This is a genomic window from Kribbella caucasensis (assembly GCF_004361855.1).
Classification (GTDB): domain Bacteria; phylum Actinomycetota; class Actinomycetes; order Propionibacteriales; family Kribbellaceae; genus Kribbella; species Kribbella caucasensis.
Genome location: NZ_SNWQ01000024.1, coordinates 1 through 57671 on the forward strand (window position 1 = coordinate 1; position 57671 = coordinate 57671).

Genomic DNA, 57671 nt, shown 5'->3' on the forward strand with positions numbered 1-57671 from the left:
AACTGTCTCGACAACAGCCAGTGTTCAGAGGCCACGAGCCCCTACCCCGCAGGCAGAGACCGCGTGTCGTGCCCGGTCAAGATCGAAGAGCCCCATTGCCAGCCCCAGGTTCCACCCGTGCCGTGCCTGCCCGCACTGCGTCAGCAACGCAAGTTGCTGCGCGGGAGTCGGGTACATCCGGAACCGGGACATGGAACATACCTAATCAGCCGGAACCGACAATCCCAAATCACCGAAAGGAGGCAGTCGCGGTTCCTCCCAGCTCTGAAGAGCTGGGGATTCCCGCGACCTATCCAATGAGTGCTGGCAGTGACATGAACGGCGGTGGGAGTGGCCGTGGCGGCCACCGACCGCGCGATGAATCGGATGGGGAGCGGCAGCATCCGGTGTTGACGCCGCTGACGGTGACCCAGGCGGACCGGCTGGCGCGGCTGGCCGAGGATGCGGTCGCGAAACGCGGACTGCCGATGCGATACGACGGTGAAGGTGCGCTGGTGCCGGTCGGCCCCGACGGTGTTCCGGTGCAGGACGGTATGTTCGCCGGCCTCATGAACCTCGCTCGGACAGTCGCCGAGTTGCCGCGTCAGCAGTGGCGCTCGGCGGTCGTGGCGCATTTCGACCAGTTGACCTCTTCGGGCGGACCGCCGCCCATTCCGGATGACCTGGAGAGCGAGCTTTACCTTCGACTGGTCTGCGCGTCCACGATCCAGCCCAGCTGGGCCGAACGCATGCCCGAGTTCGCGCCAGGCGTACTGACCGTGCCGGCCACTTACACCGGCCGTGCAGTCGCGATGCATTTCGACGTCGACAACCTCGGCGTGACGTCGGAGGAGGCCACCCGGATGGGCCTGGCGAACCTCCGCCGTCTCCGGGACGAGGTCGAGCACGTGCAGTGCGACGATGCGGAGATCACCACCTTGTCCGGCAGTATGTTCACGGCATCGCGGGCACTGGTGTTCGACACAGTGCTCCGCGAATCGTTGCGGGTCGAGAACCCTCCGTTCGGCTGCCTCGTCGCGATGCCGGTCCGAGACTCCCTGCTTGTGCATGTGCTGCGAGATCACACGGTGGCCACCGCTCTGGACATCCTGCCCACTGTCGCCATCACGATGTTCAGCAGCCGGCCTGGCCCGGTCAGCCCGCACATGTACTACGTCGCGGACCACGAGTGGCAACAGGTGACCGACCACAGCACCGGCAAGATCCGTGTGCAGGCCGACGGCCGGTTCTCCGACGCCCTGCAGAAGCTGGGGATTCGGTCGGGCAGCATCTGACCATGGCAGAGTTCGACGAAGACATGTGGGACCGTGCGGCGCTACGCCGGTTGCACGCAGGTGAGACCGAGGTGCTGTTGGAAGGTCGTCCCCTGGCGCCGGTGCTGCAACACGCCGGACAGGCGCTGCTCGACGCAGGTAGTGCAGCCGACGGTGACCTGGTACGACGTTGCGTCGCCGGCCTGCGGGAACGCGATGCCGCGGGCGATGACGTGCTGGCCATGGAATTGCAAGCCATGCTCGGGGAAGCGGTCACCAGCGAACATGTGCCATGGCCGCTGACTCCGATTCCGGTCGACCTGGACATCCTGGCTGGTCTCCTCGACGGCGATCCGCTGGCAGGCGATGGAGCGATCGACCTCTTGACCGGGAACATCTATCCGCCGGGCTCGCTGGACTTTGACCTACCCGAGGAGCTCGACGAGGACAGCGAGTCGTTCGATCCGGACCGATGGCTGCACTTCCACCCGGAGAGCGGCGAGGGCTACCGAGACATGCGCGACTTCGCCGCCGGCCTACCGGACGGACGGCTCCGGGAACAACTGTTCCAGGCGCTTGAGGGCCGTGGCGCGTTCCGCCGGTTCCGTAACGTGCTGCACGACGACGCCCATGAGGTTCAGCTCACGCGCTGGAACCTGTTCCGGGACGAGCGCGAACTCGGCCGCGCCCGCGAGTGGCTCGGTCTGAAGGGCTACCGCAGTGCGATCCGATAGGTTTTCAGGGGTGACCGGAGCGCTCGACTCGTCGTATGCCGTTCTCGTCGATTCAGTGGCAGAAGTTCTCGCTGCGCGTGGGCCGTTGACGGAGGATCAGATCGTCGCGGAACTGCGGGACCGCGGCATCGACCTGGGCGAATTTCCCCAGGAATTGCTGGAGGACGCCTTCGACGAGGCGATCGCGCCGGTGGTGCTCCTCGCCGACGAACGATGGGCCTGGTTGCCTGCCCTGCTCGCCGGGCGGACGTTCACGCACCGGTTGACCGAGTTGGAGGTCGCCCACGATCTGCTGTTCGTGACTCCGGACCTGGATCCTGCGGACCTGCTGCTCTTCGACGACGTCGCTGGGCTGTCCGACGGCACGGAGGTCAGGTCTCTCCTGCTGCCCTTCGACGCCGAGGAACTCGGTGAGCGTGGCGCACCCGTCGACGACGTCCCCGACGATGCAGTCCTGCTGCTTCCAGCGGGTTACTTGAGCGGACGGCACATCCGCCCGGATGACGTGATCGGGCTGCGGGTCACCGCCGACGGTGTCTCCCTTGACGTCGTCGACGTACCGGACCGATCAGCGGCGACGGCCGAGTTCGCACGAGCGATCGCCACGATCCTAGAGAGGCATGAGCCCGAGGAGCTCGGGGCGGCGATCTGGAGCGTGTGCGCCGACCATGACGATCTGTTCCGCGATCCGTTACCTCCTTTGAGGGCCCTACTGGCAACGTGTGGACTGGTCCAGAACGGCGACTGGGTGGCGTGGGAGGGCTTCGACTTCGGTCGCTGGCGGACGGATCTCCGGCGTGACGGTCTGATGCGCCGGCACGACTTGAGCAATGACGAGGCGCTCGCGGTACTCGCCGGTGTAGCGCTGTACGAACGGGTGGCCCAGCTCTACGAGGCCGCCGCGCAGAACGCGGACGATCCATCGTCGCTGGTCGAGGTATTCGAGGAGCTCACCACCGGGCAGCCGACTGAGCCAACCGACGAGACCAGCGAATTCCGCATGACGATGAAGGACGCACTCACTGGCCTGGACGAGCCGGCGATCGTCGTGGCACTACTGGCAGAGACAACGGGCTACGACGCGACCCGGGCAGCTCCGCTCGGCATGTTCGCCGAGACGCTCGAGCCGCTGATGCCCCGGAGCGCACGACCGCCGCTGCGATGGCTACGTGCCAAGGCCCACGAACTGCTCGGCGAGATCGCGACGGCCGAGCAGGTCCTGCTGGACGCCGAGTCGCTGGATCCCGATTGGCCGATGACATTGGTCGACCTCGCCCGGTATGCCTTCGATCGCGGCGACGCCGAGCGTGGCCTGTCGCTGCTCCGCCGCGCCGGTGCTCCGGCCGACGACCCGATGGTGCACATGCTCGAGCGGTTCCAAGGAGCGCCGCCCCGAACGGATCTCGGACGTAACGACGTGTGCTGGTGCGGATCGGGCCGCAAGTACAAGAAGTGCCATCTCAACAGCGAACAACTCCCGCTGGAGGATCGCGCGCTGTGGCTGTACGAGAAGGCCTCCCTGTTCGTGATGGACGAACCGCAACGCGAGCTGCACACCGACCTGGCGGCTGAGCGTGCTCAGTACGCCGACTCGGAGGACGAGATCTGGGCGGCGGCGACCGACCCGCTGGTTGTCGACGCCCTGTTGTTCGAAGGCGGAGTGTTCGAGGACTTCCTCACCACCCGAGGTGTGCTTCTGCCGGACGACGAGCGACTGCTCGCACAGCAGTGGCTGCTCGCCGATCGCTCGGTGCACGAGGTCACCGAGATTCACCCGGGCGACGGCCTCGTCCTGCGCGACCTGCGCACCGGCGATGTCTTACTGGTCCGCGAGCGCACCGCCGGCCAGTACCTGACGACGGGTCAACTGATCTGCGCCCGCATCCTTCCGGCCGGTGAAACCCTGCAGATCTTCGGCGGCCTGGAACCCGTCGCCTTGCATGAGCGCGACGAGCTGATCGCCCTGCTCGACTCCGAGCCGGATCCGCACGAGCTGGTCGAGTTCCTCACCCGGCGCTTCGCACCGACCGTACTGCAGAACATCGAAGGCGATCCACTGGTGTTCTGCGAGGCCACTCTGCGCGCCGACGACTCGGTTGCGTTGGTCAACATCCTCGACGACACATACGACCGGGCCGATCCGGCGGCAACGGAATGGCTCGAGCACGTGACCACCAACGGCATGCAACGGATCAGCGCGACCCTCCGGCTGGAAGGCGACGACCTGCACGTCGACACCAACAGCGAGGAACGGCATGAGCGCGTCCTCGCCGAGCTACGCGAACTCGTCCCCTCGATCGCCCTGGTCAGCGAGTCACGAAAGCCATTCCGGGACACCCGCGAGGCCGCCGTACTGGCAGCGGGGGCAGGCCCCGGCGGCAGCTCGGCCCTCGATCCAAGCGATCTCGATGTCGCCGCGCTGATCGAGCAGGTCGTCCGCGACTATGAGCGGCGGTGGCTGGACGAACCGATTCCGGCGCTCGCGGGAGTCACGCCGCGCCAGGCGGCAGACGATCCCACCCGCCGTGACGACCTGATCAAGCTCCTCGACTCCTTCCCCGCCGTTGACGCGCCGGACGCGATGAGCCCGGCCCGGCTACGCGCTGCACTCAACCTGCCACCGCGGTGAAGGTCGGCTGATCCCCGGCCTGGGCGGCGGCAACGGAACGCTCAGGTTGTGTTTGCCGTGGTGCCGTTGGCCGGGTGCAGGATCGGGTGGCGGCAACGGCCGGCTCGGGGGAACCCGCCCGCAGTACCGCTGAGCCGGGCGCACGTCCAGAAGGCGCCCGCAATCAATGCCCAAGGAGTTTCACCATGTCTCTCGATCGTCGTTCTGTACTCCGCGGTGCCGCCGTCGGCGCGACCGGTGTCGGCTTCGCCACCGTCGGCGCGGTTCCCACCCTCGCCGAGGCGGCCCCGGCGTCGTCGCAGCGCGGGACGTACCCGACCCACCGCCCGTTTCCCCCGCTGATGGACGACCCCAAGGGCGTCCTCGCGTTGCCGCCGGGCTTCAAGTACACGATCGTCACCCGCGCCGGTGAGACCAAGCTGAAGACCGGCCAGCCGACCCCGGGCGCGCACGACGGTACCGCGGTCTTCGGCACCGGCAAGGACTACCTGCTGATCCAGAACCACGAGATCGGCAGCAACAACGCGCTCGGCGTACCGCAGATCGAGGGCACCGTCTACGACTCGGGCGTCGGCGCCGCCGGCGGATGCACGGTCATCGCCACCGACCGTGACGGCAACAACCTCGGTGAGTGGGTCGGCATCTCCGGCACGCTCACCAACTGCGCCGGTGGCCACACGCCGTGGGGCACCTGGCTGACCTGCGAGGAGACCGAGAACAAGGCCAACGGCACCACCCGCCTCAAGGATCACGGCTACGTCTTCGAGGTCTGGGGCGACGGCGAGACCGCCCACCCGATGCCGCTCAAGGCCCTCGGCCGGTACGCCCACGAGGCCTGCGCGGTCGACCGGGACAAGGCCCACATCTACCTGTCCGAAGACGCCTCCGGCCCCAACGGACTGTTCTACCGCTGGGCCGCGCCGGCCGGCTACCGGCTTGGCAAGAACAGCTGGCAGGACCTGGCCGACGTCAACTTCGGCACCCTCGAGGCGATGGCCATCCTCGGTGACGACGGCAAGCCGATCCCGGACGTCGCCTACCTGACCTCCGCCCAGTTGCTGCGTCCGTTCCGGGTCGCGTGGGTGCCGGTGCCCGACCGGGACGCGGTCTCGGTCTCCTGCCGCAAGCAGTTCACCGACGACCAGGTCACCCGGGGCAAGAAGTTCGAGGGTGTCTTCGGCACCGACGAGGGTGTGTACGTCGTCAACTCGTACGCCGAAGCGGGCACCACGGACCTGCCGGGCGACGCCGTTCCGCACGACGGCATGGTGTGGTTCTACAACTACAAGTCCAAGACCATCCAGCTGGTCACCTACTTCCCGGACAACGCCGCCGCCGACAAGGGCTCCGAAGCGAAGTACGACGACTACAACTTCGACAGCCCGGACAACGTCACCGTCACCCCGTGGGGCTCGCTCGTCCTCGCCGAGGACGGCAACGCCACCAGCCACGTGCTGAGCTCGACCCCCGGCGGCCCGACGTACGCGATCGCCCGCAACCAGCTCAACGACTCCGAGTTCACCGGGCCCGCCTTCTCCGCGGACGGCAAGGTGCTCTTCGTCAACCTGCAGAGCCCGGGCATCACCTTCGCCATCACCGGCCCCTGGCGCGACTACCTCGGCTGACGAGTAGTAGCCCTTAGCCGATCCCCAGGGACCGGCTAAGGGCTACGTAAGTACCGATTTAGGTAATCTCCCTCATGCGCTCGAACTTTCCACCTGCGAAGTTACTCGTAATGGGTAACCGAAGGCCGTGTGACAGCCCGTCGCACCACCCCTCAGGCAGGAGAAAGACCATGCGCCAGATCCAGCTCCAGGTTCGCCGAAGGCCGGTGCGCACGCTCACGCGCAGGAACACGCAGGGCCTCGACCTCCGTACGCCGTCCGGCCGCCCGCTCCCGTTCTGATCCCATCCGATCCGCCCACCTCGACGAACCAACGACCATGAATCTCAGACTGCACGTCCACCACGCTTTCACCGGCGGCTGGTGCGCCGACATCGACGACGACACCGACCGCCAGCCCGACGACCCCTACTGGTGCGTCGACCAATGGCCGACCCTGCAGGACGCGATCACCGCGGGCTGCCACCAACTGGCGAGACTCACCGCCACCCTCCAGACCACCCAGTACCTCCCCCGCGTCAGCGGCCACTTCGACGTGCCGCAAGACCTGCCGGCTCTGGCCGCCTGACCGTCGCCGCCGCCTCCGCCGGTCCGGGTCGGTCAGCGCTCCTCGAGCCAGGGGTCGTCCGGCCGTGGCCGATCGAAGGTCGGCCGTGCTCCTTTCCAGTGGCCCCGGGTGAAGTCCGGAATCTTGACCGGACGCAGGTGCGGCGTCTTCATCGACTCGTGGCTGAGTGGGATCACCGAGCACCACGCCGCGGAGTCGTACACGTCGATGTCCGGAGTCATCCCGAGCCGCATCAGCTGGACCAGCCGGAAGATCGCCACGAAGTCGCCGCCGCCATGACCGCCGTACTGCTCGGCCAGGCGTTGCAGGGCCGGCCACAGCCAATGATCGTGCTGGTCGAGGATGCTGCTGTAGCTGCTGCCGGTGCGCCACGTGTGGTTGTCGTGCCCGAGCGACTCCAAGTAGACGCGGGCGTTGTCGAGCTCGATGGAGCCCCGGGTTCCGGTGAGGGTCGTCTCCCGGGTGTAGGGGTGCGGCGAGTTGACGTCGTGCTCGACCCGGATGAACCTTCCGGACGCCGTGGTGACGAACGCGCTGTGCCGGTCGCCGGAGATGTACGGCGCGTCGTCCCATGACGAGTGGTCCGGCCCGACCCGCGAGTCCTCGGATCTGAACAATGCCAACGCCTTCGGCGGCGTGGACACCGCGACCAGCTCGTCGAACCGGTCGCCTCGGTTGATCCCCATCGCGGCCGAGACCGGACCGAGGCCGTGCATCGGGTAGTGCAGGGCGTTCATCCGGGTCTGCCAGCGCCGCCGCCAGTACTCCGGGTAGTACGCGCCGCCGAACAGGTACGGCCAGCGCAGGTCGTGGATGTAGCCGCCGGACGCGTGCTGCACATCACCGAACAGGCCGGCCTTGACCATGTTGAACATCTGCAACTCGGGCCGGAAGTAGTTCACGTTCTCCAGCAGCATGCAGTGCTTGCGGGTGCGTTCCGACGTACGGACCAAGTCCCAGATCTCGTCCAGGTGGGGCGAGATCGGCAGCTCGATCGCGACGTGCTTGCCGTGCTCCATGGCGGCCTTGGCCTGCGGGTAATGCCACTCCCACGGCGTCGCGATGTACACCAGGTCGATGTCGTCCCGCTTGACGAGGTTGAGGTAGTCCTCCTCGCCGTTGGAGTACCCGACCGGCGGAGTGTCCTGGAAGCCCTGCGCCATGATCCGGCTGATTGTTCGGGTGACCTGGGCGGGCCGGATGTCGCACGCGGCGGTGACCGTGGAGACGGCACCGAAGCGGACATCCTGGCCACCGCCTCGGTTGCCCAGGCCGATCAGGCCGACCCGGACGTTGTCGAAACCTTCGAACGGAACGTCGACCATCGGCTGCTCGCCCTGGTCGCGAGATGGCTCCCAGGCGGTCGCGGCGGAGGCCGGTCCGCCGGTGGCGGCACCGACTCCGGCGCCGGCGGTGAGTACGGCGCCGGACCTCAGCAGGTCCCGGCGCGAAGGGCTGTAACGGCTCGGAGACGACACAGTGATCACTTCCTTGGGCGGTTAGACGTGACTGAACTTGTCTCGTTGCTTGTTGTATCGAGCAGTATTGATCACTCGCTCGGCGGTGACAAGGTCATAGCCGTCAGTAGTAGGCAGGCCCCGCATCTCTGCGTGATCAGATGTGTGCGGTCAGCACATGGCGGGGGTAGGCGGCGGCGACAACTATCAGTTCTGAGATCCGTACGAAGCGACGGAGGTTCAGAAAATGTCTTCTGCTGATGGAATCCGGCGGTGGAGTGCCTTGGGCGCCGCGGTTCTCGCGGTTGTGGCCCTCCTGGTCGCCGCACCTGCACCCGTGGCCCGAGCGGCCGGGTTGGAGGAGGTCACCGGATTCGGTACGAACCCCGGCAATCTCAGGATGTTCCGCTATGTCCCGTCGGGGCTTGCCGCCGGCCGACCACTTGTCGTGGCGTTGCATGGGTGTACGCAGTCGGCTGCTGCTTTCGACGCAGAGCCGGGCTGGATCGAGGTCGCCGAGCGGATGCAGTTCGCTCTGCTTCTGCCGCAGCAACAGAGCGCGAACAACGCGAACTCCTGCTTCAACTGGTTCGAACCGGCCGACACCAGCCGCGGATCCGGTGAGGCGCTGTCCATCAAACAGATGGTCGACCGAATGCGGTCCGACCAGGGTTCGGACGCAGCGAAGACCTTTGTGACCGGCTTGTCCGCCGGGGGTGCGATGACCGCGGTGATGCTCGCGACGTACCCCGAGGTGTTCGCCGCCGGAGCCGTCGTCGCGGGTCTCCCCTACCGATGCGCCGGCACCGTAGTACAGGCGTTCAGCTGTATGTCCCCAGGCACGAACCTCACTCCGCAGCAATGGGGCGACAAGGTCCGTGCCGCATCGAGTCACACCGGCCCATGGCCGACGATCTCACTCTGGCATGGCACGGCGGACTCGACGGTTGCCTACAGCAACCTCAACGAGCTGACGGAGCAATGGACCAACGTCCACACCACCGATCAGACCGCCGACGTTTCGGACACCGTCAACGGCTATCCCCGCAAGGGCTACCGGGACAGCACCGGCCGACTCGTCGTGGAGACCTACTCGATCACCGGGATGAACCACGGCCAGCCGATCAACCCCGGCAGCGGAGCCCCGTACTGCGGGACGCCCGCCCCCTACATCCTCGACGTCGACATCTGCGCCGCCGGCCACATCGCCGGTTTCTGGGGACTTGAAGCTGACCCAACAGCACCACAGACCCAGACCTTCAGCGGCATCGAGAGCCAGGACGGCTACGTCAAGGCCAACCAAGACGGCTCCAGCCCCAGCGTGGGCACCCTCGCCAACCTCGCCGTCGGCCGCGGCACCGACGGCAAGCACAACCGCGCCCTGCTCTCCTTCGACACCTCGGCGATTCCCGACGACGCCACCATCAGCCGGGCCTGGCTGACCGTCACCCACAGCAGCGGCTCCGGCGATCCCTGGGCCGGCGGTAACCGCCTCCTGGCCGACCTCCGAACCGGTTGCTTCGGCGCCTGTGCGACGGAGGCGTCCGACTGGGCGGGCACGCCGACCGCGACGGCAGTTGCCAGCCTTGCGTCGTTCAGCTCCGGATCGCGCGTGTCCAGCGACCTCTCCCCCGGCGGACTCGGCGCGATCAACCGAACCGGAACCACCCAGCTCAAACTCCGCTTCGACCAGCCACCGGCCAGTACGGCGTACCGCTTCCTCCAGTCCGGCACCGGGGTCACCCTGACCATCGTTTACGGGTAACGGACGCCGTTGACGAATTTGCTCGTCGAGTAGTCGACTGGGTGGTCATAGCGAGCAGGGAGGGCACGCTGATGGACCACTCGATCTGGGCGGAAGGTTTGGCCAAGCGGTTCGGCGACACCCGGGCACTGGCCGGTGTCGACCTCGCGGTACCGACTGGCAGCGTCCTGGGTCTGCTCGGCCCGAACGGCGCGGGGAAGACCACCGCGGTCCGCGTGCTGGCGACGTTGCTTCGGCCGGACGCGGGGCGGGCCACGGTGGGCGGGTTCGACGTACTGCGGGAAGCACACCAGGTCCGTCAACTCATCGGGCTGACCGGACAGTACGCCGCTGTGGACGAGAACCTCACCGGCACCGAGAATCTGCTGCTCATCGGCCGGCTGCTCGGCCGGTCCCGCCGCGAGGCGCGACGACGCGCCGGTGAACTGCTCGAGGACTTCGGCCTCTCCGATGCCGCGGACCGCGCCACCAAGACATACTCGGGCGGTATCCGGCGCCGGCTTGACCTCGCCGCGAGTCTGGTCGGGCGTCCGCGCATCCTGTTCCTCGACGAGCCGACGACGGGGCTCGACCCGCGCGCCCGGCTGGAGCTCTGGGACATCGTGCGCGGCCTGGTGAGGAGCGGATCCACGGTGCTGCTGACGACCCAGTATCTCGACGAGGCCGATGCGCTGGCCGACAACATCGCTGTCACCGACCACGGGAAGGTGATCGCGACCGGAACTCCGGACGAGTTGAAAGCCAGAGCCGGTGCCCAGTCGCTCGCCGTTCGCGCCGCGGATCTGTCAGACCTGCCGACCGTCGTGTCGGTCGTCGGTGAACTCGCGAAGACCGAACCGGAGGTCGACCGCGAAGTGGTGACCGCTCAGGTCACCGACCCGGCCATCCTGCCGGCCGTCGTCCGCCGGCTGGACGATGCGGGTGTCGTGGTCCGCACACTCACGCTGCGCAGTGCGAGCCTGAACGAGGTCTTCCTCTCGCTCACCGGACATCCGGCCGAGGAACCGGAGGATGTCAGCGGGACACGGGAAGGGGTGCAGGCATGAGAAGCACAGCAGCGAACCCCGACGCGGCCGAGGGCATCACCCCTCGGGTCACTCCGGCGCAAGGGCTGCAGCAGTCCGCCACCTTGGCCTGGCGCACGATCGTGCAGATCAGGCACAACCCGTGGGAGCTGGGCGACTACAGCTTCCAGCCGATCCTGTTCGTGGTCCTGTTCACCTACATCTTCGGCGGCGCCATCGCCGGCAGCACCGGCGACTATCTCCGGATCACCCTGCCGGGAATCATCGTGATGAACATGTTCTTCGTCACGATGTATGTCGGTACCGGGCTCAACACCGACCTCACCAAGGGCGTCTTCGATCGGTTGCGGTCACTGCCCATCGCCCGCTGGGCACCGTTGGCGGGCCGGATCGCCGCCGATTTGGTCAAACACGCCTGGTCGGTCTTCCTGCTGCTCGGCGTGGGGTACCTGATGGGCTTCCGGGTGGAGACCTCGGTTCTGGAACTGCTGGCCATGGTGGGCCTGGTGCTGATCTTCGCACTGGCGTTCTCGTGGATCTCGGTCCTGGTCGGCGTGCTCGCCCGTGATCCAGAGCATGTCCAGCTCTTCGGGTTCACGGTGCTCTTCCCAGTGACCTTCGTCAGCAATGTGTTCGTGCCGACCGAGACGATGCCCGGCTGGCTGCAGCCCGTCGTCGAGGCGAACCCGGTAACCATCCTGTCCGATGCCGCGCGCGGTCTCCTCGTCGGCGGACCAGTCGCCGAGCCGGTCGCCTGGACCCTGCTCTGGGCCGGCGGGATCATGCTGGTCTTCGCACCCATCTCGGTACTGGCGCTGAAACGAAAGGTCTGACGACTCCGCACCGGACCGCGGGGGACAGGCGCCACGCCATACCGAACTCGATCAGGAGTCACTCATCCAGGTCAGGTCGACGAGCTGGACGCCGTACGGCTCGAGCGGAACCGGCTCGATCTCGTCCGAGCCGCGGGTGCGCAGGTTGACCTTGAGAGCCTCCGGTGACTCACTCACGACGAGGGCGAAACGCCTGCCGTCGACATGCTCGATGATGTCGGCGAACGCGTTCGGGTCGTCGATCACCACGTCGGGCAGCGCACCGGCGAGCTCGGCGGCCGCTCGATAGAGCCTGACGGTGTCGTCCGGGTTGACCCGCGGGGTGCGCGCGGCGAAGTACTCCACGGGGTAGGTTGCGAGGACGATCCGGCCGGCGCCGACATCACGAACGAGCAATGCCGGACGGTCATGCGAGTCTCGCGCGACCACGCGGGCGTCGACCGGCTCTACTGGCAGCATGCAGCGACCGTCCGGCGTGCCGCCGGCGATGAAGGTCAGGCTGTCCCCCGGTCCGAGATTCCCGAATCGTTCGGTGATCCGCCAGGTCACCACCGGGTCGGTCACTGGCTCCGTCAGTCCGTAGCGCAGCAGCTTCCGCACGCCGGCGAACTCGTCAAGCCCGGGCCACCACGGCCCGCGCTGAAAGGACGTCTCGCCGCTCGAGTAGGTGATCAGCACTGTGGAGCCCGCCTCGGCCGCCTCGGCGAGCGCTCTCCAGGTGGGCGCGGTCAGCGCCTTGACCGATGGCACCAGCAGGAGCTTGGCCGCTGGTACGCCGTCCAGCTCGTGCAGCATCGCGGGGGCGAGATCGGCAAGCCGGGCGCTGACATAGCTCTGCAGCAGCGAGTCTCGGACGGCGGGGATGTCGGCCTCGGCGACAAAAGGGTGGTCGCCCTCGAGGTAGCTGCTCACCAAGATCCCGGTGTTGGTTGGTGCCCGGCGGCAGCTCGGCAGGTCGACCCGGTCGAGCAGCTCCCGGAATCGTTGCAGCTCGAGGAGCTGTGGCTTCGGTCGCCCATCAGAGGTGGTGATGCCGAAGTGCATCTCGAACGGGTGGTGCCGGTACGGGTCCTGGTCCGGCAGGTCGAGATCGGTGTTGTTCCACGCGATCCAGCCGGTCGCACCGGCGAGCAGTGTCGTGTGCAGGACTTGACGGTAGTAGTCGGCCGCGCCCTCGTCGGAGACGAAGTCGCTGCTGAGGCCGAACTCCTCCATGACGACCGGCCGCCCGAACCGGGCCAGCAGCTCGGCGTGGATCGCCGGGACGAAGTGCTGGCGGACGGGGTCGTCGGTCATGTGATAGTTGTGCGGCCCCAGCCAGTCCACGAGTGGGGACAGGTCGCGGATCCGGAAGCCGTTGTCGGAACCGGTGACCTCGCGTCCCCAGGCACCGTCGCCGATCGACACCGGTTGGCTGCCACCACCCGCGCGCACCGCCTGCACCATCAGGCCCGCCCACGCGGTGACCGCCTCGTGGCCGCTGCTGCCAGGGGTGTCGGCGTCCGCTGTCAGACCGCCACCGCCGTACAACGGCATCTCGTTCGAGATCAGCCAGCCCACCACGGCGTCATGCCCGTGGAAGCGACGGACCATCTCGCGGATGAACCACGCTTGCCGATCCACCATCCAGACGTCGCGGTAGAGGTCCCGACCGTTACGCCACACCGGATCCCAGTTCTCGCCGGACATATGGCCGACGATGAATGTCGGGATGGTGCTCAGGCCGACCTCCGTGTGCAGGTCGAGAAACCGGCCGAACCGAGCGCACAGCTCCTGATCGACCCGGTCCGGCGCCGGCTGGAGGTCGGGCCAGTAGAAGAACGACCGAGTCAGGTCGAGGCCGTGGTCCACCAGCACGCCGAGTTCCTCGCGAACCAGGGACTCGTCGAAGGTCCGCCACATCAGCGGACCGCCGAGCCGGGACCAGAAGTTGGCGCCCAGCCAGGGACGTCCGCCGGTCGGCAGCTGGACCGTCGGACGCGGCAGCGGGAGCAATTGGGACATGTGGTCAGCCTCCGGTGGACCGTCGAAGCCGCAGCTCGGCGCCGATGGTGAACTGCTGCACGACCTCCTCGCCGCGGAGGCGGCTGAGCAGCATCTGGGTCGCCACCTGGCCCATTCGGCGGTAGTCACAGTGCACCGTCGTGAGCGCCGGTGTGACGTAATTGGCCAGGCTGATGTCGTCGAAGCCGGCGACGGCGATGTCCTCGGGCACCCGGACACCCTGCTCCGCAAGAACCGACATCCCGGCGATCGCCATCAGGTCGTTCGCATAGAAGATCGCGGTCGGCCGCGTCGGGTGGTCCAGGAGTTCACGGGTCGCCCGACCGCCGCCGTCGGCGGTGAAATCGCCGACCACCACCGGGCCGGGTGTCAACCCCCCGGCCCGTGCCGCCTCCGCCCACAGTTGCTGACGCCGACGGGCATGCCGCAGGCCTGGCGGGCCCGACACGTGCGCAATTGTGCGATGGCCGGTGGCGATGAGATGCCTGACCAGGGCGTGGATCTCGCCTCCCGCACCGGTACGAACCGACGGAAACGGGCAACCGCGACCTGGGGAGCCGGCCACCACGGCGGCGGCATCCAGTCGGGTGAGCCATTCGAACCGGGGGTCGCGATGCCGCAGGTCGGTGAGGACGAAGCCGTCGACGCGTCGCTCACCGATCAGCTCGGCGTAGCACTCGCGCTCCGTATTCGCGTCGTTGACGAATCGGAGGACCGCCGCATAGTTCGCCTCCGACAGCACGCTCTCCACCCCGGACAGCAACGCGGGAAAGAAGGGGTCCAGCTCGAGCAGTTCCGCGGGTCGGCGCAGGACCAGGCCGACGGCGCGCGCCGGGCCGCCACTCACGGCGCGAGCAGCCGTGCTCGGTATCCAGTTCAGCTCGGCAGCGGCGGCACGGATCCTCGTCATCGTGTCAGGGCTGATGCCCTTCCCACCGTTGAACGTCTTGGACACCGCGCCCTTGGAGACACCGGCCAGGGCGGCCACATCCGAGATTGTCGGGCGTCGCCGCGCGTCCTGCTCATCGGTCATGCGAGGTGTCTCCCCCGGTCGGTTTCTCGGTGGACCTGGTCGGTCGTCCTCCTGCCCTTGAGAGTATACCGGTTTCCATGCACCTGTCGTGAGCCGGGCGATGGGAGTGGCCGGATCTCCACCGGAAGCCGAGGCACAGCGTGGGAATCGACTTCCTGAGTTGGTGGTGAAGAGCAGGTATTGACCCGAATCAGCGCCGATGCTAGCTTCCAGTTCAACCGGTTTACAAGATCAGCTGATCCGCGATTCGGATACACGAAACATTGCGTCGGTCGCCGCCCACTCACACTTTCTCGACTTTCACCGGCGACCCACGCCAAACCTGGTTGTTCACACTTCTGAATGGAGTTCAGCGAATGAGAGCGCGATGGGTGAGAATTGTCGCCTGCGGCGTCGCGGGCGTACTGGTACCCGCGCTGTCGGCATGCTCGTCGGCAGAGCCGGCCGATAGCTCGGTGACCATTACAGTGGCGGATCTGCCGCCGACGACGCAGGCAAAGTCCCGCCAGCAGTTCCTGGACCAGGTGGCTGCGTTCGAGCGCGACAACCCGAAGATCAAGATCAAGCCCACCGACTCGCAGTGGGAAGCGAAGACGTTTGCCGCGCGGCTGGCCGGTGGCCAGCTCGAGACGGTGTTCATCGTCCCGCTGACCGAGCCCCCCGGACTGATCAAGCGACGTCAGGTTGCCGACATCACCGATGAGACCCGGTCGCTTCCGCACGCCGACAAGTTCGAGGAACGCGCTTTGAAACCGGGGACAGGCACGGACGGCCGCATCTACGGCCTGCCGACCAGTGAGTGGGCGTTGGGCCTGATCTACAACCGTCAGCTCTTCACCAAGGCGGGACTGGATCCGGACAAGCCGCCCAAGACCTGGGACGAGGTCAGGGTGGCCGCGAAGGCGATCTTTGCGAAGACCGGCATACCCGGTTACGCGCAGCCGACCACCAACAACACCGGTGGATGGACGCTCACAGCGATGACGTACACGCATGGCGGCCGGGCCGAGAAGGAGGTCGACGGCAAACAGGTCGCGGCCTTCAACGACGGCCCCGCACGACGGACGCTCGAATGGCTCAAGGCGACGCGGTGGGAGGACAACTCGATCGGCCGGCAACATCTGCGCAACGGCGCCGACGTGCTGAAGGACTTCTCGGCCGGCAGGATCGGCATGACGATCGCAACGCCGAGCACGTACGGCGATCACATCACCAAGTACAACGGCGATCCAGCGATGTTCGGCGTCACCGCGTTGCCCTCGGGCGGCACGTCCGCGACCCTGCTGGGCGGCAAGATGGCCGTGGTCAGCCCGAAGGCCAGCACGGCTGAGCGCGCCGCCGCCGTGAAGTGGATCGACTTCCGCTACCTGCGACCTAAGTACGACGCCGCGGCCGCCGAGGAGCGTGCGAAGGCCAACGCGGCGGACGACATCCCCGTCGGCGTGCCGGCCGTGCCGTTCTACCAGCCGGACGTCGTCGACCCCGTCCTGAAGGTCGAGCACCGGCATGCCAACGTTCCCCTGAACAACTTCAAGTCGTACACCACGGGCGTGGCGAGCCAGGACTTCGTCGCGGAGCCGCCGATCGCCGGGCAAGACATCTACGCGGCCCTTGATGTGGCGGTCCAGGCTGTGCTCACTCGCAAGGATGCCGATCCGGCAGCCGAGCTGCGCAACGCCGAGGAGAAGGTTGTCCCGATCCTGGAACGGGCCCAGCGGTGACCGAAGTGCAGCAGCGGTATACGCCGACGCGGGCCGCCGACACGGCGACCCCGTCGGCGGACCGTCCGCGACCCGCGAGGCGACGGTCCCGCCGGCGCCTCGGTCTCGGCGGGCTGGTCACCCTGCTGCCGCTGTTGCTGGTCTTCGGGTACTTCGGGTGGTGGCCGATCGGCCAGAGCGTGGTGCTGAGTGTGCAGCAGACCAACCTGGTCGACCCGCCGGCCTGGGTCGGAGTCGACAACTTCCGCTACTTGTTCACCGACCCGCTCTTGTGGACCACGCTGCGAAATACAGCGTGGTTCGTCGTCCTGGCTTTGCTGTTCGGCTTCCCCGTACCAGTCGTGCTGGCGCTCTTCGGGTCGGAGCTGCAGCGGCTCGGCGGCGTGTTTCGCGTCCTGGTGTACCTCCCCGTCCTGGTCCCGCCGGTTGTCGCCCTGCTGCTGTGGAAGTGGTTCTACGACCCGGACTTCGGTCTGTTCAACCAGGTGCTCGGCGTCGCCGGCCTCGACCCGCGTCCGTGGCTGCAGTCGACCGCGACCGCGATGCCCAGCCTGGTGCTCGCGACGACGTGGGCCCATGCCGGCAGCACCGTGTTGATCTATCTGGCGGCGTTGGCCGGCGTGCCGTCGGAGCTGTACGAGGCCGCGGAGATCGACGGAGCCTCGATCTGGCGTCGTCTCTGGCACGTGACCATGCCGCATCTGCGCGGCGTCCTGCTGATCATGCTGCTCCTGCAGATCATCGGGACCTTCCAGATCTTCACCGAGCCCTTCATTCTCACCGACGGCGGTCCCGAGGACTCGACCGTGACCGTCCTGTTGCTGATCTACCGGTATGCGTTCCTCAACGGCGACTACGGCACCGCAGCCGCGTTGAGCGTGCTGCTGGCCGTGGTTCTCGCCACGCTGTCCGCGGTCTATCTCCGCCTGACCCGGAAATGGAGCACCACATGAGCACCGAACCCGCCCGCAGCGTCCTCTCGGCAGCAGACCGGCGTCGCCCCACCGTCCGTTGGACCTTACGGGTAGCCCAGGCCGGGCTGCTGCTCGCGGTCGCGATCGCTGGAGCCGGTCCGATCCTGTGGGTGGCCAAAGGCGCGATCTCGCCGACTCTGGAGCTGCTTCAGGAACCGCTGCGGCTCTGGCCAACGGAGCCGGAATGGGAGAACCTGCTGCTCGCGTGGCGGGAGTTGAGGGTCGGCCGCTACCTGTTGAACACCGTGGTGCTCGTTGGCGGGTCGTGGTTCGTCCAGCTCCTGGTGGCAACGACCGGCGCGTTCGCTCTGTCGGTACTGCGCCCACGGTACGGGCGACTCGTCTACGCGGCGGTGCTCGCCACCCTCTTCATTCCCGGCACCACCTCGCTGGTTGCGCTCTACCTGACCATTCTCGACCTGCCGATCACGGGTGGCTCGATCGCGAACACACCTTGGGCGGTATGGCTTCCCGCGGGAGCACAGGCGTTCAACGTCTTGATCATGAAGCAGTTCTTCGATGCGTTGCCCAGAGAGCTGTACGAGGCGGCAATGGTCGACGGGGCTGGGACGTGGCGGCTGTTCTGGCTGATCGTGATGCCGATGTCCGGCCCGATCGTCGCGGTCGTCTCACTGCTGGCCGTGATGGGTGCCTGGAAAGAGTTCCTGTGGCCGATGGTCGCCATCTCGGACACCGAACAACAGCCACTCGCCGTAGCACTGCCGCGGCTGGCCGAGAGCGCGGAGCAGAACCAGGTGATCGCGGGGATGCTGATCGCGACCATTCCCCCGCTGGTCATCTTCTTCGTGTTCCAGCGTCACATCGTCCGTGGCATCGGTTTCACCGGCCTGAAGGGATGACCTGATGACATCGTTACGGACTCACATCCTGCGCGCACTCGTCGCAGCCCTGATCTTGATGGTCAGCGTCCAGATCGCCGCCCCCACTGAGGTCGAGGCCGAGACAGGAACGCCGATCGGTACCGGCAGTTACGTCTATGACCAGGCCCCGAACGGCGGCGCGAGTCCCGACCGAGCGAACACCGGACTCGTCGCCCTCTCCGAAGGGGCGCTCACCGACGGGTCGACGGGCACCGGTGCCCAGTGGATCGGGGACGGGCAGTTGAAGTACAAACAGGTGTCCATCGTTTTCGATCTTCATCGTGACTACCCGCTGGCACGGCTGACGCTGATCAGCAACGCCCCCAACCGCTACTACGGCATCGCGTCGTTCTCCGTCCGGGTGCGCCCGGAGGCCGATCCGGACTTCACCGCCGTCCATGCGCAGGCCTGGTACGGCACGGCTGTACCGCTGCCCCAGGGAACGGCCTTGAACCACTCGGTCACCGTCGAGCTCGGAAACCGCAGCGCCCGGTTCGTCATCGTGACGATCGCCAGACTGCACGAGTATCAGCACCTGCCGCTGAACGAGATCTCCCTGATCCACGGCAGCGGCGACGCCGGCGTCGATCCGGCGCCACCGCTGTCCGCGACGGAGCTGATCGCCCAGACCACCAAGCCCGTCAAGCAGATTCCGCGCGATGGCATGGTTGACGTTGGCAACTACTATGCCGGCGTCGCCCCTGATGACGGCGTACCCGACAAGACCGGTGGTCTGATCGGCTTCCAGTACGGCGCGCTGTTCGACCGCAGGCTCAGCGACGGAGCCGGCTGGCGCGGACACGCCACCGCTCCGAAGAACGTGACCGTCGTCTTCGACCTGCTGCGGGATCAGCCCCTCGAGCGGATCACGATCTTCAGCAAGGCGCCGAACCAGTTCTGGGCGTTCGACGAGGTCGCCGTGACCTATCGGCCTGAGTCCAGCGCCACGTACCGCGTCGCCGGCCGAGCAGTGCGCGCCCGGACGGATCTGGACTACCGGCTGGACATTCCGATGGGGAACAAGACGGCCAGGTTCGTACGCGTCGAACTGACTCGCAACAACCAGTACCTCCACATCCCGCTGTCCGAGGTGGAGTTCGCCATCGGCGGCGGTCCGGTCGGGCCAGACCCGGCGCCACCGGCGACGGTCGACGGCATGCGGGAGGAGCTGAGGCGCTACACCAGGCTCGCCGACGAGTACGGGCAGTACCTGTACCAGGACTGGCCAGGCAAGGTGACCTCAGATGCTCAGCTGCGGGACGAGTCCCGGCAGGAGGCCGAGCGACTCGCCGACGTCGCACCGGACACCGTTCGCTACGACCGTTACGGCGGGCTGAGGGCCCTGGGCAACCACCGAGCCACCGGCTTCTTCCGGTTGCAGAAGATCAACGGCCGGTGGTGGTTCGTGACCCCGGACGGACACCCCTTCTTCCTCAAGGGCGTCGACTCGATGTCCGACGAGGAGTGGGGGTACGGCACGGTCTACCAGAACCCGGACGGCAGCCGGCGAGATGTGTTCGATGCGCTGCCCGACAGCAGCCGGTACGCCGGGGCGTACGCGGTGACCGAACGCGGCCACGTGGTGAGCTTCGTCAAGTCCAACCTGATGCGCAAGTACGGCGCGGACTACAAGGACGCATGGCGGGACATCACCTACCGCCGGATGCTGGACTGGAGCTTCAACGCCCAGAGCAAGTGGGCACGCGACCCGAACATCGTGATGCCGCATATCGACCAGCTGACCGCCCCGAGCGACGTGGTCCGGGTGTTGTGGGGCATCGACCCGTTCGACCCGGAGTTCGCGGCGAAACTCGATCGCCACTTCGACATCAGGTCTCGCAACCGCGACCCGTGGCTGATCGGATACTTCTTCGACAACGAGCGTGGCTGGGACCGCGAAGTGGTCGCCGAGGTGCTGCGTCGCGACAGCAGCCTGCCGGCCAAACGCGCGTTCGTCTCCTACCTGTCCGACGCCTACGACGGCGACCTGACCCGGGTCAACGACCTGCTCGGCACCAACGCCAATTCATTCGAGGCGCTCGCCGGGATCGCGGTCGAGATCGCAAGAGTTCCCGACAGCGACATCAGGAACTTCATCACCGAAGCCTCGAAGGCTTATTACTCCGAGATCCAGCGAGCGATCAGGAAACAGGATCCGCACCACCTGTTCCTGGGCTCTGCTCTCGTGCCGAACTGGCGCTCGTCGGTGGAGTGGATCGTCGGAGGCCGCGATCACCTGGACGCCATCTCTCTCGACGTCTACACCGACGACGCGAGCTATCTGACCGGCTACGAGCAATACGACAAGCCGGTGCTCAACCTCGAGTACTCGTTCAACACCAGCGACCGCGGGCTGCGGGCGATCAATGCGGCAGCGCGTGCGGGCACAGTCGCCGAGCGAGGTGCGAAGTACCAGGCCTTCGTCGAGGCGCAGGCCGCAAGCCCGGTGTTCGTCGGGTCGGGCTGGTTCGTGTACTACGACCAGGCGGTCACCGGCCGGCCGGGAGATGGCGAGAGCTACAACTTCGGCCTCCTCAACCAGCAGGACCAGCCCTACACCGAGATGACCGACGTGATGCGCGACGCCAACCTGACCTTGGAACTGGTGCACCACGACGGCACGGCCGACCTCACGGCGGAGGTCGTGGCCGACTCCATCACCCGGCTCGCGCCGGTGGACGAGCAGGCTCCGCGGCTGCGGCTCCCTCGGTTGCCTCGCCAGTACCGGCTGACCGTCGTGTCAACAGATCATCCCGACGTCATCGCCCCAGACGGTGCCGTCACCCTGCCGCCGCAAACAACCGTCGTCACGCTCGTTCTGAAGGTAACCAGGACAGCCGGTGACACCTCCGCGCTGACGCGTCCGTTGCAGGTGCGCGTTCCCGCCGGCTCGTAGCGCTATACCCAAGACAAGGAGACAGCGCCCCCATGACATCACTGACATCTCGTCGAACCTTCATCCTCGGAGCATCCGCGATCGCGGCCGCCGGCACGCTCGGCCAGCTTCGTGCCACCCACGCGACCGCCGCACCAGCAACCGAGACGAGCACGTTGCTAGTGGACCGCTACGGCCAATACCTGCACCAGGATTGGCCAGGAAAGGTCCGCTCGGATGCGCAGTTGCAACGGGAGTACGCGGAGGAGGCGGCGAACCTCGCCGACATCACCTTCGACCACGGCACCTACGACCGGTACGGCGGTCTGAAGAGTCTGGGTCAGCACTCGGCGACCGGATACTTCCGCTTGGAGAAAGTGGACGGTCGTTGGTGGTTCGTCACGCCCGCCGGTCATCTCTTCTTCCTCAAGGCCGTCGACGCGTTCTCCGAGGAGGAGTGGGGCTACGGCACCCTGTACAAGAACTCCGACGGCAGCCCGCGTGAGGTCTTCGAGGAGCTACCCGACCCGGACCGGTTCGCTGCCGCCTACGCCGTCGTCGAGCAGGGGCTCCACACGGTGAGCTTCCTCAAGGCGAACCTCATGCGCAAATACGGCGACGACTACAAGGACAGCTGGCGCGACATCACCCGGCGTCGCCTGATCGACTGGGGTTTCAACGCCCAGGGCAAGTGGCACCGCGATCCCGCCGTGGTCATGCCCTACATCGAACGGGCGCCGACCCCCACCGATGTCATCAAGGTGCTGTGGGCGATCGATCCGTTCGACCCCGACTTCTCCGCCAAGCTCGATCGCGCCTTCACCGCCTTCGGTCTCCGGACGTTCCGCACCGACCCGTGGCTGATCGGATACTTCTTCGAGAACGAGCGTGGCTGGAACCGCGACGTGGTCGCCGCTGTCCTGAGACGCAACGCCGAGCTACCGGCGAAGCGAGCCTTCGTTCACTACCTGGCCGACGCGTACGACGACGACCTCGCCCGCGTCAACGAGATCCTGGGAACTGGTGCACAGTCGTTCCGTGCCCTGGCGGACGAGTCGATCGAGATCAGCCGGCTGCCCAGCACGGATCTGCAAGCGTTCATCACCCTGGCCTCGAAGGAATATTTCAGGAAAGTGCGGAACGAGCTGCAGAAACACGATCCGCACCACCTGTTCCTCGGCTCCTGCCTGGTGCCTACCTGGCGGACGAGCCCGGAATGGAATGTCGGCGGAGCCGAGTTCCTCGATGCGATATCTTTCGACTGGTACTCCAACAGCGCGGACTACCTACGCCAGTACGGCGTACACGACAAGCCCATCGTCAACCTGGAATATTCGTTCTGCTATCCCGACCGTGGGTTGACCTCGCACAATCCGTCGATAACGGCCACGAGCATCGCCAATCGTGGAGAGAAGTACAAGGCATTCATCGAAGCGCAGGCCGCAAGTCCGGTCTTCGTCGGCTCAGCGTGGTTCGTTCACTACGACCAGCCGGTGACCCGGAAGCCAGGTTCGACGGAGGCGTTCAACATGGGGTTGGTGAATCAGCAGGATCAGCCGTACCACGACATGACCGACATCATGCGGGCCACGAACCGCAACCTGGAGGCCGTTCACCTCCGTGGTTCGGCAGCAGGGCGCTGATAGCGATGCCGACCCACAACGTCCGCGAGTTCGGTGCGACCGGCGACGGCGACACCTTGGACACGAAGGCCATCCAGGCGGCGATCGACGCCGCGCACGAAGCAGGTGGCGGCACCGCCTACCTGCCACCCGGCAGATATCTGTCCGGCGGGATCGAACTCCGGACCAATGTGACGCTGCATCTCGAGGCCGGAGCGACACTCCTCGGTAGCACGGACCTTTCGGACTACCAGGCGCACGTTGGACCACCAGCCCACGAAGACGCCAACCAGCGCCACCTGATCTTCGCCCGCGGCGCCGAGAACATCGCCATCTCGGGCCTGGGCACCGTGGATGGCCAGGGACAAGCCTTCTGGGAACCGGCCGATCGTCCCGAGAGACCGGAACTCTGGGCCGATGTGGCGACCCACGACTGGAAGCCGATCGGCGACAACGACCGCCCCTCCCCCATGGTCGAACTGGTCGAATGCCGCAACGTGCGCGTCGAGGGCGTCACCCTGCTCAACTCCCCAGGCTGGACTCTGCGGCCGATCGCGTGCGACACGGTGATGATCCGAGGGATCGTGATCCGCAATCCGATTCACGGCATCAACACCGACGGCATCGACCCGACCGCCTGCCACAACGTGCTCATCGCCAACTGCGACATCGAGACCGGCGATGACGCGATCTGCCTGAAGAGCGAGAACCCGTACGGCCCACTCCGCGTCACCCGCAACATCACCGTCACCAACTGCGTGCTCTCCTGCTGCTGCAACGGCTTCAAGCTCGGAACAGCGACCAGGGGCGGGTTCGAGAACATCACCTTCAGCAACTCGGTCATCTACAACCGTGATGTCCCACTGAACCAGCGAGTCATCGCCGGCTTCGCCATCGAGATGGTCGACGGCGGCTGGATCGACGGTGTGTCGATAGCGAACATCCGGATGCAGAACGTCCGGACGCCCATCTTCATCCGACTCGGCAACCGGGGGTGGGGGCAGCCGACCCCGACCCCCGGAAGGCTGCGCGGGATCAAGATCTCCGGTGTCCACGCCACCGGCGCCATCCTCACCTCGTCGATCACCGGCATTCCAGGCCAACCGGTCGAAGACGTCACGCTCTCCGACATCCGCATCGAGACCGACGAAGGCGGTGAGCGCTCCTGGACAGATGCGCCTGTACCGGAGGAGGTTGCCGCCTATCCGGAAGCTCGTATGTTCGGTCGCCTACCGGCGTACGGGATGTACATCCGCCATGCCCGTGATGTTCGACTCTCCGATGTCGACATCCGATCCACCGTGCCCGATCGACGACCACTACTGGTGACCGATGATGTCGAGCAACTCACCCTTCGTTCGTTGGCCGGAACAGGCCCGGGCCCAGACATTCCGCTGCTGGACCTGCGCGACACCCGTGACGGCAGCCTGCAGGGCTCGACGGCCCCGCACGGAACCGACGTCTATCTTCGGGTCAGCGGTGGCCGATCGGCAGGAATCACCATGGTCGGCAACGATCTGACCCGGGCAAGCACCGTACTCGAGGTCACCAGCGGGGCGCCGACAGATGCCGTCCGCTGTGGAGGAAACCTCCATTGACAGCCACGCCCGGGTCAGGCGATCGGCAGGCCGGCGAGAGCGGCGGCGCCGCCGAGTGCGGCGCAGATGCTGAGGACGCGGAGGACTGGCCATTTCAACCTGAACGTCAGTATGGCCGCGGCGAGGGTGATGGCCGCCGCGACTGGCTTGAAGGTGTCCAACTGAGGCAGCCCGATGGTTACCAGGCCGAATCGGGCGGTGCTGATTGCGCCGAAGAGGGTGTGCAGTGCGAAGTAGAGGCCGAGGTTGGCGATGACACCGACCACGGCGGCAGTGACACCGGTGAGTGCGGCTGACAAGGTGCGGTTGCCGCGGAGCCGCTCCACCGATGGTGCGCCGAGCAGGATGAACAAGAAGCAGGGCACGAAGGTCACCCATGTGGTCAGCAGCGCCGCAATGGTGCCGGCCGCCCATGGGTCGAGACCTGCAGGTGGGTGGTGGAAGGCGCCCAGGAACGCCACGAACTGTACGACCATGATCAATGGCCCGGGCGTGGATTCGGCCAGCGCGAGTCCGCGGACCATGTCGGTGGCTGACAGCCAGCCATACACCTCGACCGCTCGCTGCGCGACGAACGCCAGCACCGCATACGCGCCGCCGAAGGTGACCACCGCTGTCCCGGAGAAGAACAAGCCCTGCGTGGTGAACACGCTGCCCGCTCCGGTCAGGACTGCGGCCGCGGTCACCGGCGCGGCCCACACGACCAGCCCGACGCTGAGCACGACCACCGACCGGCTCAGGCTTGGCCTTTCGTGGTGCAACGCGTTGTCGGCGATCAGTGGAGCCGGGGCGCCGTCGGCGGGGGCTGTCGTGTCTTGGCGGTGCATCACGTCGGGGGTGAATCTGCCCAAGGCCCACCCGGCTATGGCCGCGCCGGCAACGACGAGCGGGAACGGGACGGCGAAGACGGCCAGCGCGATGAATGCCGCTACGGCGAGTCCGACCCGGGCGGGGTGGCCGAGTGCCTTCTTCCCGACCCGTATGACGGCCTGGGCCACGATCACCACCACCGCGGGTCCGACGCCGGCGAACACGGCCGTGACTGCCGTGGTGTCGCCGAAGGCGACGTAGATCATCGACAGCACCAACAGCGCGAGCATGCCGGGCATCACGAACAGGCTGCCGGCGATCAGGCCGCCGCGCGTGCCGTTCAGCAGCCAGCCGACATAGATGGCCAACTGCTGTGCCTCCGGTCCGGGCAGCAGCATGCAGTAGTTCAAGGCGTGCAGGAACCGGCGCTGCCCGATCCACCGCTTCTCCTCGACCATGGTCCGCTGCATCACCGCGATCTGGCCTGCCGGGCCGCCGAAGGTCTGCAGCGAGATCAGGAACCACGCCTTCACTGCCGTCCGCAGCGGCACCACATCGCGGCCCACCGTCGTCCCCTCGCTCATCGCTGACTCCCTCCGCGTCGCTCCCGGTTGGACGATCGTGAGCAGCAATGTAACCATGGTTGCATTGCCTGCCGGTCGATGTCCGGGAAGTGGGACACCGAGGACGAAAGTGAGCGTCATGAGCACCGTGCGCATCAGCAGCCCGGGTGAATGGTTGCTGTTGTCCTACCGGATGCCGCGCGAACCCTCGACGCCCCGGATCGGCATCTGGCGCAAGTTGAAGCGACTCGGTGTCGCCCAGCTCGGCGACGGTCTCGTCGCACTGCCCGCCGACGCGCGGACCCGGGAACATCTGGACTGGATCGCCGACGAGATCACCGAGGCCGGCGGCGCGGCCGGCGTCTGGATCGCCCGGCCCGCTACCAAGGCGCAGGAACGCCAGCTGGCCCAAGCCATGGCCGATGCCCGGGCCGCGGAGTACCGCGAACTGCGCAAGACCGCCGGCGAGCAGGCTGACGCGACTGCCGCCGGCTCAGCGGAGCGGGCCCGGGCGGTGCGGCGGCTCCGCGATGAACTGCGGCGGATCCAGCGTCGCGACTACTTCCCGCCACCCGAGCGGGACGCCGCCCGCGCCGCCGTCGACGCGCTCAGGTACCCCGACGAGATCACCGAGGACACCGCATGAAATGGGCCACCCGCGCCGGAGTTCACATCGACCGTGCCGCCTGCGCCTGGCTGATCCGCCGCGACATCGACCCGGACGCCGAGTTCGTGTTCGTCACCGATCCCGAAGAGGTCCCCGACGAGGCCACGCCGTTCGACATGCGCGGCGCCGAACTGGGCCACCACCACGACGACTGCAGTTTCGAAACGATCCTGCGGCGCTACGACCTCACCGACCGGGTCCTGTGGGCCATCGCACGCATCGTCCATGAAGCCGACCTCGACGACGGCCGCTACGACGCTCCCGAGGCCCACGGTCTCGACGTCATCCTGCGTGGCCTGTCCATGATCGGCGACGACAGCCACACCCTCACCGCCACGAAACCGCTGTTCGACGGGCTCTACGAGTACTACCGCCGGCGCAACCTGCTGGGCCGCGAACCCGCCTAGCGCCTGAACTCGGCCCCATCAGCCGTGTGGCTGATGGGGAGCCGCCGAGTCCGTGGTCACGCGTCGTGGCAGTGGGTGAAGAAGAACTCCGTTCCGTTCGGCGTGACGTTGAAGTGGTCGACGAGGTTGACGCGGAAGGTCGAGCCGTCCGACCCGGTGCCGTGCGCATTGAAGGTGAACGTGCCGTTGACCACCTTGCCGTTGGCGTTGAAGCCACCCCAGACCGTGAACTTGCCGGTGAAGCTGGGCAGGCTCGGGTCGTCCTTGGGTACGGCGACGAACGTCCCAGTGTCGGTGAACGTCACATGCACCCGGCCATCCTCGAACTCGGTGATGTGGAGCACCCGGTTGCTCGTCGTGGTGACCACGTACAGCGGCCCGCCGAACTCACAACTGGGCACGACGTCTTCGAAAGTCTCGACGACGCCCTTCTCGTGCACGGTCTCGGTCACCGGCGGCTGCGCGTAGGCCGGCGACCCGATCAGTAGCAGTCCTGCGGTCAGAACGCAGGCGAACAAACGGCGCAGCATGCAACATCCCCCAATCGAGAACCATGTGCCGCCCGTGCGGCGCATCCTTTGGCTGACGGCACGCGAGCCAGTCCCGGTCCTCCCCGATGGTCTCCGCGCACCACCTTCCACCGTGCTCTCACGGGATCGCATGGTCAAGGCTTGGGGCCCATCGCCGTTGTCGCCGACCACCTGGTCGCAGTCGAGACCGGACTACGGCACGTCGTCGGTGCATGCCGCGCACAACGAGCCGCCGAGGCGGCGGGGAGTCATGACAGGACTGGCCCGGAAGTGGGTTCGGTGTAGGCGGCTGCTTGCAGGGTGAACAGCTCCGCGTAGTGCCCGGCTGCGGCCATCAGCTGTTCGTGGCTGCCGTGCTCGGCGATTCGGCCGTCGCTGAGTACGTAGATGCGGTCCGCGGCGCGGACGGTGGAGTAGCGATGGGAGATCAGCAGCACGGTGCGGCCTGTGTAGAGGGCGCGGATGCTGGTGAACAGGTCGTGCTCTGCACGCGGGTCGAGGGCGGCGGTGGGTTCGTCGAGGATGACCAGCGGCGCGTCGCGGATGAACGCGCGGGCGAGCGCGACACGTTGCCACTGGCCGATGGACAGGTCGCGGCCGTCGGCGAACTCCGGTGACAGGATCGTGTCGTATCCGTTGGGCAGCGCGGTGATCACCGGTTCGGCGCCGGACCGGACCGCCGCGGCGCGCACCGCGGCGAGGTCGTCAACCTGGTCGATCGCGCCGAAGCCGATGTTCTCCCGTGCGGTCAGTGCGTAGTGCAGGAAGTCCTGGAAGATGACGGCGATGCTCCGCCGCAGGCCGTCAGGGTCGACCGCGGCGGTGTCGGTTTCGTCCCAGCGGATCGCGCCCTGCTGCGGCAGATAGAGGCGGCAAAGCAGCTTGGCTAGCGTGGTCTTGCCCGAGCCGTTCTCGCCGACCAGGGCGATCACCTCACCGGCGTCGATCCGCAGCGAGACATCGCGCAACGCGGGCTGCTCGGCGGCCGGGGTAGGTGAAGGTGAGGTCTTCGACCGTGATCCGGCGGAAGCGATCCGGTGCGGGCTCCGTCGGGCGTGCGGCGATAGCCGCGGGGCCGAAGGCAAGGAAGGAGGTGAAGTCCTCGACGAACAGCCCCGACTCGTAGATGTCGCCGACGCTCATCACCGTCATCATGGTGCGTTCGGCGAGCACGAGCAGCGCGGCGCCGGCGGTGGCGGCATCCGCCAACTCGATCCGGCCGGACAGTGCGAGGTGCAGCAGTACGGCGAGCGCACCCGCGAGAGTCGTAGCGAGGGCGAGGTTGCCCGCGACGGCGATACGGAAGCGCTGACGCGCGGTGCGACGCAGCTCGGTCATGTGCGCGTCGTACAGGTCGCCGTGCCGACGCAGCAAGTGCGCGGTGAGGCCGAACGCGCGTACCTCGGTGGCCGACGGTTTGCCGGTGAGCAGCTCGAAGAGGTAGTTGCGGGCCCGGGTGGCGGCGGTCATCCGCAGGTGGAATCCGAACAGCGATTGTCCGGCCTTGAGTACCGCGGCGGTGAGTGGCACCGCGGCGACGATGACCATCGGCACGAGCCAGGGCTGAATCGTCAGCAGTGCGATGATGATCCCGGCGACCCCGGCCAGTGCCCCGATCGTGCCGATCAGGCCGTCGACGAGCTGGATCGGCCGATGCTGCCCGGTCGCGGCTCGCGCCAGCCGGTTGTGGAACGCCGGGTTCTCGTACGCCTGCAGTTCGACTGCGGCCGCGACGTCGACGATCCGCTCCTTGGTGTGCCGCGCGACCGTCTCGGACAGCACCTCGCGAACTTCGCGCCCGGCCACGGCCACCAGGCCGAGAGCGGAGATCAACCCCGCGACGATGAGCACGCGAGGCAGGATCTCGGCGGTTCGGGGCATCGGCCCGTCGGTGAGCAGCAGGGCCATGAGGTTCTTACCGACCAGGAAGACCAGCGCCAGCCCGGCACGGCGCCCGCGGCGGGATCTGGTCACTGGACTCGTCGACACTCATTGCCCGGACTCCGCTCTCCTGGATCCCATCGAATCAGCATCAACCCAGAACCTTGGCCCAGGTCAACGCCGGCGATAGGTGGCCGCGAGCGCCGCCACGATCCCGACAGAACGGCAGCTAATAGCGTCCTCCTTGTCCCCTCCCCATGGATCGACAGATGGTCGCCGTGATGAGCGCGAGGACCCGCGACCGTTGACGGTGACGCAGGCGGTGCGTGCGTACAAGCTCGTGCTGTCAGCGGACGGACACGACGTACAGGCCGTAGTTGATGTCGCTGAGATAGCTGAGCCCGCCATCGAGGTGTACTCCCCAAACGAATGGGTAGGGCTTGTCCTTCGCCCCGAAGCCCTGGAACACACCCGTTGGATCCCGGGTCGGCTGCGGCCGGTACGACGCGACGCGCCGCGGTGTACGGGGATCGGCAACGTCGAACACCTGCAATCCATCGGAGTACCAGGAGACGTAAAGCCGGTCGCCCAGAAACACCGGGTTGTGGGCCGAGTAGAACGCGTCGGTCTTGTTCGTCAGCGAGTGCGGTGTGGTCACATCAGACAGGCGCACCGGGTGGGCGGGGTCGGTGATCGACCACAGCCGCGCGAAGCCCCAGGTGTCGCCGGGCTCCTTCGATTCGCCGGCGGCGACGAGTTCACCCGGTGAGAAGTCCTCGTCCGTGGTCGCGAGCAGGGTGCCTGCCGCGTTTGGCACCGACGAATGTGTGTCTCCCTCGCTGTCGGCGGGGTAGACCGCGCGGCCCACCATCTGGAGGTCGGTGGGGTCGGTCATGTCCAGGACGATCGCGCCGGCGTCCCAATAGGCCACGTACGCGGTACGGCCGTCGGCGCTCGGCGTCGCACTGTGACCGAACACCGCTGGGAAATGCCCGCGGCACAGCTGCGGGGTGCCAGGCGGCGGGGTGCAGTCGAAGGGTGCGGGGAGCCCGAACACCGGTGAGCCGTAGGCCAGACCCCCATCTTTGCCGGCGCCCCAGTCGTCGGCGAGCACCGGAGCGGACGGATTCGTGACGTCGATCAGCTCGAAGTCGCCGCGTGGCGTAGCCGTGAACGCAGTCGAGATCACCTCCGCGAAGTTCATCGCGGTCAGCGCGTAGACGCGCGGCTGTCCGGCGATGGTGCGGCTGGTGAGGGCGAGCTCATGGACGCCGAACGAGTAGGCGCCGGAGTCGAAGAAGCCGAGATGCGACGGGTGTGCAGGGTCGGTGACGTTCCACAGGTCGAGGCCGGCCTTGCCGGGAGGCTGGTCGGGCAGCCCGCAGTCCTGCAGTCCAATGGCGAGCAGGTCGCCGGTGAACGCGGCGGTGCTCACGGTGAGCACCTGCATGTCCTCGGCCGAGCTGTTCGGATACCCGCCTGCGGTGGTTACCAGGCTCGGTCGCGACGGGTCGCGCACGTCGATGATCTTCACTCCGGTGCCTGGACACGGGCCACTCCACGTACCGATGTAGGCGAAGCCGCGGTAGGCGTACACGTCCCCATGAAGACCACCCGCAATGCCGAGCGACCCGACCAGACGGGTGTGATCGCCAGCGGCGGGCGCACCCCCTGACGGGCCCGAACCACCGACGCCCTGCGCCGCGCCGGCGAGCCGAGCCTGCGCCACCTGCTGGATGGCGGCCCTGACGTCAGGTTCGCCACCGCGGCCGCTGCCGCCGACGGCAGGTGCGGCCGCCATCGATGCCAGCACCAGCGTGGCCGCACCGAGCGCAGCGATCGACCTGGGCATCCCTGGAAGATATGCGCGAGACATGCTCCCCACCCCCTTGATCGGCGGTCGCACACCGCCGTACACCGCCGATGTTAGGAACCCCTTCAGGGGGCGTCCATGCCGCAGAACAGCTCTCTCGCACAGACTTCGCGAACGGATCGCCGCCGGCTACGCCACGCAGCCATCGTGTGGCGTGACGTAGCCAGATCACTCGCTCCACACAACGTCGCAGGTGAAGGGCACCATCGCGCGGAAGATGCCCTTCACGCCTATCTGAAGCTCCCTCCTACTGCGCGAAGGCCTGGAACTCGGCCACTCGCACGTTGCGCGCCTGCGGGCTGGCGGTGGCGCAGTCTGTATTCGCTCGTGGGTCCGCGTCCTGCTCACCTGCGTAGTCCGGCGCACCCGTGCACTGGTTGGTCAGCACCTCAAGCCGCAGATGCGTCGCCGTGACATCCGGTATATCGAAGGACCTGATCGTCAGCTCCGGCGCTCGCGGCCGCGGCGCAATCGACGCGAACGCGTCCGCCGGACTGGTGAAGACGACCTCGAACTGTGCTGGGTCAGAGCAGGCGACCGCGCCACCTGCCGTGCACGCCAGCACCCGGAACTGCCGCAGTGCGGAGAACCGGCTCTGAGTCGCAGCGTCGGGGTCGGTAGCGATCGGCGGCCGCAGCAACGCGCTGACCTGGATGCGCCCGACCTCCTGGACGCCACCGGCCAGGTCGACAGTGACCTGCTTGCCGGCTACCGCGCTGCCCAGCGACGCCCAGTTGGTCGCTTCGTCGTCGTCGACGATCCTGGCCAGGTTGATCCCCTGGCCACTCACGGTGGCGCCGCCAGCGCTCGATGCGAAATTGCGCGGCATCTGTACGACCAGGTCGCTTGCCTGCCCCGGGGCAAAGGAGGTCGCACCGAGTCGCGCATGCCCGAATCCCGGGGCCTGAGCGATGAAGGTATACGAACCCGGCACCAGGCTCACCTGGTTGGTGAGAGGCGTGGCGGGGTCCGTATCCGCCACCGGGATCGCCCGGGCCTGGTAGTCGCCGACGAACAACCTCGCACCGGGAACGGCCTGCCCGTTCTCGTCCACCGGACGGAAGGTGATCGTCGCTTCGGTCGCGAACGGCGACGTGAAGCCGGGCCTCGGGTTGGGGTCACCGGCGCCGTTGCTGAACGCCGCCTCGCCGAGCCCGCGCTTGGCGAACGCGTTCCACAGGATGTCCTGGTTGGCACCGCCGAAGCGGATCTGGTCCGCCCCGAGCAGCGCGTCCCGCGCGTCGACCATACTGTTGGCGCTGGTCGCCATCAGGAGGAACGAGTCGAACACGAGCTGCACCCACCGCCGGTTGCCCGGGCAAGAGGTCACCGGAGTCTGGCCGTTGGCACACGACTTCTGCAACGCCGGCGTTCCGGCGCCGTACCGCTGGATCATCGCGGACCGGATGTCGACGTTCGCCGCGCTCCACAGCTCGCCCGAGGCATGGACCTGCAGGCCGACGAAGTCGTAGTCGACGCTGCTGTAGTTGAGCGGGCTGCTGCTCATGTTGTAGTTGCGGATACCGGCGATCGGGTCGGTCGTGACGTACTCGCCGATCGTGAACGCCCGGATGCCGGCCGGCGCGTAGCCGTGCTCGATGAGGTACTCCATGGCCAACAGGTCAGACCAGCTCTCACTCATGCCTTGGGGTGAGCTGAGACCCATGTCCGGACCGGCGACCATCCGGTTGGTGATGGCGTGGGTGTACTCGTGGGCGATGACCGACATGTCGAAATCGCCGTCGACACACGGTGCGTAGAAGGCACCCGCGATCGGCTGCCACAGATACATGTTGGTGATCGGTCGATGCCCGTCGGGCGGCGTGATCTGGTTGGCGTTGTCCCGCGCGGCGAACGCAGGCGGTCCACCCGTTATGCCACCGGCTTGCGCGTTGCCCTGCTCGGGGTCGTTCTGCTTGCCGCCCCGCTTGAAGTTGTCGTCCTGCAGGTTGAACGTGGTCTCCGTGAACCCGAGGTGGTACGACCAGTCGTGCATGCGGTTGTGCCCAGCGAAGAGGTTGGCCCGGGCGGCATCGATGTCGTTGCGCGGGGCCGTGTCGAAGACGGCTGGTGAACACCGCTCCCTGAGCCACTGATTGGTCCATGGATAGTCGTACTCACGCGTCGGGCTTGGCGTCGCGAGCTCGTGTCCGACCTTGAACGGATTGTTCGTGAACCAGTTGTGAACGGCGAAGGAGTTGTTGCCGAGCGTGGTCTCGCTCGTCTTGCCGTTCTCGGGCTTGATGTCCCAAGCGAGCGGAGATGCAGGGGTACCGACGATCTCGTCGCAGCCCGGCCCATCGGCGAAGCACCAGCGCTGCCTGGTGTCGACCGATGAGTAGTCGGTCGGGGGCGTGTTGGGGAAGACCTCCCACTCCGGGTTGTCGGTGTCCGAGTCGACCAGGTTCTCCCGGATGAGGACGCTGCCGTCTCTGGCGTCGACGTAGGTCGTGTACGCGACTGGCTCGGCGCGGTCGAGGTCAGAACCCAGGGTGACTTGGTACGTGGCGCGCGCACCCTGGTCCGGCGTCGGAACCGCGACCAGGCTGGTCCCCATGATTGTCGGATTCGAGACACCCGCATCGGTAGCTGCGATGCGCTCGGCGTCGGCTGCGGAGATCGTTGCCGGCTGCGGTACAGCGGCGTCGCGGGCAAGAGACGAACTTACGTACCACACCTTGCCTTCGTGTACGCCCACCGAGAGCAGACCGTCGCGGCCTGCGACGAGGCCGCCGAATCGCTGCCTGAAGACGACCGCCGCGCCGTTGCCGATGGGTGCGACCGTCAGGACCTCGAGGGCGTCCGCTCCGCGCTGGCTGAGTCCCAGCAGATCGCGGTTGGCCGCGACGTAGGCCTTGGCCGCCTGGACCGGGTCCGCACCGAGGCCGGTGGCCAACGGCGCCCCGGTTTTGGCGAGCACGGCCGGTGTGCCCAGGCGGTTCCAGCGAGCCCGAGCGTCCAGTGCGGCGGCGCGCGCTAGCTGGCGAGCGGTCGGCGCGACCACGCCCTTCCTGTTGTCCTTCTCCTTGCTGGGTTGATGATCCCCCGGGATGGCGCCGTTTGGTACGGCGTCTTGTGAGTCGGAACTGGCCGCGAAGCCAGCCGGCCCTGCCGCAAATGCAAGGGCGGTTACCGTCAGCAACGCGGTTGCCGCCACTAACGCACGGGATGGTGTGCGCACGTTCCTCACCTCCGGGTACCGCCCCGGTTCCCGCGGAACCGGGGCGGTGCCGGCTGTTGGTCCTTTACTTCCTGAAGATCTCGTAGATCGTGCCGGTCGAGAGTGACACCACGAACAGGTTGCCGTTCGGGCCGGTCTCGATGTCGGTACTGACGCCGAAGCCGCTGCCGAACAGCAGGCTCTCGCTCTCAGTGATGTCGTGCTTCGCGTTGTTGTCCGCGACGCGGTCCTCCAGACGTCGATCGTCAACGGCGATCATGCGCCGGTTGCCGGTCAGGTTGAAGCGGAACAGATGGCCGCCGACGGTCAGCGGCGTCGCCGCACCGACGAACAGGTCGTTGGCGTACTGCGGACCGAGCGCGCGACTCGACAGGAAGCCGATGGCCGCCGGGGGTACGGCGAACTTCCAGCTGAACTCGGGATCGCTGTACCGCGAACCGGGCAGCACGAACAGCCGCGACAGGGCCTGCTCCGGGCTGTCCGCGATGTTGGTCGCCGGCCACCTGATCTGCTGCAGCTGCGCGCCCGCGAGCCCACCCGACGGTGGCAGCGTGAGCTCGATCTCCTTGAACTGCGCGATCCGGGACGCCGGACCCATGGTCTGGATCCACCCGCCGTTCATGCCCCGCTCGACCCGGTTCAGCTCGTCGAACGCGTCGTCGGCGTTCTGCTGGTCCCACAGGCTCCCCGAGACGGGGTCGACCGCGATCCCGAAGGTGTTGCGCAGACCGTAGGCGAACACCCGTTGGATGTTCGCGCCTGCCTCCCCGCCGATCTGGGCTCCGACGCCGAAGAACGGGTTGTCCGAAGGCGTCGACCCGTCATCGTTCACCCGGAGGATCACGCCACTGAGGTGGGCGTTGTCGGGAGCAGGTCCCCCGAACTGGTCGTCAGCCGTTGGCGGCGTCGGCCCCAGCGGGAGATTCTGCATCTGGCTGCGGCGCCCCAGATCCCCGACCGGGACGTACAGCTTCCCGTCGGCTCCGAATGCGATGGAGCCGCCGTCGTGGTTGCCCCGCGCCGGCTGCGCCGCGTCGTTCTGGCCGGCGGGCTCAGGTGCGCCGTCGTGCTGGAACGACCGCAGCATCAGCAGGTTGTGGTCGAAGACCAGCGCCGAGCCGGTCCACTCGAAGCGATCGACGCGGTTTCCGAGCAGCGGCACCGCGAGAATGTCCGCGCTGTCAGCTCCCAGCTCCGGAATCTCGGTGCACCGCGGCTGCGTCGGAAAGAATGGATTGCTCGTGTCCGGAGGTGGGGCCAGGCAACTCCAATACAGGTAGACACCGGGATCCTGGGGGAAATCCGGGTGCAACGCGATACCCAGCAACCCTCGTTCGGATGCGGAGTTCACCGCGAGGTCGAGCACGACCCCCTGCACCGCCCCGCCGACAACGCGCTTCACGTTGCCTGTGTTCTTCTCCAGCACCAGGAAGTCGTTCGGACCCAGGAACGCCATCGTGGACGGCGTCACCAGCCCGCTGATCACGGTCCTGACGCCGAGATCGGGATCGACCACCGTCGGCCCGGCCTGCGCCGCCACCGGCGACGTGGCGGATCCCACGACAACTGCCAGCCCGGCCATCACCGCCAGCCATGAAGTCGACGCGCGTAACCGGTTCATGAGGCACCTCCCTGCCTCGATCGAACCGGGCTGCAAGGCCCCCAAGCGATCCGGGTACGGCGCGACTGGGCACGCGGAACCCCTGGCCCCATGCCGCTCGGCTCCCGCAGCCTAAATCGCCGAGAACCGGGCGACAAGACCACACGACTCGCATCTTTGTCCTGCGACGGCGATTCGCATGATCAGTCGTTCGAATGATTCGACGCGCTACTCGAGGCTGCCGGCGGCGAGTGTGAGGGCGTCCTGCAGGTTGGAGTTCCCCTCGAGGAACCCGATGGCTCGGACCTCGTCGGCCCGGGGTCCGGTGTAGCGCAGCACGTAGAGCCCGTTGCGGATGTCGACGACGTAGATCAGGCCGTTGCGGACGATGGGGAAGCTCCACATGACGACCTTGATCGGGCCGCGGCTGAGCGCCGGATCCTCGAGCGCGACCGAGGCGAGCGGCGCGGGTGAGAACCAGCCGGACTGGGTAGGGCTGCCCGGATCCTCGATGTCGATCGCTTGGAGGCCGCCGGAGTGCCACGCGTCGAGCGCGACGTTACGCGTCAGCGTGGGGTTGTGCGAGCTGTAGCTGGTGAACTGCTCAGTTGCGGGGTCGACGGAGGGACGGAATGCCTCGGTGTTCTGAAGCAGCTTGTACTCGCCGAGGATGTGCGGGCGCCTGGGCTGGGCGACGTTCCACGTCCGTGCCCAGCCCCATGGCCAGCCGAACGCCGGCGTGGTGAACGTCCCGTAGACCTCATCGATCGTCAGCGCGAACGGCCGCCCGGGGAACGGCACCGCGGAGTGGCTTTCCGCGCAGCCCTCGGCCGTGTGGCCGGCGCAACGGTTGCCCGCGCCCCAGGTCGGGAACGGCGCGGGTGTCAGCAGATCGTCGTTCAGGTTCTCGACCGTGCCGGCGGGGATCAGGTTGCGAGCCACCTTGCTGGTGTCGAGAATCCCGAAGCCGCCGCGCAGATACGCGAGGTAGGTTCGGGTGCCGTCCGCCGATGGAGTCATGGAGTGCAACGCAAGGTCGAAGTCGTAGTTGGCCGGATCGGCCGCACCGGGGAAGAACTGGTTCCAGTTGCCGCGAGCAACTTCCCTGAAGACGCCCGAGTGGGCCTTGCTGATATCGGTGATGATCAGGTTGGCCGTGGCCGGGTTGGCCGAAGTGGTCGGGGTCGAGAGCCACAGCAGCGCCCGGGCCGGGTTGGTGGGGTCGATCCAGAGGTACATCTCGTGCGGGAGCCGGGAAGGCGTGTAGGTCGCGATCAGCGGTGGATCGGTCGGGCTCGCGGCGAGGTCGAAGAAGCGCACGCTGAACCGCTGGTCCGTCTGGGGACAGGCGTGGATGATGCGGCTGCAGCGGAAGTACATGACCATCAGCAGCTTCTGCTCGGGCCAGACGCGCAGCTCGCGCGCGGTCTGGCCGACGTCTGCCCCGCTCACGAACTCCTCACCCAACTCGCCGACAACCGCGGGCGCGGCCGGGTCAGCGATGTCGACCACGAGAATGCCAGGGTGAACGTGGGTGCAGGTGCCGTCCGGGTTCGTCGGCTCGAGCACCGGCGTGACGCCGGGCCCGGGGTCGGAATCGCCGCACGAGTCGGATCCGTCCGAGCGGTTGCCGACATATACGTAGTTGTCGAAGATCGCCGGCGCCGCGTTCATCCCCCGGTTGAAAAGCGGATCGTGCCCAACGAGTTCGAAGTTCTGTGAGGTGCCAGGAGTGCCGCCACCCGGACCGATCCCGACACCACCGCTCGCTGTGCCCCCGGCAGTTGCGAACAAGGCCACAATGACCACGGCAACCAGCGTTCTGCGCCTCACCACCATCATCCCCTCCGAAGGAGGCGACACCATTCGACCGTCTGCGCGACCCATGACCGGGTCTTTGCCCACCCTGATAACAGCTCCATCTGAGCCCTCCCGCAGCAGACAGGTCAAGAGCGAAGCCGGATCAATGCGAATGCGGCGGCCAGGGTTACGACCGACGGCGCGGGCCGGCGTCGTCGGCCCGCGCCGTCTGTGCGCCCAGCTCCCTATGGGATCGATACGTGGTTGGTCTGCGGGTTGAGGTGGTCCAGCATCACCACGGGACCGCGGACCTCAGGCGCGCTCACGTCCCAGATGTAGAGGCCGCGCCTCGTGTCGCTTTCGTAGATGCGCCCGTTGTACCAGTACGACGACCAGTCGCCGCCGCGGAAGTTGATACGGCCGCCTGGGCTCGTGTCGGATGGTGGATCAAGCGGGTCGGGATCCATCCAGGCGACCTCGTAGGCGTTCGCCGGGTCGGTGAAGTCCACAAGCGCCGTACCTGACTGGTATGAACCGTGGACGAGGAGATTCCTCGTCGGGTGCGCGACGACGTTGTAGTTGTGCATCGTGCAGTTCTCGTACTGGGACTGCGGGCGGGGCAGGACGTGCCGGCCGATCACCTCACCCGTTGCGCCGTCATGGAAGAAGATCGTCTTCATCTCGTCCGTCTGCACTGAACTGCCGGCTGTGGGCGGGCTGATCGGAGTCCCCGTCGCCTGGCAGCGCGGCAGCGTGCCGCCGCCAGGCTCCCAGCCGGTGACGAGGATCGAGCCATCCCAACTCCAGGCCGCGGAGTGGAAGCCCGTGACCGTCGGAGCCGTAGTCGCGTAGAGGAACACCGGGTTCTCGAGATCGGAGATGTCGAACACAGGAACCCCGGGGTTGCCCGCGCAGGCTGCCCGCTTCACCGAGCCGAGGATCACACCCAGGTCGTGGCAGGTGGTGATGACCCGACCGTCTGGCAGCTGGCCGAGCGAGAACGAGCCGATGACGCTCGCCGAGCCCGGGTCGGACAGCGGAACCTCCACGATGTCCTCACGGTTGAACGGCAAGCCCGGACAACGGTTGCCATACTTGCCGGGATTCACTTGGAGACCCGCTCCGCTCACGCTGTTATAGATCAGGACGCGGTCCCGGTCTGAGTCAGGAACCACTGTATGGGTGTGAGATCCACAGTCGAGAGGGACCGACGCGACGAGTTCGATGTTGCTCAGGTCGCTGATGTCGAAGATCTGGATGCCTTCGAAGCCCGTACACGGCGCAGCCACAGGTGCGCAGTCGGCGTCGGGCGGATTCCCTGACTGCGCCACGTCAGTGCACTGGTCCGTTCGCTGAGGCGAATCGACCGAGCGGAAGACAAGGTTCCCGTAGACTCCGACGTCACCCTGTGGGCTGACGCAGGTGAAGAACGCCCGTTCCACCGGGTTCCCCGGCGCTCTGGCGTCGATGACCCGGAAGCCGTCGTAGCGCCCCTGGATCACGGTGTCGCCCCAGAACGCCAGATCGGTGTTCCGGGTGTCCCATGGAACATCGCCAGGACCAACGGGCGGCGGACCGGTGACCGCACCTGCGCGGAGGCTGGAACCAATCAAGTGCATGTTCTGGCTGTGCGGCCGGTCAGCCGTATCGTCCGGCGGCGCAGCCGCAGCCCACAACGGTATGGCCAGGGCAGTGACGACACCGCAAACGAGCGCCGCTAAGTACCATCCTTTCCAGGCATGCATGAGCGGACCCCCTTCTCCTCTGGAGGTGACCGCCCAGGGGCGGCACGCCCCCCGCCTCGGAACCGAACGTCGCCGAGATCTACGTCTGCCCTACCATCGAGGTGGAACGAAATCAACGCTCGGCTCTGCTGAGAAATCACTTCCGGATCAATGCCCGCCACCGTTCCCCATCGGCTGCGGGAAAGTGCCAGGCGTCCTGCCGTTCGGCGTCTGGGCAGGGACCCATTGAATCCGTGGCAGCTGCTGGTGCGTACTACCAGCGTGGGCCTCTCCGACGAGTCGCTGCTGGCCGGCCTTGCTTCGGCCGACCCGGATACGGCCGCGGCGTTCGTCCGGAGGTTCCAGGGCCGGGTGTTCGGTCTGGCGTACGCGATCGTCGGGGATCGGGAGGTGGCGACGGAGGTGGCACAGGAGGCGTTCGTGCGGGCTTGGCGGCACGGCGCGGTGTACGACGCGCGTCGGGGAACGGTCGCCACCTGGCTGCTGACGATCACTCGAAACCTTGCGGTGGATGCGGCCCGGCTGCGGCGCGCGGTGCCGGTCGACCCGATGGTGCTCAGCGCGTTGGAGCTGCCGAGCAGCGACCCGGCGCCCGGCGAGGACGTCGTCAGCGCCGCGGAGCTGGACCGGCTGCGTCGCGCACTCGATCGACTCCCGGCGGCGCAGCGGCGCTGCCTGCTGCTCTCGGTGTTCCACGGCCTCTCCGGCCGCGAGATCAGCGAGCTGGACGGCGTACCGCTGGGCACGGTGAAGACGAGGATCCGCACCGCGCTGCTCACGCTTCGGTCATCTCTGGATGTGAGCGATGACTGACTCCCGGCGGTGCGCAGAGGTGCGGGAGCTGGCGCACGAGGTGGCGCTCGGCGTGGCGTCGGTCGAAGATCGCGCGTTCGTGCTCGGTCATGTCGCCTCATGCGCGGACTGCCGCGACCACCTTGCCGAGCTGTCCACTCTCGCCGACGACCTGCTCACCCTGGTCCCGCAGGCTGAGCCGCCCACCGGGTTCGAGACGGCGGTGCTGGGCCGGCTCGGCGGGCCCGCGGTCCCAGTCCGGCGGGCGTGGCGTCGGCTGCTCGGCCTGGCCGCTGCGCTGCTGCTGGTCGGGTCGGCGTCCGGTGGGGCGGTGTACTGGTCCGGGCATGAGGATAGGGAGGCTGCGGCCGGTCTGCGGAGCAGCCTGCAGACGGCGAACGGCCAGTACTTCGTCGCCTTCGCGCTGCGCGATCTCGGCGGCGTGCAGCGCGGTGCAGTGTTCGGCTACCAAGGCGACCCGGCCTGGATGTTCGTCACGGTGACCGAGGTGCTGCCGCCCGGCCGGTACGCGGTCGAGCTGGTGATCCGCGACGGCACCTCCCAGCTGCTCGCGGCAGGTGTCGACCTGACCCGATCGCGCGGTTGGGGCGCCGCGATTCCGGTCGCCGTACACGACGCGAGGCTGCTACGCATCCTCGACGGCGACGGCCGGCTGGTGCTGTCAGCGCGGCTGACTCGCTGACAAACCAATCCGCCCGGGCTCCTCCGCCCGTACTACCTAGGGAGCTCTCGTCCACAGTGGGGTGATCGTCATGCGCCGTACACCGAACCTGCCCGTGTTCCGGCTCCTGGTCGCGGCGGTGATGGCGCTCAGCGTCCTACCCGGCGGGACCGCTGTGGCCGCCGCCGACACCGACGCCCCACAGGTGGTCCGCTTCCACGGCGGGGGCTACGACCGGGCCGACTCACTCGCGATCGACGCAGCAGGCAACGCATACGTCGGCGGTTCCGTGGACAGCGCCAGCGGCGGCTCCACGTTCGCGGTGGTCAAGCTGAGCCCGCAGGGCACCGTGCTGTGGACCGGCCGGTACAGCGGGTCCCGCGGCGGAGTCGGCGGCAGCGCCCTGGCCGTCACCGCCGACGGCGCGGGCAACGTGTACGCCGCCGGATGGACCGGTGATGGGGTCATCTTCAACAACAACATCGACTACCTGGTGGTGAAGCTCGGCCCCGACGGTGCCGAGCGCTGGGCACAGCGGTACGACGGCCCGGCCCAGGGCTTCGACCAGGCCACCGAGGTGGCGGTCGACGGGACTGGGAGCGTCTACGTCAGCGGGTTCTCCTACGGCCAGAACCAGGGCCAGGCCTTCGACTGGACGACCCAGAAGTACAGCGCCACCGGCGCGCTGCTGTGGGAGCGCCGGCACAGCGGACCGGGGTCGAACGACGACCGGGTCGCCGACCTGATGCTCGCGCCGGACGGCAACCTCGTCGTCACCGGCTTCACCAAGAACACCGGCGACGGGCTGACAAACGACCTGGAGACGCTCACCTACGACCCGGCCGGGAACATCGTCTGGCAGGCCCGCTGGACCGACACCGCCGGAAGCCACGAGACGCCGGCGGACCTTGACATCGATGCCGCGGGCCGGATCACGGTGACCGGTACGACGGCCGAGAGCGCCAGCCCGTACGCCGTGCCGACACCGATCACGCTGCGCTACGACCGCACCGGGGCCCTGCTGCAGACGATCCGGGCCGGCGGGGCGAGCGTCGACGCCGACAGTTCTGGTGCGTTCGTGCTCGCCGGGTTCTTCCTCGAGCCGCCGGGAGTGTCGTCGGTCGCCAGGTACGACGCGACCGGCGCCCGGGTGTGGTCGACCCCGCTCATGGTGAATGCCGAGGACGCGCTGTCCGGGCTGTCGGTCGGGTCCGACTCGGCCGGGGCGGTGACGCTGGCCGGAACCGTGAGGAACGTGTTCGTGCACAACGACGACTACCTGACGGTGCGCTACGCCCCGGACGGCCGGGAGCTGTGGCGGCACCGGTTCAACGGCCCGGTCGGTGGGGACGACCGGGTCGCCGGGCTCGCTGTCGATGGTGCCGATACCGCGGTGGTGACCGGCACCTCGTGGAACGGCTACTTGTCGTACAAGGGCACGGCCGACGACATCGTGACGCTGCGCTTCCCCGCCGCGGCCGCGCCGACGCTGGTGGCCCCCAGCAATCTGACCGCGACCGGGGTGTCGGTAAGCCAGATCCGGCTGACCTGGCAGGACAACGCAGGCACTGAGGACGGATTCCGGATCGAGCGCTGCCAGGGCATCGGCTGCGCCGGGTTCGTACAGGTCGCCACCGTCGGGCACGATGTGACGGCCTACACCGACGGCGGGCTGGCGCGGAACACCCAGTACAGCTACCGGGTCCGCGCGTTCGACGCCGACGAGGTCTCGGCGTACTCGAACACTGCCACCGGCAAGACCCGACGGCGCTGACCGCCGGCCTGCGGTGGGCAACCGCCTTGTGGAAAGGTCCGTCACCAGCTCGCGACCCGTGCCGCCCTGCGAAGTGGGTGCTTGATCCCTGTTGACGCCGACCGTGCCCGGAGTGAAGATCCGCTCAAGCGACCAGTGTGTCCGTAGGACTAGAGGATCGCATGCGCGCGAAGACTGCCTCCCGAGCGGCCGCTTGGGGATACGCTGAGGAGGCAGAAGGTTTGGGCGTGGTGCGAAGTGACGCAGCAATATCTCGCCGGCGAGCTGTCGCTGCTTCTGGCGCAGCTGCGGGCGGCGGCGACTGACGAAGCCTCGGCCCGCGACGTCTTCGGTTTGCGCCGGGAGGCCGAGACACTGCCGCTGAGCGCCCTGGTATCGGTGACGATCCGTGCGATCGCACGTGCCGACTTGATGTGCTGGGACTCGGTGGCCCGGGGAGACACAGCGGCCTTCGATCGTCAGGCCGCGGCCGCCGCCAAACTGCATGAGTTCGGCGTCTGCGCCGGCCTACTGGCGGGCGTCTCGCTTTCGCAGCCACCGTCGAGCAAGAGGTAGAGCCATGGCCGCACGACCGGAGGATCAGGTATCCGAGGCGCAGATCGCCGTTCACTGGCGGGAGGAGGCGTACTACTCGCCGCCACCACAGTTCATTGCGCAGGCGAACGCGGCTTACCCGGACATCCTCGAGCGCTTCAGCGAGCAGCGCTTCCCTGATTGCTTCAAGGAGTACGCGGACCTGCTCACGTGGGACTCCTACTGGCACACCACGCTGGACACCAGCAAGCCGCCGTTCTGGAAATGGTTCGTCGGTGGTCGCCTGAACGCCTGCTACAACTGCGTCGACCGGCACCTGCGGACCAGCCGGAACAAGGCGGCCATCATCTGGGTTCCCGAACCGGAATCCGAGGACACGAAGGCGATCACCTACCAGGAGCTGTACCGGCAGGTGAACGAGTTCGCGGCGCTGCTGCGAGATCACTGCGGGGTCAAGACCGGCGACCGGGTGACCTTCCACCTGCCGATGGTTCCAGAACTTCCCGTGTCCATGCTGGCGTGCGCTCGGCTGGGCGCCATCCACTCCGAAGTGTTCGGCGGCTTCAGTGGCGCAGCGTGTGGTGGCCGGGTCGCCGACTCCCAGAGCCACGTCCTGGTGACGATGGACGGCTACCACCGCAACGGTGAGTTGGTCGATCACAAGGTCAAGGCCGATGAGGCCGTCGAAACCGCCCGCGAGCTCGGTCACGAGGTGGACAAAGTCCTGGTCTGGCGGCGGAATCCCGGCAGCTACGCGTCGCAGAGTCCGATGGTCGAGGGCCGCGATGTCTTCGTGGACGAGCTGCTGCCCGACTACCGCGGCACGGTGGTCGAGCCGGTGTCGATGCCCGCCGAGGCGCCGCTGTTTCTGATGTACACCAGTGGTACGACGGGACGGCCGAAGGGCTGCCAGCACTCCACCGGCGGATACCTCGCTTACGTGGCCGGCACCTCGAAGTACTACCAGGACATCCACCCCGAGGACACGTACTGGTGCGCAGCGGACATCGGGTGGATCACCGGGCACTCCTACATCGTCTACGGACCCCTCGCGCTCGGTGCGACGAGCGTCATGTACGAGGGCGTCCCGACGTACCCGGATGCCGGCCGGGTCTGGCGGATCGCCGAACGACTCGGGGTGAACATCTTCCACACCGCGCCGACGACGATCCGGATGCTGCGCAAACTCGGCCCGGACGAGCCGAACAAGTACCACTATCACCTCAAGCACATGACCACGGTGGGCGAACCGATCGAGCCCGAGGTATGGCGCTGGTACCACGACGTGGCCGGCAAGGGCGAGGCGGTCGTCGTCGACACGTGGTGGCAGACCGAGACCGGCGGCTTCCTGGGCAGCACCCTGCCCGCGCTGCAGCCGATGAAGCCGGGCAGCTGCGGGCCCGGGGTCCTCGGCATCTACCCGGTGATCTACGACGAGGAGGGCAGCGAGGTCGAGGCGGGCAGCGAGCGGGCCGGCAACATCTGCATCCGCAACCCGTGGCCGGGAATCTTCCAGACGATCTGGGGACAGCCCGACCGATTCGTGCAGATCTACTACCAGAAGTACTGCCGGAATGCCGACAGCCAGGACTGGCGCGACTGGCCGTACTTCGCCGGCGACGGCGCCACGCAGGCAGCCGACGGGTACTTCCGGATCCTCGGCCGCGTCGACGATGTGATCAACGTCGCCGGCCACCGGCTGGGAACCAAGGAACTCGAATCCGCCTGCCTGACCGTCGACGAGATTGCCGAGGCCGCCGCGGTCCCAGTCATGGACGAGGTGCGCGGCCGAGCGGTCGAGATGTACGTCGCACTGAAGCCCGGTGTTGCCCCGAGCAAAGACATCGAGGCCACGGTGGCCGAGGCCATCGTCCGCGAAATCGGCAAGATCGCCCGGCCCAAGCACGTGTGGATCGTCGCCGACATGCCCAAGACACGCTCGGGAAAGATCATGCGGCGGGTGATCGCCGGCATCTCCAACTTCACCGACGTCGGCGACGTCTCGACCCTCGCCAATCCGGAGATCGTCGACGACATCCGGCACCGGATCCAGAGCGAGAAGCTCGCCCACGGTGAGGTGCCCCGCGAACTGACCCCACAGGAAGCCGAGGAGGTCAAGGCGTTCGGCCACACCGACTGAACGCCGGCACGATCGCTCGGCCGACAGTGCGGGTCTCACGAAACCCCCAGGGCGGTTCGGACGGAGACGGCGGTGCTGGCCGCTGTCGCGGCGGGTGACGTCACGATCACCCAGGTTGCCGAGAACGACTTCAAGTGCCCGATCCAGTTCTGACTCTCCACCGGCTCCGGTCTGCGCGACTGGCCACCTCTCGTTGACCTCGCCGTACAGGACGAGCAATCTGGGGGCAGACGCACGCCCACGCGACAACGACGACCGGTGGATTGCTGCTCTGCGAACAGGAGGTGGATACCAGACCTGCGTCCTGCGATGGCTGGCGCGACCGATCCCACTCCAGCCCGTGCGTCGGTACCGGCCGCCGACTCGTTCCGTACGAGGCCGAGGGAGGGACCTACGGTGAGGCGATCACTGACGGTTCTGATGGCTTTCCTGCTAGCGACGACGGCAACGGGGGCCGCCTACGCACACGATCCCGACGAGATCAAGAGCGGGGAGGACGTCAATGACTTCCTCCTCCACAGCGATCAGCACGGACCGCTGACCGGCCATCTGCCACCCACGCAGAAGGACGTCGAACTGGTCAGCAAGCTTGAGCTCACCGATCTGGAGAGCGGCATCGCCGATGTGGGCTACTTCAACGACCACGCCTACCTCAATGCCTGGGCGCCGAACTGCCCGAACGGCGGCGGTGTGCACGTGGTGGACGTCGGCAACCCCGCGGAGCCGCGGAAGGTCGGGTTCCTGGCGGCGAATCCGAACGAGTACCCGGGTGAGGGCATTCACGTCATGCACGTGGATACGCCGTACTTCACCGGCGACCTGCTGCTGCACAACAACGAGGCGTGCAGCTCGGCCACGCCATCGACGCTGGGAATGTCGATCTGGAACGTCACCGATCCCGCCAACCCGGTCAAGCTGAATCAGTTCGGCGATGCTGTTCCCACCCCAGCCCTGTTCAGCACGGGGACCTACCACAGCATCCACAGCGTCCAGGGCTTCACCCAGCCCGGCAAAGCCTTCGCGGTGATGATCGACAACGAGGAAGGTTTTGGGCCCCCGTTCAAGGATGTCGACATCGTTGACATCACCAACCCCGCTGCTCCGGTGATCGTCGCCGAGGTGGGGCTGGAGGACTGGCCGGCCGCACAGGCCCCGCTGGCCAACGGTGACACCGTGTTCTTCCACGACGTCCAGTTCAAGCGGATCCGCGGCCACGACTTCCTCGCCGTCTCCTACTGGGACGCCGGACAGGTCCTCCTGAACGTGGACAATCCCGCCAACCCGGCGTTCGTCGGCGACTCCGACTACCTCAGCCCCGACCCGGAGACCGGGTTCACGATCTCCGAGGGCAACAGCCACGAGTCCTACTGGAGCAGCAACAGCAAGTTCCTGCTGTCAACCGACGAGGACTTCTCCCCCAACCGGACGCTCTTCGAGATCACCACCGGAGCAAACGCCGGCGCCTACGGCGCTGGGGAGTTCGGGTGGACGCCTCCGATCGCCAATGAACCAGGCGGGATGATCAACGGTCCAGTGGTCTTCGGCGGGCGCGGCTGCATCAACGCCGGCCCCAACGCCGGTCCCGACACGGTGCCGGGAGAGCCATCGCCGCCACCGGCCAGCGCGATCCCCGCGGGTCCCGGCGAGGAGAAGACCGTGGTCTTCTCCCGAGGCACCTGTTTCTTCTCCACCAAGGTGGCCGCGGGCCAGGACCTCGGCTATGACGCAGTGATCATCGGCCAGAGCCACGGCGCGACCAGGAACGGCATCCTGACCGACGGGTTCACCTGCGGTGCCCAGGGACACAACTACGACGAGCAGATCCCGGCGATCTGCACCGGGCACCGCGCCATGCACGTGCTGTTCAACGACCCGCCGCAGTACACCGGTCCGGAAGGAACCGACATTCCCGTTGGGACGATCGGTGAGAAGTACCAAGCCCGCGGCGTGTTCGACGGCTGGGGCTACCTGAACCTGCACGACGCGACCAAGCCCAACCTCCCGATCATCGGCACCTATGCGGTCGCGGAGTCGCTTGATCCCGCCTTTGCCAGCGGGTTCGGGATCCTGTCCATCCACGAGATCAAGACCGACCCCCGCGAGGAGAACCTCGGCTACATCTCGTACTACAACGCCGGATTCCGGGTGGTCCGGTTCAACACGAAGGGGATCTCCGAGGTCGGGCGCTTCATCGATGTCGGCGGCAACGACTTCTGGGGCGTGTTCCCGATCGGGGACGAGACCGTTGGACACGGCTACTCCGGCCCGACCACGGGCGAGAGTCCGTTCGTCCTCGCCAGTGACCGCGACTTCGGCCTTTACATCTTCCGGTACACCGGGTGACCCCCGGCGCCCGAACGAGGAGGGCCCCCGGATGGCCCGTGGGCCCTCCTCGCGTTGCTCGGAGAACTGCGATACGCCGGGACTCCGGCCGCACAACCCGACGGTCGGAGCGCAGCGCCCGAATCTCAGTCAGAGGCATGCTCACTACCACCGACACAGCGTGAGGACCGCGCCCCTCAACTCGTCGGAGTCGGGCAGGCGATCGGACCGCTCGTCGTACACGCGATCCGGCCCTGGATCGTCGGCGAGACGGTGCCCGCCGTGGCGATGTGATCCGCGACGACCTGGTCCATTACGTCTCGGGTCGTCGCCCGGCTGCGGAAGTCCGGGTAGCCGTCGCCACCGGCCACCATGAAGTCGTTCTCGGCGATGGTGTACGTCGCTGCGGCGCTCAGGTCCACCGCGGCGCCGGTGCACGAACCGTCGGCAGCCTGGCGAACCGCGCCGGTCACCCGGCTGCCCGCGGGCCGCGCGATGTCGTAGCCGACGCACAGGCCCGACACCTGCGGGTAGCGGCCGGACACAGCCGGCATCGCGGAGACGCCGTTCTCCAGCATGGTCTTCAGCTCGGCTCCGTTGACCTGCAACGTGACGACGACGTTCCCGAACGGCAGCACACCCAGTACCTGCCCGCGGCTGATGGGGAACGGCGGCGGTGTGTATGCCGGGCAGAAGTCGTCGGGACTGTCGGTCGTCGGGCAGGTGAGGTCGGCGCGCAGCCCGCCGGAGTTCGTGATCGCGAAGTCCACGCCGTACGTCGTCCGCATCGCGTCGGCGACCACATTGCCGACCAGCGACTCGCAGGTCCGGCCGGCCGTGTTGCCGCAGGAGTCGGTGCGTGGCACGAAGACGGTCGAGTTCCCGATGACTGTGCCGAGGATCGGGCTCAGCTGGGCGTTGAGTTCGTTCAGGCGGGCCTGGATCCGCGCATCCGGTGTCACGCCGATGTTCCACGGCTGGTGGAAGTCGGCCGTCTGGTAGACCACGTCACCAGTGGCGGCGTCGACAACGAGGCGGACCCGGGTGAACCGGACGCCCTTGCTGCGGTTCTCGACCACCAGTACGCCGTTGGCGCGGCTCGACAGCACCTGGAAGTCGGTGTGGTCACCGATCACGGTGTCGACCTTGCGGGCCCCGTCGGCCAGGTCGACGAGCGGACCCGCCGGGTTGGTGAGCGTGCCCGACGTGGCGCCAAGGTGGCCGAGGGCAACGATCGTCCGCACGCCTTGCCGTTCGAGCTGCTCGGCTCGCTGGTTCACGGCGGTGAGCGGATCGGAGACGACGAACGGTCCGAGGACGCCGGGCTTGGTGAGCTCAGGGATGTCGGGGTTGGAGAACCCGACGAAGGCGACCTGGATGTCACCGAACCGGAGTACCCGGGACTTCGACCACTCTTCCGGGGTGTCCCCGGTCCGCACGTCGAGGATGTTCGCCGACACGTACTTGAAGTCGGCGAGCGGGATGAGCTCGTCCCGCAGGTACTGCTCGCCTCGGTCGAAGTTGTGGTTACCGAGACCGTCGAGTCCGAACCCCATCAGGTTCATCAGCTCGATCGTCGGCTTGTCGCCGAAGAAGGCCGAGATCGGCGGAGTCGCGCCGACTGCGTCCCCTGCCGTGAGCGTGATGTGCCCGTCCCGGGCCTCGGCCCGATAGGCGTCGAACCACGGCTTGAGGAACGCGGCACCACCGATTGCGAAGGACGGGTTGCTCGCCCCGCCACCGGACAGGGTGTCGGCCGCCTCGGCCAACGGCACCAGCTGACCGTGGTAGTCGCTGATGTCGAGCACCGTTACCTCGCGCAGCGACCCGGTGCCCAGGAGAGCGTCGTACAGGATCTTCCCGCGCGCGTTCTGCGGTCCGGGGATGCCGAGCAGGAAGGCGACTGTCGGCGCGACATCGATCGCCCGTACGCCGGGCAGCGGCGCGCGCTGGCGGATCCCCGGCCCGGCGGCGATGAAGGTGCCGTGCATGTTGACGTTGCGGGACAAGTCGACGAGACCCGGCAGATAGCCGTGCTGACCGAAGAACTGCGAGAACGCGAACGTCTGCCCAGGGACCGCCGCGTCGGTCTGGTACGGCGGCCGGAACACCACGACCACATCGCCGCTGCGGTTCGGATGCAACGAGTCCGAACCGTCGACGTTGCGCAGGTCCTCCTTGCGCAGCACGGTGGCGACCACCTGCTTGCCTGGGTTCTCCGCATCGGTCAGGCCCTGGAACGCCGCGACGATCTGGTTGCGGACGGCGTCGTACTGGCTTGCCGGGATCACACCGCCCGGGTCGCGGCCGGCGACGCTGAGGTAGATCTGCGCGGTCCCGCCGGCGTGGCACTCCTTCGCCCGTGCGCCCGGCGCAGCGCGGCAATTGCTGATCTGCTCGGCGCCCAGCCCCAGGTCGGCCAGCACTTTGCTCACGTTGACGGCCCGCCACTGCGGCGCGAAACCGTGGTCACTCGACACGAACGTCGTCGGGGCGCCGCCCATCAGCGACCTGGCCAGCGCGAGCGTGTCATCGGCCTCGACGTACGCCGACCGGATGTAGCCCTCCCGTACCGCGAGCCGTCCATCGGGGACGTCATCATTCGTCGCGTCGTCGAAGTACGGGTTCGGGTCGCCGTCCAGGTCGGTCGGCGTTACGAGCGCCATGAACTGGTGGCTGAACTCGTCGGTCACCGGGGTGCCTGCGAGCAGCAGGTCCGGTCGGACGCCGAGGTCGTCGGCGATGAACCGCAGGTAGGCGAAGTGGGCGTCCTTCCACATCAGGCCCTGCTCGACATAGGTGTCCTCGTCGACGATCCCGGCCTCCAGGGGCGCGAAGTCAGCCGCCGTCGAGCTCGGGAACCGCGCGTTCAGCGTCTCCTCGAAGCCGCCCGGCGCCGAGCAGCCCGGCGCATAGGTACAGCCGTTGTACGTCGCGTTGGCCCGGGCGATCGAGGTGAAGTAGATCCGGAACTTCGACAGGTCGGGCGCCAGGTCGACCGCCTTGAGGTAGTACCCCGCGGTGAGCCCGGCGCGGCCGCCGGTGAGGCTGACCTTGACGTCAGCCCAATCGCCCTGGCCGAGATCGGCTGCCGCTGCGTCGCCGTCCTTACCGGCAGTGGCCGGTACGACGAGCACATGGTCGTAGTTGGTCGTGGCATCGTCGGTGGAGTCGAAGATGTACAGGTCGTAGAACCGGTCGATATTGTCGGCTGCCGGGAAGGCGGTGTTGGTCAGCTGCAGCCGCTCCTGCTTCGCGGGACTGTAGGTCGTCGGTACGTCGGTCCAGCCGGTCGCCGCATCGAGGTCGACCCGGTTGTAGGTGACGCCGAACGCGTTGGCGCCGGCGGGCTGGCCGGGCAGGTCGTAGTTGAGCAGCACCCCGCGATCGGAGAAGAAGGTGCGGAAGTCGACGACCGGGCCGCGCAGGGCAGGCACGTAACTGCGGGCCCCCACCCACTCGACCGCGGCCACCGTCTTCCCGGCACGCTCCGCCGCCTGAGCGACGGTGTCGCTCTGCAGGATCCCGGTCGCGGCGAACGACGTCCGGTTGTTGAAGTTGCCCTCGCCGGTGCGGTGGAACGTGTTGTTGGTCGAGCCGTGCTCACCGGGCCAAGTGCCGGTCGCAAGGGTCGCCCAGCCGACACCGGTATTCGGCGGGAAGCCCTGGGTCAGACCATTGACACCCTTGACCCCTGCCGCCTGCAGAGCCGCCATCGTCGGTACCGCACCCTCCGCAGCGTACCGGTCAACCAGATCCGGACGCATACCGTCCGCGGCGAAGAGCACCACCCGACGATCGGGCAGGTCGACCGCCTCCGCGAGAGGCTGCGTCGCTCCGGCGGGCACACCACCGGCTACCCCCAGCCACGAAACCGACACCGCCAGAGTCGTTGCCACAGCCAACAAGGCATCGTTCGTACGGCGCATCTCCGACCTCCGTAGGACGCCCACCCCGAGAGACCGATCTCTTCGTGACGTTAGCCCCGCCACAGATGTCTGGAAAGCCCTCGGCCCGATGCAAACCTAAGACGCGTCCTTGCCTGGGGAGTGGGAGGGAACCATCCACCGTCGGTGACTGTGTGCGAGGTGTCCGCTGCCGGGTGTGATCACGTGACCTGGGCACCGCCGACTCGTTGATCAGTCAGATTCCGCCCGAATCCCGTCCACCGCCCGTTGGACGAAATCAGTGAGGAGCAGCAGCGATGCGCACTTCCCTCATCACAAGATCCCTCGCGTTGTTCGCCGCGGGGCTGACCGCCACCGTAAGCCTTGGTGCCGGCGCAGGAGCCGTGACAGCCCCATCCGCAGATGCAACCGCAGCGCCGGACACGATCACCGACATCCGCACAGCCGCCACGGCCCTCGTCGCTCCGACCGCAGAGCAGCTCACCGAGGTACGTCAATTGCTCGCGGCTGCGGGCCCGGGTGCCCGGGTGAGCTGGGATGGGCGCTACGGCACCCCGCGCACGATCCGGCCCGCGGTCGGTGGCGCGTTGTCGGGGCCTCTGCCGGGTTCCGCGGTCGAGGTCGCCCGGGCCTGGCTGACCGAGCACCGCGCGATGCTCGGCCTGGATGCCGTGGACATCGCAGCGATGGTGATCCGGCGCGACCACCAGTTGCCAGGAACCGGTACCCACGTGGTGAATCTGACCCAGGTGTTCGGCGGACTGGCTGCGGCCCGCGGCGGATCCGTGGGTGTCATGGTCGCGTCCGACGGCCGCGTCCTCGGCTATACAGGCTCGACCAGTCGCGGCCGCGGCTTGCTCGGCTCGTTCGTCCTGTCCCCGGAGGTCGCCGTCGGCAAGGTTGCCGCCACGCTCGCGCCGGTGACGACGTACACCGCGTCACTCACCGGCGCCACGCAGGCCGGCTACCAGGTGGTTGCCCGCGGCCCCTTCGCGGCCGACTCCTATGTCCGCAAGGTGGCCTTCGGTACCGCCGGCGGTGGGCGCGCGGCGTACCAGGTGCTGTTCGTCAAGGCGCAGCACGAAGCGTACGACGTGGTGGCGGACGCCGCGTCAGGTGAGATCCTCTATCGGCGCAGTCTTGTCCAGCACGAGGGTCCGCTCGATCCTGAGGGCACCGTGTACCGGAACTACCCGGGCGCGCCGGCGGGAGGCACTCCTGAGCGGGTCTCGTTCGGCCGGACCGCCGAGTCGCCGAACGGCTGGGTGGACCTACTCGGTCTCGCCGGCACCGGCGTGACGACCTTCGGCAACAACGCCAACTCACACGCCAACTGGTCGAACTTCATCGGACCGATCGACCCCGGCCCGCGCCCGGTGAACCCGCTGGGCAAGTTCAACTACGCCTTCACCGATCAGTGGGGCGCGCAGCAGTGCGCCGTCCCGTCGTATGCGCAGGACGTCGACCCGTCGGCAACCAACCTCTTCTACCACCACAACCGGATCCACGACGAGTTCTACGATCTGGGCTTCACCGAGACCGCCGGCAACTTTCAGATCAACAACTTCGGCAAAGGCGGGCTGGGCGGGGACGCGATCCACGGTCTGGTCCAGGCCGGTGCGCTGAGCGGCGGTGCCCCGACGTACACGGGCCGCGACAACGCCTACATGCTGACGCTGCCGGATGGCATCGCGCCGTGGAGCGGGATGTTCCTCTGGGAGCCGATCAACGACGCGTTCGAGGGCAAGTGCCGCGATGGTGACTTCGACGCCGGGGTGATCGAGCACGAGTACGCACACGGCTTGTCCAACCGGTACGTCGGGACCGAGGACGGCGCACTCGGCGGTCATCAGTCCGGCTCGATGGGTGAGGGCTGGGGCGACTGGTACGGCCTCAACTACCTGCACCGCGAGGGGCTACAGACCACCTCTGAGCTCGGCGCCTACGCCACCGGCAACACCAACCGGGCGATCCGGAACTGGCCGTACGACAAGAACCCGACGACTTTCGCCGACATCGGATACGACCTGACCGGCCCGGAGGTGCACGCCGACGGCGAGATCTGGACCGCGACCCTCTGGGACCTGCGCAAGGCGCTAGTGCAGAAGTACGGCCAGGCGCTCGGCTCCGAGATCGCGGCCCGTGGCGTCACCGATGCGATGCCGCTGTCGCCGAACGACCCGTCGATGCTCGACATGCGCGACGCGATCGTGACCGCGCTGGACAACCGGTACCACGCCCGCCCGGACGCAGGCGACCTGATCGATACCGTCTACACGGCGTTCGCCCGGCGCGGCATGGGCCTCACCGCGAGCAACAAGGCGACCCCCGAGGATCCGACCGGCGCGAACGACATCGACCCGGTACCGAGCTTCGAGCATCGCAGCCCGGCGCTCAACGGGCGTCTCACCGGGACCGTGCTGAACGCGTCCACCGGGAAGCCGGTTCCGAACGCGAAGATCATCCTCGGCATCTTCGAGGCTAAGGTGAGCCCGGTCGCACGGACGGGCCCGGACGGCCGGTTCACGATCCCGGCGACGGCCGGCAGCTACCCCGTGACCATCCAGGCCGCCGGCTTCGGCGCACGGACCTTCAGCGGGCTCGCCGTCACGGCCGGGAAGACCACCGCGCGACAGTTCAAGCTGGCCCCCAACCTGGCTTCCGCTGCCAACGGTGCCGCCGTGGTGTCGACCACCAATCCGGACGGGGCCAAGTCACTGATCGACGACACCGAAGGCACCACCTTCTCGGCGGCGCCGGGCACCGGCAACGCCGTGGTGAGGTTGGCCGAACCCGCCGCGATCTCCGCGGTCCAGGTCTCGGCCTACAGCTCGTCCAGGTTCGAGGCACTGAAGTCGTTCACGCTGCAGACCAGCCCGGACGGCGTGACCTGGACCACCGTGTCCGGTGCCTTCGGCAACGATGCCTTCAGCTACCAGGCACCGCGTCCCGTCGTACCTGACGTGCACAACAAGACGTTCAAGCTGGCCAAGCCGGTAACCGCCGGCTACGTGCGGTTCTGGACCGACGAGGCGATGGGCGAGACCAAGACCGCCGTCCAGACCGGAGACCTGCAGGTCTTCTCCGGCACGGTCCAATCGGTCGAACCGCTGCCGCCCACGCCGCCGGACGCGCCGGTCACGGAGGAGTTCACCATCGCCACGGGCGACCCCGCCAACGTGACCATGCCAGGTGTCACCGGCACGGAGTTCGTCCAGACCTGTAAGGCGCCGCCGGCCTCGCAGAACGTCGACGGTCACGTCACCACGCTGACCGGGGACGCTGGCGACGGCGCCCACGCGATCTCGGTCAAGGGGCAGGGCACCGGTGTTTGGGACCTGGACGTGTACTTCTACAACTCGTCCTGCCAACTTCTCGGCCAGGTCGCGACAGCCGCGGCCGACGAGACCGGAGTGATCCCCTCGAACGCGAAGTACGTGGTCACCCATCTCTTCCTCGGAGCGGCTGTGCCGGTCACACTCACCATCACCGACACTCAGTAGCCGGAGTCGTAGCACCTCAAGGCCGGATCAGGCGCTCACGTCGGCTGGTCCGGCTGTGAGGTGGAGGACCTCAGGCCGTCGCGGGAACCCGTTTCAGGATCCGCCGGCTGCTGTCAGGGATAGCTGAAGGTGCGTCGGGTGAGGTGTTTCGGTGCGGCCAGGGTCTCGGTCAGGATGCGGTAGGCCGGATCGACCTCGAGCTCGACGTGGATTCCCTCCGCGGGGAGTCCGAACGTGAGTTCCAGGTTCCCGTTCGGGCTTCGGAACATGGTGATCTGGGGATCGGGCGGGTTGCCGTAGGGCTCGCTGTCGAGAAAGTCCTGGCCGCTCACTGTCGCGGTCTGCGGCTTCGGTGCGGGGCGGGAGGTGTCGCTGGTGACGGTCTCGACGATCCGGATCGTCCGTTGCTCGAGCATCGCTGCCCGAACGCGAGACAGGAGGCCATCAGCGGCCTGGGGCGCCCAGTGGATCGGGAACACCGCGGCGCCACCGTTCCAGCCGGCCGCGTCGACCCGGACATCGAGGTAGCTGGTGCCTGGCCGCCACGACAACGGGCCCACGAAGCAACCAGGTCCGCACGGCTGGAGTGGAACAGTGCCGGCGGTGCCCACGCGTGCGCTGACCTTGTACGGCGGCGGCTGGGCCTCGCCGAGCTGAACCCGGTCGTCGGGCACTCGCAGTCGCACCTCGAGTTGGTTCTCGCTGGCGGCGACGGCGACCGCGATCTGGCCGGCGAGGGTTCCGAGTCTGACGACCGGGCCGCGGGCCGGCAGCGGGAAGCCAAGGTCGCGGGTCGCGGGCGCGGGGGTCGGCAGCGTCACCAGGATCGCGGTGGCGACGAGAACGATGACCAGCGTGGTTGCCTCGGCGCGGGCCGGACCGCCGATCGGGCGCCGCCCGGGCGTCAAGCGTCTTCGGCCGGTGATTGCGAAGCCAGTGGCGACAACGACGATCGCCAGTTTCACGCTGAGCGTCCAGCCATAGGCGGTGGTGATGAGGTCTCGCGGCGTCGGAACCAGGAGCACTGCGCCGATCGTGCCGGTGACGACCACCAGTGCGAACAGCATCATGGCCACGCGGGCGTAGGCGACGAATGCAGGCCGCACCCGGGCCGCGCCGCGGTTGGCGTGCGCGACGCGGAGCAGGTGCGCGAGCGTGCCGATCCAGATCGACACCGCGGTCAGGTGGGCCGCCAGCAGCAGCGCGCCCATGGCACCGTGCTGGGTGCCGAGATGGTTGCGCAATGCTTCGGCACCGATCACCACGAGCAGCGCCGGACCGGCGAGCCAAGGGGCCCGCTGGCCGACCACGGCCACCAGCGCAAGGCCGGCTGCCTGGATGGCGAGCAGGGTCGCGGCCCGGCCACCGCCGATGGTGATCGTGAGGTGGGTGAGGAGGCCGCCCACCGCCACCAGGCCGATTCCCGCTGCGGCTCGCACCACGGGTCGCGGGCGAGCGGCGTCCGGCACAGTGCGGTCGGCGATCCGCGAACCGACCAGACCACCGATCGCGCCGGCCAGGCCGAGGAACAGCAGCCACCGCAGGATGACAACGATCGGAAAGCCTGCGGTGTCGGCCGTCTCGCGTCCCCGCAGGCCGGCCGCGCTGGTAGCGACGGCGAAATCGAAGCCGGAGTCCACGACGTCGCCGTCTTGCGCGGTGACCCGCCAGCGAACCACGTAGCGACCGGCGGCGGGAACGCTCAAGAGGCGGACTGTGAGCCTTCGGCCGCCTTGGTCGGTCACCACGGGCGACGTACGGATCTCGTCGCCGCCGGCGCCGAGCACCCGCACGCCGTGTGGTTCGACGCTGACCGGTTCGTCGAAAACCATGGTGACCTGCTCTGGTGCGGTGCTCACCGAGTACCCGGCCTCGGGTGTGGTGCTCAGCAGCGTGGGGTGTGCGCTGGCTGGCAGTGCAGTGGCCAGGAGCAGGACCGGTATTGCTGCGGCGCCGAGCAGCAGCCGGCGCAGGGTTTGCCCGATCGTCACCGGAGCAACAGCGGGCAGGCCGCGAGACCGGCAGCGACCGCCGCTAGGAGGACCGCCAGCAGACCGGGGAGCGCTACGAGCGTGGCAGCGACACCTGCGCCGCTGAGCCGTGCAGTCAGAGGGAGCGGAGGGGCCGGATCAAGCAGCCGCTCAACACGGACCGACACCTGCCCACCGGTTGCCGCGAGCCCTGCGCTGAGGGCAACGCCGTCGGTGAACGCGGCGATCGCGCCGACGAGTTCGGCACGCCCGCTGCGCCGCACGGCGCGGTCGTCGGCGAGCAGCTCGACGAGGTTCGCCGTCGCGGGCAACAGGTCCCGGAACACCGGTACGCCGGGAAAGGCGTTCGCCAGGATGCCGGCCCAGGCCACC

General features: G+C 67.5%; 39 protein-coding genes (1 of these 39 running past the window's edge). 23 read left to right on the forward strand and 16 right to left on the reverse strand.

Translation table 11 applies throughout. The annotated features are described in order from the left end of the window. Positions 1–24: 24 nt before the first annotated feature. Positions 25–192, reverse strand: coding sequence for a helix-turn-helix domain-containing protein (locus tag EV643_RS46575; protein ID WP_370452421.1), 168 nt, complete (start codon positions 190–192; stop codon positions 25–27). A gap of 197 nt (positions 193–389) precedes the next feature. Here EV643_RS46575 and EV643_RS35475 point away from each other — a divergent pair, with 197 nt between their 5' ends. From EV643_RS35475 to EV643_RS35495, 5 genes are all read left to right on the forward strand, one after another. Continuing rightward, on the forward strand, positions 390–1274 hold the full coding sequence (locus tag EV643_RS35475) for a DUF1444 domain-containing protein (protein ID WP_133804586.1): 885 nt from the start codon (positions 390–392) through the stop codon (positions 1272–1274). Positions 1275–1276: 2 nt separating this feature from the next. After that, positions 1277–1987, forward strand: a complete 711-nt coding sequence (locus tag EV643_RS35480; protein ID WP_133804587.1) for a UPF0158 family protein — start codon at positions 1277–1279, stop codon at positions 1985–1987. Between the two features lie 10 nt (positions 1988–1997). Next, positions 1998–4616, forward strand: a complete 2619-nt coding sequence (locus EV643_RS35485) for an SEC-C domain-containing protein (protein WP_133804588.1) — start codon at positions 1998–2000, stop codon at positions 4614–4616. 185 nt (positions 4617–4801) lie between these two features. Next, positions 4802–6241 (forward strand): alkaline phosphatase PhoX, encoded by a 1440-nt coding sequence (locus EV643_RS35490; protein WP_133804589.1) that lies wholly within the window; start codon positions 4802–4804, stop codon positions 6239–6241. Between the two features lie 318 nt (positions 6242–6559). Beyond that, entirely contained in the window at positions 6560–6808 is a 249-nt protein-coding gene (locus EV643_RS35495; protein WP_133804590.1) for a hypothetical protein, read from the forward strand. A gap of 32 nt (positions 6809–6840) precedes the next feature. Here the strand turns inward: EV643_RS35495 and EV643_RS35500 are convergent, their stop codons facing one another. Further along, positions 6841–8286: a Gfo/Idh/MocA family protein gene (locus tag EV643_RS35500; protein ID WP_166665697.1), complete on the reverse strand. Its 1446-nt coding sequence runs from the start codon at positions 8284–8286 to the stop codon at positions 6841–6843. Between the two features lie 226 nt (positions 8287–8512). Here EV643_RS35500 and EV643_RS35505 point away from each other — a divergent pair, with 226 nt between their 5' ends. From EV643_RS35505 to EV643_RS35515, 3 genes are all read left to right on the forward strand, one after another. Further along, entirely contained in the window at positions 8513–10030 is a 1518-nt protein-coding gene (locus EV643_RS35505) for an extracellular catalytic domain type 1 short-chain-length polyhydroxyalkanoate depolymerase (RefSeq protein ID WP_133804591.1), read from the forward strand. 71 nt (positions 10031–10101) lie between these two features. After that, complete coding sequence (locus tag EV643_RS35510; RefSeq protein WP_133804592.1) at positions 10102–11076, forward strand: ATP-binding cassette domain-containing protein; 975 nt, start codon at positions 10102–10104, stop codon at positions 11074–11076. Further along, on the forward strand, positions 11073–11888 hold the full coding sequence (locus tag EV643_RS35515; protein WP_133804593.1) for an ABC transporter permease: 816 nt from the start codon (positions 11073–11075) through the stop codon (positions 11886–11888). The genes EV643_RS35510 and EV643_RS35515 overlap by 4 nt, the downstream gene beginning before the upstream one ends. 51 nt (positions 11889–11939) lie before the next feature. Here the strand turns inward: EV643_RS35515 and EV643_RS35520 are convergent, their stop codons facing one another. Beyond that, positions 11940–13892: a cellulase family glycosylhydrolase gene (locus tag EV643_RS35520; protein ID WP_133804594.1), complete on the reverse strand. Its 1953-nt coding sequence runs from the start codon at positions 13890–13892 to the stop codon at positions 11940–11942. A 4-nt stretch (positions 13893–13896) separates the two neighbouring features. Further along, a complete protein-coding gene (locus EV643_RS35525) occupies positions 13897–14925 on the reverse strand; it encodes a LacI family DNA-binding transcriptional regulator (protein WP_133804595.1) in 1029 nt (342 codons plus the stop codon). Between the two features lie 371 nt (positions 14926–15296). Here EV643_RS35525 and EV643_RS35530 point away from each other — a divergent pair, with 371 nt between their 5' ends. Genes EV643_RS35530 through EV643_RS35555 form a run of 6 tightly spaced genes read left to right on the forward strand, consistent with a single transcriptional unit; the run spans position 15297 to position 24596 of the window. After that, positions 15297–16646, forward strand: a complete 1350-nt coding sequence (locus EV643_RS35530) for an ABC transporter substrate-binding protein (protein ID WP_166665698.1) — start codon at positions 15297–15299, stop codon at positions 16644–16646. Next, positions 16643–17599: a carbohydrate ABC transporter permease gene (locus EV643_RS35535; RefSeq protein ID WP_133804597.1), complete on the forward strand. Its 957-nt coding sequence runs from the start codon at positions 16643–16645 to the stop codon at positions 17597–17599. Before EV643_RS35530 ends, EV643_RS35535 begins: the two co-directional genes overlap by 4 nt. Continuing rightward, positions 17596–18480, forward strand: a complete 885-nt coding sequence (locus tag EV643_RS35540) for a carbohydrate ABC transporter permease (RefSeq protein WP_133804598.1) — start codon at positions 17596–17598, stop codon at positions 18478–18480. Before EV643_RS35535 ends, EV643_RS35540 begins: the two co-directional genes overlap by 4 nt. Before the next feature lie 4 nt (positions 18481–18484). Beyond that, entirely contained in the window at positions 18485–21397 is a 2913-nt protein-coding gene (locus tag EV643_RS35545; protein WP_133804599.1) for a hypothetical protein, read from the forward strand. A gap of 32 nt (positions 21398–21429) precedes the next feature. Next, positions 21430–23019 (forward strand): glycosyltransferase family protein, encoded by a 1590-nt coding sequence (locus EV643_RS35550; RefSeq protein WP_133804600.1) that lies wholly within the window; start codon positions 21430–21432, stop codon positions 23017–23019. Positions 23020–23024: 5 nt separating this feature from the next. Next, positions 23025–24596: a glycoside hydrolase family 28 protein gene (locus tag EV643_RS35555; protein ID WP_133804601.1), complete on the forward strand. Its 1572-nt coding sequence runs from the start codon at positions 23025–23027 to the stop codon at positions 24594–24596. A 14-nt stretch (positions 24597–24610) separates the two neighbouring features. Here the strand turns inward: EV643_RS35555 and chrA are convergent, their stop codons facing one another. Beyond that, positions 24611–25990 carry a chromate efflux transporter gene (chrA, locus tag EV643_RS35560; protein ID WP_133804602.1) on the reverse strand — a complete coding sequence of 460 codons (1380 nt, stop codon included), beginning with the start codon at positions 25988–25990 and terminating at the stop codon, positions 24611–24613. A gap of 118 nt (positions 25991–26108) precedes the next feature. Here chrA and EV643_RS35565 point away from each other — a divergent pair, with 118 nt between their 5' ends. Both EV643_RS35565 and EV643_RS35570 read left to right on the forward strand, forming a co-directional pair. Next, the gene (locus tag EV643_RS35565; RefSeq protein WP_133804603.1) at positions 26109–26615 is read left to right on the forward strand and encodes a Chromate resistance protein ChrB; all 507 of its coding nucleotides are present in this window, start codon (positions 26109–26111) and stop codon (positions 26613–26615) included. Next, positions 26612–27043: a chromate resistance protein ChrB domain-containing protein gene (locus EV643_RS35570; RefSeq protein WP_133804604.1), complete on the forward strand. Its 432-nt coding sequence runs from the start codon at positions 26612–26614 to the stop codon at positions 27041–27043. The genes EV643_RS35565 and EV643_RS35570 overlap by 4 nt, the downstream gene beginning before the upstream one ends. A 56-nt stretch (positions 27044–27099) precedes the next feature. On the opposite strand, the gene EV643_RS35575 is transcribed toward EV643_RS35570, so the two are convergent. The 8 genes from EV643_RS35575 to EV643_RS35605 all read right to left on the reverse strand — a co-directional run bounded on the left by EV643_RS35575 (position 27100) and on the right by EV643_RS35605 (position 39527). Further along, on the reverse strand, positions 27100–27573 hold the full coding sequence (locus EV643_RS35575; RefSeq protein ID WP_133804605.1) for a hypothetical protein: 474 nt from the start codon (positions 27571–27573) through the stop codon (positions 27100–27102). 248 nt (positions 27574–27821) lie between these two features. After that, positions 27822–28541 (reverse strand): ABC transporter ATP-binding protein, encoded by a 720-nt coding sequence (locus EV643_RS35580; protein WP_166665700.1) that lies wholly within the window; start codon positions 28539–28541, stop codon positions 27822–27824. Then, positions 28507–29547, reverse strand: a complete 1041-nt coding sequence (locus EV643_RS44430; RefSeq protein ID WP_166665701.1) for an ABC transporter ATP-binding protein — start codon at positions 29545–29547, stop codon at positions 28507–28509. Before EV643_RS44430 ends, EV643_RS35580 begins: the two co-directional genes overlap by 35 nt. A gap of 253 nt (positions 29548–29800) precedes the next feature. Further along, the gene (locus EV643_RS35585) at positions 29801–31306 is read right to left on the reverse strand and encodes an LVIVD repeat-containing protein (RefSeq protein WP_166665702.1); all 1506 of its coding nucleotides are present in this window, start codon (positions 31304–31306) and stop codon (positions 29801–29803) included. A 268-nt stretch (positions 31307–31574) separates the two neighbouring features. After that, positions 31575–34508, reverse strand: a complete 2934-nt coding sequence (locus EV643_RS35590; RefSeq protein WP_133804608.1) for a M36 family metallopeptidase — start codon at positions 34506–34508, stop codon at positions 31575–31577. Positions 34509–34572: 64 nt separating this feature from the next. Next, positions 34573–36129: a PQQ-dependent sugar dehydrogenase gene (locus EV643_RS35595; RefSeq protein WP_133804609.1), complete on the reverse strand. Its 1557-nt coding sequence runs from the start codon at positions 36127–36129 to the stop codon at positions 34573–34575. A 207-nt stretch (positions 36130–36336) separates the two neighbouring features. After that, positions 36337–37941 carry an LVIVD repeat-containing protein gene (locus tag EV643_RS35600; protein ID WP_133804610.1) on the reverse strand — a complete coding sequence of 535 codons (1605 nt, stop codon included), beginning with the start codon at positions 37939–37941 and terminating at the stop codon, positions 36337–36339. A gap of 212 nt (positions 37942–38153) precedes the next feature. Then, on the reverse strand, positions 38154–39527 hold the full coding sequence (locus tag EV643_RS35605; protein ID WP_133804611.1) for an LVIVD repeat-containing protein: 1374 nt from the start codon (positions 39525–39527) through the stop codon (positions 38154–38156). Between the two features lie 372 nt (positions 39528–39899). Between EV643_RS35605 and EV643_RS35610 the strand changes: the two genes are divergently transcribed. The 6 genes from EV643_RS35610 (at position 39900) to EV643_RS35635 (ending at position 47918) form a co-directional block, all read left to right on the forward strand. Beyond that, positions 39900–40466: an RNA polymerase sigma factor gene (locus EV643_RS35610; RefSeq protein WP_238166032.1), complete on the forward strand. Its 567-nt coding sequence runs from the start codon at positions 39900–39902 to the stop codon at positions 40464–40466. After that, positions 40459–41148: an anti-sigma factor family protein gene (locus EV643_RS35615; RefSeq protein WP_133804612.1), complete on the forward strand. Its 690-nt coding sequence runs from the start codon at positions 40459–40461 to the stop codon at positions 41146–41148. The genes EV643_RS35610 and EV643_RS35615 overlap by 8 nt, the downstream gene beginning before the upstream one ends. Before the next feature lie 70 nt (positions 41149–41218). Beyond that, complete coding sequence (locus EV643_RS35620) at positions 41219–42901, forward strand: fibronectin type III domain-containing protein (protein WP_133804613.1); 1683 nt, start codon at positions 41219–41221, stop codon at positions 42899–42901. A gap of 237 nt (positions 42902–43138) precedes the next feature. Continuing rightward, positions 43139–43456, forward strand: coding sequence for a hypothetical protein (locus tag EV643_RS35625; protein WP_133804614.1), 318 nt, complete (start codon positions 43139–43141; stop codon positions 43454–43456). 4 nt (positions 43457–43460) lie between these two features. Further along, entirely contained in the window at positions 43461–45575 is a 2115-nt protein-coding gene (gene acs, locus EV643_RS35630) for an acetate--CoA ligase (protein ID WP_133804615.1), read from the forward strand. Between the two features lie 420 nt (positions 45576–45995). Further along, the gene (locus EV643_RS35635; protein WP_133804616.1) at positions 45996–47918 is read left to right on the forward strand and encodes a hypothetical protein; all 1923 of its coding nucleotides are present in this window, start codon (positions 45996–45998) and stop codon (positions 47916–47918) included. A gap of 176 nt (positions 47919–48094) precedes the next feature. Here EV643_RS35635 and EV643_RS35640 read toward each other — a convergent pair whose 3' ends face one another. After that, positions 48095–51826 (reverse strand): 5'-nucleotidase C-terminal domain-containing protein, encoded by a 3732-nt coding sequence (locus EV643_RS35640; protein WP_133804617.1) that lies wholly within the window; start codon positions 51824–51826, stop codon positions 48095–48097. 275 nt (positions 51827–52101) lie between these two features. On the opposite strand from EV643_RS35640, the gene EV643_RS35645 reads away from it, so the two are divergent. Next, on the forward strand, positions 52102–55308 hold the full coding sequence (locus EV643_RS35645) for a M36 family metallopeptidase (protein WP_133804618.1): 3207 nt from the start codon (positions 52102–52104) through the stop codon (positions 55306–55308). A gap of 113 nt (positions 55309–55421) precedes the next feature. Here EV643_RS35645 and EV643_RS35650 read toward each other — a convergent pair whose 3' ends face one another. Beyond that, positions 55422–57299, reverse strand: a complete 1878-nt coding sequence (locus EV643_RS35650; protein ID WP_238166034.1) for a copper resistance CopC/CopD family protein — start codon at positions 57297–57299, stop codon at positions 55422–55424. Next, positions 57296–57671, reverse strand: partial view of a M56 family metallopeptidase gene (locus tag EV643_RS35655; protein ID WP_133804619.1) — the 3' end only. The gene runs 545 nt beyond the window's last position; 376 of the gene's 921 nt are visible here — the last part of the coding sequence; its start codon lies beyond the right edge, outside the window — the gene reads right to left on this strand; the stop codon is at positions 57296–57298. The genes EV643_RS35650 and EV643_RS35655 overlap by 4 nt, the downstream gene beginning before the upstream one ends.

Coding starts and splice junctions, on each gene's coding strand:
- EV643_RS46575 (WP_370452421.1), bottom strand. CDS start 192: ATGTCCCGGTTCCGGATGTACCCGACTCCCGCGCAGCAACTTGCGTTG.
- EV643_RS35480 (WP_133804587.1), top strand. CDS start 1,277: ATGGCAGAGTTCGACGAAGACATGTGGGACCGTGCGGCGCTACGCCGG.
- EV643_RS35490 (WP_133804589.1), top strand. CDS start 4,802: ATGTCTCTCGATCGTCGTTCTGTACTCCGCGGTGCCGCCGTCGGCGCG.
- EV643_RS35495 (WP_133804590.1), top strand. CDS start 6,560: ATGAATCTCAGACTGCACGTCCACCACGCTTTCACCGGCGGCTGGTGC.
- EV643_RS35505 (WP_133804591.1), top strand. CDS start 8,513: ATGTCTTCTGCTGATGGAATCCGGCGGTGGAGTGCCTTGGGCGCCGCG.
- EV643_RS35510 (WP_133804592.1), top strand. CDS start 10,102: ATGGACCACTCGATCTGGGCGGAAGGTTTGGCCAAGCGGTTCGGCGAC.
- EV643_RS35515 (WP_133804593.1), top strand. CDS start 11,073: ATGAGAAGCACAGCAGCGAACCCCGACGCGGCCGAGGGCATCACCCCT.
- EV643_RS35520 (WP_133804594.1), bottom strand. CDS start 13,892: ATGTCCCAATTGCTCCCGCTGCCGCGTCCGACGGTCCAGCTGCCGACC.
- EV643_RS35525 (WP_133804595.1), bottom strand. CDS start 14,925: ATGACCGATGAGCAGGACGCGCGGCGACGCCCGACAATCTCGGATGTG.
- EV643_RS35540 (WP_133804598.1), top strand. CDS start 17,596: ATGAGCACCGAACCCGCCCGCAGCGTCCTCTCGGCAGCAGACCGGCGT.
- EV643_RS35545 (WP_133804599.1), top strand. CDS start 18,485: ATGACATCGTTACGGACTCACATCCTGCGCGCACTCGTCGCAGCCCTG.
- EV643_RS35550 (WP_133804600.1), top strand. CDS start 21,430: ATGACATCACTGACATCTCGTCGAACCTTCATCCTCGGAGCATCCGCG.
- EV643_RS35555 (WP_133804601.1), top strand. CDS start 23,025: ATGCCGACCCACAACGTCCGCGAGTTCGGTGCGACCGGCGACGGCGAC.
- chrA (WP_133804602.1), bottom strand. CDS start 25,990: ATGAGCGAGGGGACGACGGTGGGCCGCGATGTGGTGCCGCTGCGGACG.
- EV643_RS35565 (WP_133804603.1), top strand. CDS start 26,109: ATGAGCACCGTGCGCATCAGCAGCCCGGGTGAATGGTTGCTGTTGTCC.
- EV643_RS35570 (WP_133804604.1), top strand. CDS start 26,612: ATGAAATGGGCCACCCGCGCCGGAGTTCACATCGACCGTGCCGCCTGC.
- EV643_RS35575 (WP_133804605.1), bottom strand. CDS start 27,573: ATGCTGCGCCGTTTGTTCGCCTGCGTTCTGACCGCAGGACTGCTACTG.
- EV643_RS35585 (WP_166665702.1), bottom strand. CDS start 31,306: ATGCCCAGGTCGATCGCTGCGCTCGGTGCGGCCACGCTGGTGCTGGCA.
- EV643_RS35595 (WP_133804609.1), bottom strand. CDS start 36,129: ATGAACCGGTTACGCGCGTCGACTTCATGGCTGGCGGTGATGGCCGGG.
- EV643_RS35605 (WP_133804611.1), bottom strand. CDS start 39,527: ATGCACTTGATTGGTTCCAGCCTCCGCGCAGGTGCGGTCACCGGTCCG.
- EV643_RS35615 (WP_133804612.1), top strand. CDS start 40,459: ATGACTGACTCCCGGCGGTGCGCAGAGGTGCGGGAGCTGGCGCACGAG.
- EV643_RS35620 (WP_133804613.1), top strand. CDS start 41,219: ATGCGCCGTACACCGAACCTGCCCGTGTTCCGGCTCCTGGTCGCGGCG.
- acs (WP_133804615.1), top strand. CDS start 43,461: ATGGCCGCACGACCGGAGGATCAGGTATCCGAGGCGCAGATCGCCGTT.
- EV643_RS35635 (WP_133804616.1), top strand. CDS start 45,996: ATGGCTTTCCTGCTAGCGACGACGGCAACGGGGGCCGCCTACGCACAC.
- EV643_RS35640 (WP_133804617.1), bottom strand. CDS start 51,826: ATGCGCCGTACGAACGATGCCTTGTTGGCTGTGGCAACGACTCTGGCG.
- EV643_RS35645 (WP_133804618.1), top strand. CDS start 52,102: ATGCGCACTTCCCTCATCACAAGATCCCTCGCGTTGTTCGCCGCGGGG.